Here is a 56995-nt window from a genome sequence, read left to right as displayed (position 1 = left end):
GCCTTGCCGGACGCGAGAAACCTTTTCCAGCCCGTTGCGTTTTAACCTTAATGCCCTTCGGCATTGAGGAATGTCCAAGCGTTGAAATATGAGGAGGAAGATATGCGCCTGTTCGAATGTGGTACGCTGGTGCCCGGCTGCACCTGGCACACTCGCGCCAAGGACGATGCCGAGGTGGTTCGCCGCGCCGTCGAGCACATGCGTGACGCGCATGGCGAAACAATCGTCCGGGAAAACATGGTCGATAACATCAAGACACGCATTCGCGACGAGGCGAACGCGGCCTGATCCGCCGGCTTGGGCTGTCAGGCGCTCGCCAAATCCTTGAGCCGGGCGAGAAGTTTGGCCCGGCTCATCGCGAAGTTCCCATCGAGCCATTCCTGCTCGAGCTTGCCGAGAACCTCCCCGACCCGGGGGCCGGCGGCAATGCCTGCGGCAAGCGCATCCGCCCCGCCGAGCGGGAAAGCCGGCCGCTTCCATTTCGTCGTTCGCTCCAGCAATTTGCTAAGCCGCGCAGCGCGCGCCATATCCTCGAAATCGCCCTCCGCCTTGCCCCGCGCGATAGCAAGCGCAAGCTTCAGTCGCGCGACAACGCCCGATGCATCATGGCGATAGAGCAAGCGATCGAAGGCCGCTTCCGACATGTCGTCCTTGATCGCGGGCATGTTTGCCCAGGCCTGCAGACAGGCCGCCTCGGCCTTCGACATGCGCAGCCGCTCGGCGAGCTTGGCAAGTCTCTCCGCATCCGGCGGCACGATGGCGGCGAGCCGCAACAAGGGATCGGACGGCCAGCCGAGCGCCTGTTCGGTGGTTACGAGCGCCGGAATGGCATCGATCCCCCATTTCTCCGTTTCCGGCAGAACCTCGGTCAATACCCCCACCTGGCGCATCCAGAGCAGCGCACGGCCCGGATCCTTGGCTGCAAGAAGCTTCTTCATCTCCGACCAGACACGCTCGGCCGACAGCGCGGCGATCTTGGACCGGGCCGCCGCGCAGGCGCGCAGCCCGTCCGCATCCGGCCGGCCGCTGCCGTAGTGCGCGAAGAAACGGAAGAAGCGCAATATGCGCAGATGATCTTCGGCAATCCGCGCCGCGGCATCGCCGATGAAGCGGATATTGCGACGCAAAAGATCGGCAAGCCCGCCCACCAGATCGAGCACCTCGCCATCGACCGAGGCATAGAGAGCGTTGATCGTCAGGTCCCGCCGCTCGGCATCGGCCTGCCAGTCCTCGCTGAAGGCGACGCGGGCGCGGCGTCCGTCCGTCTCGACATCCCGCCGCAAGGTCGTGATCTCAAACGGTTTTCCGTCGATGATCAGGGTGACCGTGCCATGCGCGATGCCGGTTGGCACCGCCTTGATGCCAGCCGCAGCCGCTCTTTCGACAACGGCCTCCGGCAGCAATGTCGTGGCGATATCGATATCGGCGACCGGAAGCCCCATGAGGCTGTTGCGCACGGCGCCGCCGACGACGCGGCCCTCGCCGCCATCGGCATTCAGCAGCGATAGCGCCCGCTGCAGCGCCTCATCCCGGAACCAGGCCTCACCGGCAACGGACGTCATGAATAGAGCCTTTCGTAAAGCGTGCGGACGATGCCCGCGGTAATGCCCCAGATCATGCGCTGCCCATAGGGCATGCGATAGAAATGACGCTCGATCCCCTGCCACAGCATGGTATCCGTCGCGTGGTGGCTGGGGTCCATCAGGAAAGACAGCGGCACCTCGAAGGCATCCTCGACCTCGGTCGGATTGAGAGCCAGATCGAAGCCGGGCTTCACTACGGCAAGGATGGGCGTGATGCGGAAGCCGGTCGCTGCAAGATAATGCGGAAGCCGCGCGACGGGCTCTATGAAGATATCGGCAAGCCCGATCTCCTCTCCCGCCTCGCGCACGGCGGCCATTTCCGGTGAAGCGTCTTCGGGATCGACCGCACCGCCCGGAAAGGCGATCTGGCCGGAATGCTTGCGCAAGGTCGACGTCCGCAGCGTGAAGATCACCTTGGCGTCGTCGCCGGTGTCGACAACAGGCACGAGCACCGCCGCATCCCGCAGCTTCAGACCCTCGACCTGCAATATCGTTTCGGGATTGAGGAGATGATCGCCGTGATCGCGCCAGGCAAGCTCAATGGGGCCACCGCTCTGATTGAGGGCACGCCGCCGAAATTCATCCGCGGAATAAAGGGGGAATTCGCTCATCGCGTCAGCGCATCCAATTCGGCAACCGGCATCACGGGAAAGATAGAGCTGCCGGAGCGCACGCAGAAGATCTCCCGGCCGGCGATTTCGACGGGCTCGCCGAGTTCCACGAGATCATACATGACCGCGCGCGTCACCAGGGCTTCCAACCGACCGCGAACATGCAGATAGGGTTTCAGCTCGTCGTTCTCGCCGCGGATGACGAAACGGATCGGATGCTCCCTGCCCGCCTCGACGACATCACCGACATTGGTGCGGAAAGTCAGCACGCGTCTGCCATCGCGCTCGTTCACGCTCATCTCGACGGCGACGAACGGCGCGTCGACGACGCGGATCCCGACCTTTTCCACAGGCGTGACGAGGTAGGTCTTCTCGTCCTCGTCCTTGCGCAGCACTGTGGAAAACAGGCGCACCAACGGCGCGCGGCCGATGGGCGTGCCGAGATAATACCAGGTGCCGTCGGCCCTGATTTCCATGTCGATATCGCCGCAAAACGGCGGATCCCAGCGATCGACGGGCGGTAGGCCCTTCTTGCGGCCGCCGCTGTCGCCGGCGGCGCGCGAAATCAGCGCCGCGAGACTCGCCGCATCACCGGTTGCCTTGATTTCCTCGGTTGCCATTCTTCCGTCCCGGTTCGCCGTTAGTCACGAATACGACAGTTTCTCACGAGATAGTCATTCGAAACGTGCTTGTCAGCCGTCTTCGTGGCGATAAGTTGTATTGGTTATGAAGCAAATGTGTAAGGTCTGCGAATCGCGCGCGCCGTTTTTCTGCCATTGGAGATGCAAATGGGCATGATCAAATCGACCGAAACGAGCCTCGACGAGCAGGCGATCATTGCATCAGCCGAGAAGGCGCTGAGCGATATCGCCAACATACGCGAAGAGGTATCGAAGGTCATTTTCGGCCAGGAAAGCGTCGTGGAGAATACGCTGCTTGGCGTGCTCGGGGGCGGTCACGCCCTGCTTGTCGGCGTGCCGGGCCTTGCAAAGACCAAGCTCGTGACCACGCTTGGCGCCGTCCTCGGCCTTGCCTCCAGCCGCGTGCAGTTCACGCCCGACCTGATGCCCTCGGATATTCTCGGCTCCGAAGTCATGGATCAGGACGAAAGCGGCCGCCGCTCCTTCCGTTTCGTGAAAGGCCCGGTCTTCGCGCAGCTGCTGATGGCAGACGAAATCAACCGCGCCTCGCCGCGCACGCAATCGGCGCTGCTGCAATCGATGCAGGAGTATCACATCACCATCGCCGGCCAGCGGTATGACCTGCCCGCGCCCTTCCATGTGCTGGCAACGCAGAATCCGCTGGAACAGGAAGGCACCTATCCGCTTCCGGAAGCCCAGCTCGACCGCTTCCTGCTGCAGGTCGATGTCGACTATCCGGAACTCGCAGATGAGCGCCGTATCCTGCTCGAAACCACCGGCGTCAGCGAAGCGACGCCGCAGGCCGTCATCGATGCCGCGCGCCTGCTGGAGATTCAGCAATTGATCCGTCAGATGCCCGTGAGCGACGGCGTCGTCGACGCGATCCTGTCCCTGGTGCGCTCCGCCCGACCCGGTCAGGGCAACGCCTCGACCGACAAGCACGTCGCCTGGGGCCCTGGCCCTCGCGCCGGCCAGGCGATGATGCTCTGCGCCCGCGCCCGTGCACTTTATGAAGGCCGGCTTGCGCCGTCGATCGACGATGTGCATGCGCTGGCCGAGCCCGTGCTCGAACATCGCATGGCGCTGACCTTTGCCGCTCGCGCCGAGGGCATGTCCGTGCGCGATGTCATCGCAGGGCTGGTAAAGCAGTCGAGAACCTAAGCTGGATGTCGAGGAGAGTATAGCGCGTGGCATCCATCGGACAGATCGTCAGACCGACTTCAGGCAACGATGCCCTCTCCCGTGCCCGCAGTCGCGCCGCCCTCGTGCCGGATTGCCTCGTCGAAGCCAAGCGCATCGCCAACACGGTCATTGCCGGATGGCACGGCCGTCGCAAGCGCGGCATCGGCGAGAATTTCTGGCAGTTCCGCCCCTATAGCGAAGGCGAAAGCCTTTCGCGCATCGACTGGCGCCGCTCGGCCCGCGACGATCATACCTATATACGCGATCACGAATGGGAAGCCGCTCATACGATCTGGCTCTGGGCCGATCTGTCGCCTTCGATGATGTACAAATCGACCTATGGCCATGCTTCCAAGGAAAGCCGCGCGTTGGTGCTGATGCTGGCGCTCGCCGAAATCCTCTCCCGTTCCGGCGAACGCATCGGCTGCCCCGGCATCATGGAACCGGTCTCGACCCGCAATGCCGCCGAGCGGCTGGCAGCGGCCCTGATGCACACGCCGCTCGAAGGCGGCCTGCCGCAGACGGCGATGATCCGTGGCTGGAGTGATATCGTATTGATCGGCGATTTCCTGGATGATGCCGATAGTGTCATGAGCCGGATCGGGCCTCTGGCGCGCCGGGGGTTGCGTGGCCATGTCGTCGAAGTCGCGGATCCCGCCGAGGAAATCTTCCCCTATAGCGGCCGCACCGAATTCAGCGACCCCGAAACGGGCTCGAAGCTGATCGCCGGGCGCGCGGAAAACCTGCGTGACGATTATCAGCGCGCCTACCTCGCGCGCCGCGAAAGTCTCGGCCAGTCGCTGCGCCATCTCGGCTGGACCTTCCTGAGCCATCGCACCGACCGGTTGGCATCGGAAGCGCTTGTCGCCGTGCATATGTATCTTTCCGGCATGCCGGCCAAGGTGGCGTCGGGAGGGCAGCCATGAGCGGTCTTTCCTTCGCCTTCGCCTCGCCTGCCATCCTCGCGGCATTGATCCTGCTTCCCGCGATCTGGTGGCTCCTGCGCCTCACGCCGCCGCAACCGCGCGCGGAAGTCTTCCCGCCGCTGCGCATTCTCGCGACGATTCTCAAGCGCGAGGAAACGCCGGCGCGCAGCCCCTGGTGGCTGACGCTGCTGCGCATGCTGCTGGCCGCCCTCGTCATTCTCGCCATCGCCAACCCGATGTTCAATCCGCGCACCAACACGCTGTCGGGCAGCGGGCCGCTGGTGTTGATGATCGACAATAGCTGGGCAAGCGTCTCGGACTGGGAGCGTCGTGTTCGAACCGCGGACGCGCTGATCGACGATGCCGACGCCAAGGGCATTCCCGTCTCGATCGTCTTCACCGCCGAACAAGGCAATGACGCTACGCCCGGCGCTGCGACAGCGGCCCGCGACAAGCTGCATGCGATGAATCCAAGGCCGCTGGTCCCCGACCGCCAACGTGCCGCTGACGCCGTGAAGGCAGCACTCAACGGCAAACCCGGCACGATCGCCTTCATCTCCGACGGCATCGAGAGCAAGGACAAGGACGATATCGTCAGCCGGCTCGCCGCCTTGCAGCCGAGCGAACTACGGCTGATCGAAGGTGACGGCAGCGATATTCTGGCGATCACCGGTGCGGCCAATGCCTCCAAAGACATGACCGTGACAGCGACGCGGCTGAACGGCGCCAACCCGCTGCGCCTGGGGCTCACGGCGCAGGACAGCCAGGGTCGGCCGATCGCCGCCGGTTCGCTGACCTTTGCCGGCGGCCAGACGGTCGCCACCGGCTCCATCGCCGCTCCCTTCGAAATGCGCAACGATTTTGCCCGTATCGGCATCGACCGGAATGCCAGCGCCGGCAGCGTCTATCTGCTCGACGATGGCTTCCGCCGCCGCCGCGTAGCGCTCCTCTCCGGGCAGGCCGCCGACGAATTCCAGCCGATCCTGTCGCCGCTCTACTACATCCAACGCGCCCTGCAGCCTTATGCCGACCTGATCCAGCCCAATAGCGCCGATCTGGCGAAATCGATCCCCGAATTGCTGGCCGGCAATCCATCGGTGATCATCATGGCCGATGTCGGCCGCCTGCCGCAAGAAAGCTATGCGCCCCTGCAGCGCTGGATTCAGAATGGCGGAACGCTCGTGCGTTTTGCCGGTCCGCGCCTTGCTGCAGCGCCTGCCGATGATCCACTCGTGCCCGTGACGCTCCGGCAAGGCGAGCGTACTTTCGGCGGCGCACTCTCCTGGGCCGAGCCGCAGCCGCTCGCGGACTTCCCCTCATTCGGCCCCTTCGCCGGCATGCCGAAGACGATCAATGTGTTGGTCAAACGGCAGGTTCTGGCCGAGCCGACGCCGGATCTTGCCGAACGCACCTGGGCGAGCCTTGCAGACGGAACGCCACTGGTCACCGAGAAGCAGATGCAGGCCGGCCGCATCGTACTGTTCCACGTCAGCGCCGAACCGCAATGGTCCGACCTGCCCATCTCGGGCGACTTCGTCGAGATGCTGCGGCGCATCGTCCAGCTGTCGCGCTCCGGCGGCGTCACGTCGACGCAAGGCACCGCCAAGGCAACCGAGGCCATGCCGCCATATCGGCTCCTGACCGCCAAGGGCGTGCTGACCAGCGAGATCGGCAGCGCCCGGCCGCTCGAACCGAACAGCAAGGAAACGGCCATCGCCAATTTCGACAATCCGCCGGGCCTCTACGGCTCCGAGGAGGGCTTTACCGCGCTTAACGTCCTGCCTCGTGGCGCCGAGCTCAAGCCGCTGGACGCGTCGGCTGCCGGTACGGTGGCACGGGAAGGCTTGATCGGCGGCGAGGCATGGTCGGCTAAGCCGATCCTCTTCACCCTCGCCTTCCTCATCCTTTTGGCCGACAGCCTGATCGTGCTCTTCATGAATGGCGCCTTTCCTCGCCTGGGCAGTTCGACGAAGACCATCGCCGGCGGTGCAGCGATGCTGATGCTGGCCGTCTCGGTCGCGACCTTCCTGCATCCGGCGAGTGCCTTGGCCGACGATTCCAAACCCGGCGACGACACCATCTATTCGCGGCTCGACAAGACGCATCTTGCCTATGTCGTCACGGGCGAATCCGACGTAGATCATGTTTCCGAGCGCGGCCTCGCCGGCCTTTCGGACTACCTCACATATCGCACGACATTGGAGCCAGGCCCGCCGGTGGGGCTGGACCCCGCCAAGGATGAGCTCGCCTTCTATCCGCTCATCTACTGGCCGATATCGGCGACGGCGCCGATGCCGTCCAACGACGCTATCAACCGCATCGATGCCTATATGCGCAATGGCGGCACCGTGCTCTTCGACACGCGCGACGCCCTCGACACCATGGGCGACACGTCGACGCCGAGCCCGAACGGCCAGCGGCTGCAGCAGATCCTCGCCAATCTCGACATTCCGCCCCTCGAGCCGGTGCCTGCGGGTCATGTGCTGACCAAGTCCTTCTACCTGCTGTCAAGCTTCCCCGGCCGCTATGCCGACAGCCCGCTCTGGATCGAGGCGCGTCAGGATACGCGCCGAGACGGCAATGCCGTGGCTTCCTCGGATGGCGTGACGCCGATCATGATCACGGGCAACGACTTCGCCGGCGCGTGGGCAGTGGACGACAACGGCGCGCCGCTGTTGCCGACCGTGCCCCCCGACGAGACCCAGCGCGAATATGCCTACCGTACCGGCGTCAACATCATGATGTACATGCTGACCGGAAACTATAAGTCCGATCAGGTGCACATCCCGGATATCCTGCAACGGTTGGGGCAGTAAGATGAATATCGGTTTTGCCCCGTTCCTGCCCTGGCCCGTGCTATCAGCGCTCGCGGTATTGACGCTCGCCATCGCGGCGCTTGCGATCTACCGGCGCCTGCGTGGGAGCTGGATCCGCGCGCTCGCCGCCTTCGCCCTGCTGGCAGCACTCGCCAACCCCGTGCTGATGCAGGAAGACCGCGATCAGCTCACGACCATCGTTCCCGTCGTCGTCGACCGCAGCCTGAGCCAGGACACGCCGGAGCGCGCCAAGATGACCGACGATGCCCTGGCGATGCTCAAGGATCGTCTGGCGCAGTTTCCGCGCATAGAGCCCCGCATCGTCGAGGCGCGCGATCCAGCGGAATCGGATTCGCCATCGACGCGGCTTTTCGCGGCCCTCTCCTCGGCGATCGCGGACGTGCCACCTGCCCGGATCGGTGGCGCGATCTTCCTGACCGACGGTCAGATCCACGATATCCCCGGCGTGAACCAGCAGCTCGGTTTCGACGCGCCCATCCACGGGCTGATCACCGGCAAGCCGAATGAATTCGATCGCCGCATCGAAATCGTGCGCGCCCCCCGCTTCGGCATCGTCAACGACGAACAGCAGCTTGTCCTGCGTGTCGTCGACGACGGCAAAAGCCCGGGCGGCACCGCTGCCGTGACCGCAAAGATGAATGGCGACGAGATCGCGACGCTGCAGGCAACGCCGGGCCAGGATACGCCCTTCAGCTTCAAGGTGCCGCGCGCCGGCAACAACGTCCTCGAATTCTCCGTGGCCGAAGTGCCGGGCGAGGTCACACCCATCAACAACCGCACGGTCCAGCTGATCGAGGGCATTCGCCAGAACATGCGCGTCCTCCTCGTCTCAGGCGAGCCGCATGCCGGTGAACGTGCATGGCGCAACCTGTTGAAATCGGACGCCTCCGTCGACCTCGTGCACTTCACCATTCTTCGCCCGCCGGATAAGCAGGACGGCACGCCGATCAACGAACTGTCGCTGATCGCCTTCCCGACGCGCGAACTCTTCGTCGACAAGATCAGCTCTTTCGACCTGATCATCTTCGACCGTTACCAGGATCGTCAGAACGTCCTGCCGACGATCTATTATGACTACATGGCGCAGTACGTCGAAAACGGCGGTGCGTTGCTCGTCGCAGCCGGCCCCGAACACGCAGCCGGCAATTCGATCGCGCTCACCCCGCTCGCCTCGGTGCTGCCGGCAGAGCCGACCGGCCAGATGATCGAGAAGCCGTTCTATCCGCGCCTTTCGGAGCAGGGTCGCAAGCATCCGGTAACGCGCGGCCTCGACGGATCCGACACCGAGCCGCCGCATTGGGGCCGCTGGTTCCGCAGCGTCGATGTCGAAAAGCCGCAGGGGCAGACCGTGATGGTCGGCGCCGACAACAGCCCGTTGCTGGTGCTCAACCGTGTCGGTCAGGGCCGTGTCGCCATGCTGCTCTCCGATGAGGGCTGGCTCTGGGCACGCGGCTTCGAAGGCGGCGGCCCGCATGTGTCGCTCTACCGACGCATTGCCCACTGGCTGCTGAAGGAGCCGGCGCTGGAAGAAGAAGCACTGACGGCAAACGCCGCCGGCCGTACGCTGGAGGTGACTCGCCAGACCGTCGGCGACGACCCCGGCCCGGCCACGATCAAATCGCCCTCCGGCAAGACGCAGACATTGCAACTGAAGCGGACGCAGCCGGGCCTCTATCAGGCCGAGAAGCACATGGACGAGATTGGGCTTTACCAGATCGCCAATGGCAGTCTCTCGACGCTCGTCCATATCGGCGCGATCGACGCTCCTGAGTTCAAGGCAATGATCTCGACCACCGAGACTCTGAAGCCTTTGGCGCAAAAGACCAAGGGTCTCGTCACCCGTATCGCCGGCGCCAATGGCGGCGTCACGGTCCCGCAGGTGCTGCCGGTGCGCGGCGCCGTCCGCGTTGCCGACGGCCAGCGCCTGACCATCCGCATGACCGACGAAACCGTGCTGAAGGGGATCAATTCCCTGCCCCTGTTCGCAGGCTTTGCCGGTCTTGCCGCCCTGCTCTTTGCCTTCTCCGCCACCTGGTGGCGCGAAGGACGGTGAATGCGATGACACACCTCGATGTGACCGATACCCCCTCCGAAAGCGAACTTGCTGCAATCAGTGAGGGTCTGACCGCTTTTAACGCCGCCGATGTCGGCCCCTCAAAACGCCGCCCGCTCGCCGTGCTGATCCGCGACGAAAGCGGCAAGACTATCGGCGGCATTTCGGGCTACACGGCCTGGGGCTGGTTGTTCACCGCATGGCTGTTCGTGCCGGAAACGCTGCGCGGTCAGGGCATGGCCGGAAAGCTCCTCGAAGCGGCGGAAGCGGAAGCAATGGCCCGCGGCTGCCAAGGCGCTTGGATCGACACCTTCAATCCGCAGGCGCTGCGCGCCTATCAACGGCAGGGCTATGTCATCTTCGGCGAATTGCCGGAATTTCCCACCGGCCGCAGCCGTTTCTTCCTGCAGAAAAAGCTATCGCCCCGCTGATGACAGCGGGGCGACGGTTTTCGCTTCTATTGCAAAACCTTAGACGGCGATCTTGCCGCCGCCGGCCTTGGTGATGGCCACGACAGCCGGACGGACAGGCATGTCCGGCTTGAAGTCCGGCCAGCGCGTCGACAGGTCCTCGTAGTAGGACGGACGGCCGTGACCGGACCAGTCATCGCCACCATCGCCCGGGTGCTGCACGGCAACGAAGGCCGTCTGGTCATCCGGCAGGAAAAGCGGGCCGCAAAGTTCGGCACCGACAGGCACGCGATAGAACAACTTCGAGGTCGCACGCGCAGCGCCTTCCGTATCGACGGCCCAGAGACCATCGGTACGGCCGGTCGCCTTGTTGCTGTTGCCGTCGGTCGCCACCCAGAGACGCCCGGCAGCGTCGATCGAACAGTTGTCCGGCATGCCGAACCAGCCGTTCTTCGTCGTGTCGGTGGAGAAGGAGGCACCCACAGAGGCGACGGAAGGATCGCCGCACTTCAGCAGCACTTCCCATTTGCCTGACGTCGCCGAGAATTCGCCGCCGTCCTCGCTGATTTCGATGATGTGACCAAAGGCGTTGTCGGCGCGTGGGTTGGCGGTATTCACCTGTTCCGCCTTGCGCTTGGTATTGTTGGTCAGCATCACATAGACCTTGCCGTTGACGGCATTGGGTTCGATGTCCTCCGGGCGGTCCATCTTCGTCGCCCCGAGCAGATCGCCGGCGCGGCGGGTTTCGATCAGCACGTCGGCCTGGCTCGTAAAGCCGTTTTCCGTCGTCAGCGGACCCTGTCCGAACGTCAGCGGCAGCCATTGCAGCGCGCCGTCGTCGGCGAACTTGGCGACATAGAGCGTGCCGTTGTCGAGCAAGTCGAGGTTGGCGGCGCGGTCAGCCTCGTTATAGGCAGCAGCGGTCACGAACTTGTAGACATAGTCGAAGCGTTCGTCATCGCCGAGATAGAAGACCACGCGGCCATCCTTCGAGATGATGTTGGCAGCGCCCTCGTGCTTGAAGCGTCCGAGCGCCGTGCGCTTCTTCGGTACCGACTGCGGATCAAAGGCGTCGACTTCGACGATCCAGCCAAAGCGGTTGGGCTCGTTCGGTTCCTTGCCGAGGTCGAAGCGGTCGTGGAAGTTCGCCCACTCATATCCGCCTTCCGGCACGCCGTAGCGCTTGTAGTTGGCGGCCTCCTTGTGGCCTTCGGGCAGCTTGCCGGAGAAATAGCCGTGGAAGTTTTCCTCGGCCATGATGTAGGTGCCCCAGGGCGTTACGCCGCCGGCACAGTTGTTGAGCGTACCGATCACCTTCTTGCCGCTGGCGTCTGCCACCGTCTTCAGCCGCTCGTCGCCCGCTGCCGGGCCGGTGAGCTGCATCTCGGTCATGGTCGTGATGCGACGGTTGTACTTGCCATCAGGCACGACCTGCCATTTGCCGTCGACCTTGCGGATCTCGACAATGGTGCCGCCATGGGCTGCCATTTCGATATCCACCTGCTCCTTGCTCAGCGGTGCCTGCTTGATCTTGCCGTCCGCAACGGTCACCAGGCCCGGAAACATCAGGTGCGGATTGGTGTATTCGTGATTGACGACCAGCAGGCCGTGCTCGGACGAGCCGCCGAGCGGGATATAGCCGACATAGTCGTTGTTGTAGCCGAACTGGCGGCGCTGTGCTTCTGCCGTCTGGTTCTTCGGATCGAAGGCAGGTGAGTCAGCGAAAACCGCATCGCCCCAGCGCAGCAGGACATTCGCATCATAACCTTCCGCGACATGATGATCGGCATCGACACCGGCTTCGACCTCCTTGAAAATGAAGGCGGAACCGCCGGCTGCGCGTGCCTTTTCAGCGCTCATCAAAGCAACGGGCCCCACCGTTGCAGCGATGGCGGAAACGGCGAGCGACCCTTGCAGGAAGCCACGGCGCGAAAAACGACGACTGATGATTTCCCCCATCGTCGGATTGTCGGTGCAGTTTTGTCCCTCCCCGTCGGCTTCTTCGAGCTGACTGGTCGGGAATATGTCTTTCTGTGTGAGATTTCCTGTCATTGCTTTACCCCAAAGTTTAGCAATCGCCCGGAATAGGGCGAGGAAAACTCTTAGGTTGGCTATATGACAGGTCGATGAAAAATGACCGGGCGTCGGAATGCGAGAGCCACGGGCTTAGGTACAACTGTGGATGACACGGCCGCTAGACCGCAATTGCGGTCAGCGGCACCATCTCATTCGCATCTTCGTCTTCGGCAATAACGGCCGGAACAGAACCATCACGCCAGACGATCGAACCATGCAGCCGCTCATGCGTGTCGGCGGCAATCGGCACGACCAGAACGCGATTGGGATCGACCGGACCCGGAAACGTCAGGGCGTTATAAGCAACCTTTTCGAAGCCGAGCGGGCCGTAGTAGGGCGGGTCGCCGACAAGGATGACCGCTTCCGACCCCTTGCGTTTGGCGGCTTCGACAGCAATCCGCACGAGTTCGCGGCCGATACCCTGGTTCTTGTGCGAGGGCCGGACTGCGAGCGGCCCAAGCAGATGCCCCTTGACCGAGCCGGCAAGCACCGGCGTCATGCGCACGGAGGCGATCGTTTCTCCGTCGTCGGCGCAGATGAAGGACAGCGTGCGATCATGCGGCCCCTGCTCGCGAATCCGTGCAGCGGCACGGGTGAACCGGCCGGGACCGAATGCTTCTTCGTTGATGAGTTCGATGACAGCGTCGTGCGACGCATCCTCAGTGAGGTAGACCAGATCGTGCTTGTACATTAGACCAAGGAAACCATATAGACAGACGGAATTGTTCTCGAAGGCGCTCATCGAGCGTTCGGGATCATCGGCGTCGTCGCAGGCTTCTGGTGACTTTCATGACAAGCGGTCCTCAAAGTGTGACAAGCCCGATAGCAGGAAATATCCGGCGCGTCCAATGTAAAATGCGGGCCGCTGCTTGTTGACGCTGATCGTGTCTGCACGATGATGTGACCCAAGTGGAACGCCTCCGATGCCTGCCGATCATGCCAGCAACGCAGTGTTCATCGTTTATCGTCTCGAAATTCGGTCGGCATGCCGTATCTTCGAGGTTAAGTTGGCAGCAGCATTTCCGAAAGGACAGAACAATGGGCATGTTGGTTGACGGCGTCTGGCACGACGTCTGGTACGACACCAAGGAGACAAAGGGCCATTTCAAGCGGGCCGCATCGCAGTTCCGTAACTGGATCACCCCGGACGGCACACCCGGCCCGACTGGAACCGGAGGCTTCAAGGCCGAGGCCGGACGCTACCATCTCTACGTTTCGCTTGCCTGCCCCTGGGCGCACCGCACCCTGATCTTCCGCAGGCTGAAGAAGCTCGAGGATCTGATCCCGGTCTCGATCGTCGATCCGTTGATGCTGGAAAACGGCTGGGAATTCAAAGGGAAAGACGGAGGGACGCTCGATCCCCTTTTCGGCGCCAAGGCGCTTTGGGAAATCTACGTCAAGGCCGATCCGCACTATTCCGGTCGTGTCACGGTCCCCGTTCTCTGGGACAAGCGGACCGGCACGATCGTCAACAATGAGTCAGCCGAAATCATCCGCATGTTCAACAGCGCCTTCGATGCGTTGACCGGATCAAGGGAGGATTTCTATCCCGCAGACCTGCGATCGGACATCGATGCGCTGAACGAGATCGTCTACGACACTGTCAACAACGGCGTCTACAAGGCCGGCTTCGCGACAGCGCAGGAGGCCTACGAGGAAAACACCCGTCGCCTCTTCGAGACGCTCGATATGCTCGACAAGCGGCTATCGACGAAGCGCTAACTGTTCGGAGATCGGCTGACGGAGGCCGACTGGCGGCTGTTCACCACACTCGTTCGCTTCGACGCCGTCTATGTCGGCCATTTCAAATGCAACATCCGCCGCATTGCCGACTATGCGAACCTCTCGGCATATCTGCGCGATCTTTATCAGGTTGCCGGCGTGGCCGAAACGGTGAACCTCGCCCATATCAAGAACCACTACTATCGCAGCCACAAGACAATTAACCCGACGGGCATCGTGCCCATCGGCCCCGACCTTGATTTCGATCGCCCGCATGGCCGGGAGGGATTGGCAAAGGCTGCCTGAGTTGGAACTGGACAAGCCTCGCCGTGGCCGTCGATGGCGAGGCTGATGTCACCAATAGTTCGAGGGAGGCTCCGCCCCCTCCAGTTCCTTCAGCCGCCTATAGGTCGCCTTGGTCGCGCCCTTGGGAAGTGCGTCGAGAGGAAAGAAGCCGCTTTCGACGATTTCGCGATCCGGCTTGCGCAGCGCGGTCTGCGTTACCTCAACACGGTAGAAGACGACATGGTCGCGTCTGCTGGTGCGGTTGTTGAAATAGACGTGGAAGAGCTGCGGCCTGCCCGATATCACCAGATTGCCTTCCTCCCGCAGCTCCTTCGCAAGCGCCTGCTCCACCGTCTCATGGCGTTCGACACCACCGCCGGGCATGTGCCATCCGGCGATGTAGGAATGCCGCACCAGGAAAATTCGCCCTTCGCCGTCGAAGCAGGCCGCGCGCACGCCGAGCGTCATGCTGCGGGTCAGCGCGAAATAGGTATGCAGCGCAAAGCCGAGCAGCCGCACGCCCAGCCCGCGCTCTTCGTCGCGAGAGATCTCGTCGCTCATGCCTGAACTCCGACGCTTCGTCGATCCGTAATCAGACAGGGGATGTATTTGTTTTGACAATAGAGTGGGCTATGTCTCATCCCATGTTCAAGCTCGCGCATATTTCCGATATTCACCTAGGTCCCCTGCCACGCCTTTCGATCAGAGAACTCGCCTCCAAACGCATTACCGGATTTGTGAACTGGCATCGGAACCGGCGCAAGCACCTTTTTGGCGGTACGCTCGATCTCCTTCTTGACGACATCAAGGCGAAGCAAGTCGATCATCTTGCCGTGACAGGCGATCTCGTCAACCTTGCAAGCGGCATCGAGATCCAAACGGCGGCGGCATGGCTGAAGACGGTCGGCGACCCGCTCGACACCTCGGTCGTTCCCGGCAATCACGATGCCTATGTGCCAGGGTCATATGAGAAAGCCATGCGCGCCTGGTATCCCTATGTCAGGGGTGATCGCGCGCCGGCAGAATGGCCGGAAGACCAGCATATCTTCCCGTATCTGCGCGTTCGCGATCAGGTTGCGCTGATCGGCTGCTCCACAGCCTTCGCCACGCCTCCGTTCGCCGCCAGCGGCTTTTACTCCGCCCGCCAGGCGCGCGAAACGGTGAACTTGCTTCGCGCCGCCGGCGATGCCGGGCTCTTTCGCGTCGTCATGATCCATCACCCGCCGATCCGCGGCGCGACCAGCTTCTACAAGCGCATGATCGGTATTCGCCGCTTTGCGGCCGCCATCTCGACGGGCGGCGCCGAACTGGTCCTTCACGGCCATACGCACCTCAACACCGTGCATTGGCTGCGCGGACACACCGGCCCGGTGCCGGTCGTCGGCATCGCTTCGGCCTCGCAGGGCGCCGGCGGATTGAAGCCGCGCGCCGCCTACAATCTCTTCGCCATTGCCGGTCGCCCCGGCGCCTGGGAACTGAAGGCTGAACGCTACAGCCTCGATGCCAGAGGCGAGGGTGTCGAGGCCCAAGGCGTCGATATTCTGGCGCTATGATCTCGTGTTTTGTGTCCACCGACCGCGTCGTTTCGGTAGCGTTTTTGAAGATACGGAGCTACAATCGAACCATCGGATTCCCGGAGGATAGCATGGGTTTTAAGGTCGCCAAGAAGAGCTCCGCAATGATGGCGCTTACGGCCGGATTTTTGCTCACCGCCAGCCTGCATGCCTTCGCCGCCGGTTCGGAAAACGACGAAACGGCGCCACCACCGAAGAGCAAGACCACGACCGAGTGCACAGACGGCAAGGTGTGGGACAAGGACAAGAAGGAATGCGTGAAGCCGAAGGAAAGCGGCTTCAACGATGATCAGTTGTTCCAGGCTGCGCGCGAATTCGCCTATGCCGGCCAGTACGACAACGCCATCACTGTCCTGAAGCTCGCCAAGAATCAGGACGATCCCCGCATCCTCAATTATCTCGGCTATTCCAACCGCAAGGCCGGTCGTATGGAGCTCGGCATGAGCTACTACCGCAAGGCCCTGCAACGCGACGAAAACTATATTCTTGCGCGCTCTTATATGGGACAAGCCCTCCTCGCGCAGGGCGATGTCCAGGGCGCGCGCGTGCAGCTTGTCGAAATCCGTGACCGTGGCGGTGAAAATACCTGGGCATATCGCTCGCTGCTGCAATCGCTGAAGGGCCAGGTCACCTATTAGGGCATGCGGGGGCGCGGGGCCTTGACGGCACGGCGCTCGAACGACGGCAGGCAAGTGCGCGAGCAATTTTTGAAGACTTGCGAAACGGCATAGAAATGGTTCATACCAACACAGGACGATCATTCCGCTCGCATGACCTTTCACAAGGGAAAGGCCGTCATTTGCGGAAAGGCATCGCCAGTGTGACAACCTCCAACACCTCTCTGGAACGACCATGCCCACGCCGGTAGCAGCCATCGACATCAGACGCGATCTGGTCGGCCTTCTCCCGAAGCTTCGCCGCTTCGCGGTGACACTCACCGGCGATTTGACCGATGCGGACGAACTCGTCCAGAGCGTCTGTCAGCGCGGCATCGCTAAATTCCATCTTTGGAACGGCGGTGGCAAATTGGAAAGCTGGCTCTATACGATGGCCCGACACCAATGGGTCGACGAAGCCCGGCGCCACAAGCTGCGCCCCGCCGCCAAAGGCAGTGCCCTGGAACAGGGCGAGCCGGCGGCATCGGCTACGCATACCAATCCGGTGGAAGACGGAGAAGCGCACCGTTTGGTCACATCTTTGCCCGAAGGACTTGCCAGTGTCTTCCTGCTGGTCGAAGTCGAAGGGCATAACTACAAGCAGGCGGCCGATATTCTCGGCATTCCCTTGTCGGCAGTGACATCGCGGCTCTCCAGCGCCCGTCTCTATCTTGCCTCCCAAGGCCACAGCCGCTCGTCTCGAAGGTTTTAAGCATTGCAGGACATGAAGAAAATGCCGCTCGAAGTTCGTTTGTCCGCCTTCATGGATGGCGAGACGAGCCGCGAAGAGAAGGACGAGCTGGAAAAGCTCATTGCTTCCGATCCTGACGCACGGCGGATTTTCGATGAACTGAAGCACGGCTCCGATGTCGGCCGCAAGGCTTTCGACGAAGTGTTGAAGGAACCGGTGCCGCTGGCACTTGTGCGGTCCATCAAGAGTGCGCAGCCTCCTAAGACGCGCGACCCCTCCCCCCGTCTTGCCCGGCCATCCCTGAAACTTGCCCCGACCGGCAGACAGTCGCTTGCGGCCGCCCTCATCCTGTTCGCGCTCGGCGGCGGCATCGGCTATTTCTTCGGCATGCAGCCACCGGGCATGCCAGCAGCCGCGCCGCCCACTCCGGCGCAGACATCGACGCGCAACTGGCTGGATGACATTGCCGCCTACCATCGCATCTATTCGCGCCAGCCGCACCATATGGTCGAACTGCAAGCGAGCGAGCTGGATGAGATCAGCAAGTGGCTGTCGAGCACGGTGGGCGTCAAGTTCAATTTTCCGGATCTTGCCGCCGACGGCCTCGTGTTCCAGGGCGCACGCATGTTCGTTGCCGGCGGCAAGCCTGTCGGCCAGCTGATCTACAAGAACCTGGATGGTGACGTCGTCGCCATCTGCTTCACCAAGATCGACGGTGCGTCGAATGACGACAATTTCGACGAGACCATCAAGGACGATGTCAGCATCGTATCCTGGCATCGCAATGGCGTGACCTATGCAGTCGTCGGCCCCTCGTCGGATGCGATGCTCGACCAGATTGCCAACAGGGTATCCTCGGAAATCTAAAAAGCATTCTCTCGCTTTGCAGCTTGCGGCTGCCAGCCAGCCGATGGATAATGGGTGGCGGTCAATCGCATTGGATTATATTCTCGCTGGAGTTTCACCATGTCCGACATTCTGCTGACCATCCCGGAAATCGACAGTCGAATTGCGGCAATAAGGGAAAATCTGCGCGAGCTGATCGAGCAAGCCACCGCCTTTTCCGGCGCGGCGGACGAAGAACGGACGTCGGATCGCATCGCCGAACAGGAAGAAGAGCTCGAGCGGTTGACGAAACAGCGCGACGTCCTCGCCCAGCAAAAATCCTGAGCGCGCCATAAGCACGTGTCGTTACTCGGCATCGGCTTTGACACCTCTGAAATCATGGTCCGTTCTGTGCTGCCGGCGCATTGCTTGGCTGCGGCGCAATTTCTGCTGACATTGGCGCCGATACACGCTATAGAGGCAGCAGCGACCATGAGGAGAGCACTTTGATGAAAACCCACGGCACAGGAAACCACCGCTGAAAAGCAGTGCCGTGAAGGACTGCTTGTTCGGTCCGCCCATCAGATTGCTATTTCCCGCCCTCGGAGGGCACTCATGTTTCGTCGCTTTGAAGAGTTCGTCGATCCGTTCCAGGATTATGGCGAGCTGAAGCCATCGTCGCGGACGTGGCGGTATCTCATCACCAACCTTCGCCCTTTCCGAACTGTCATGGCCATGAGCCTGGCCTTGACTGTCATAGGCGCTGCCATCGAAATCTGGCTCATCGGCTATACCAGCCAGCTTGTGGATAATCTGGCAGCAGCCAGACGGGATGAGTTCTGGGCATCGCAAGGCACCGGGCTGCTGGCCGCCGCCGCGCTGGTGTTGATCGGCCGGCCGCTTGCGGGCTATCTTAGAGAGAGCCTTGACGACATCGCATTCAGGCCGAATGCCGAGACGCTGTTCCGCTGGCGCGCGCATCGTCATGTGCTCAGACAATCAGTCGGCTGGTTCCGCCAGGATTTCTCCGGGCGCATCGCCAGCCAGGTGCGCGACATCGGTACGTCGGCGACAGGTGCTGCCTATGCCGTGCTGCACACCCTGTCCTTCGTCACGATCTATGTCGCCGGCTCGCTCTGGCTGATGGCCTCGATCGATCCGCGCCTGATCTGGCCGCTGATCGTATGGCTCTGCTGCTATCTTGGCATGATGGCCTTCGTCATCCCACGGTTGCGCCACGCGTCGGAGAACTTCCAGGGAGCCAATGCCGCTCTTGCGGGCATGACGGTCGACACCTACGCCAATATCGACCTCATAAAGCTCTTTGCCGACGCGCAAACGGAGGATCGTGAAGCCCTGCAGCGCTTTGCCACCGCGCGCGAAACCTTCGTTCGCGTGCAGAAACTCGAGGTCACGGTCAATTCGAGCATGCTGTTCCTCGGCAGTTTCCTGATCGTCGCATTGGTCGGCTATGCCGTGATCCTATGGCAGTCCGGCGGCGCGCCGCTCGGACTTATCGCGGCCTCGCTTGCCCTGAGCTTCCGCATCACGGGCATGGCGGAATGGATGCTGGATGCCGTTTCCTCTCTGTTTGCCCATCTTGGCGCGATGCGGCAATCGCTGCTGACCGTGGCGCAGCCTCTCTCGATCGAGGATGCGCCCGGGGCACACCCGCTTGCTATCGATCGCGGCGAGATCGCCTTCAAGCAGGTCACCCACCATTACGGCAAGGGTGATGGCGGTCTGGACGGCGTTTCCCTGCGGGTTGCGGCGGGCCAGAAGATCGGCCTTGTCGGCCGCTCGGGCACGGGCAAATCCACCCTCGTCAACCTGCTGCTGCGTTTCTTCGACCCGGAGTCCGGCTCCATCGAAATAGACGGCCAGGATATCCGCCGCGTGACGCAGGAAAGCCTGCGCCGGCAGATCGCCATGGTAAGCCAGGAGGCCACTCTTCTCCACCGCTCCATTCGCGACAACATCGCCCACGGCAATGCCGGCGTTTCAGAGGCCGCGATTGTCATGGCCGCCGAAAATGCCGCCGCCGACGGTTTCATCGCCAGCCTGCGGGACCATGAAGGGCGGACCGGCTATGACGCCCATGCCGGCGAGCGCGGCGTCCAGCTTTCAGGCGGCCAAAGGCAGCGCATAGCGATCGCCCGCGCCATTCTGAAGGATGCGCCGATCCTGATCCTGGACGAGGCGACGTCGGCGCTGGATTCGGAAGTGGAAGCCGCCATCCAGGACACGCTCTACGGCATCATGGAGGGCAAGACGGTCATCGCCATCGCCCACCGACTGTCGACCATCGCGCGGATGGACCGCATTGTCGTCCTCGACAGGGGTCGTATCGTCGAGGACGGCACCCACGCACAGTTGCTCGCCCGCAACGGCATCTATGCCGCGCTCTGGGCACACCAATCCGGCGGCTTCATCGAAGCCGACGATCCGGCAGCGAGCTGATACGCAACAAAAAATCCCCTCGGCGTGACCGAGGGGATTTTAACAGAAGGCGGCTGATAGCCTCAGCCTTTCGCCGTCTTGATATCGAGCACGCGGTTTGCCGCCGAGACGATCGCTTCCAGGGAGGCGGCGACGATGTTGGTGTTGATGCCGGCACCGAAGAGCTTGCCGCCCGGATAGGAAATCTCGACATAGGAGATCGCCGAGGCGTTGGAGCCATGCTGCAGCGAATGCTCTGAATAATCTTCGACGGACATCGGAACGCCGAGATAGATCGAGAGCGCGTTGATGAAGCCGTCGATCGGGCCGTTGCCATGCCCTTCGATACGCTTCACCTCGCCATTGTCGGTAATCTCGGCGGCGACGATGCGCTGACCCTTACGCTCGGGATCGGCGAAGGTGTGATGATCGACGAAGCGAAGGCGGGCACCCGGCTGCGTTACGTAGCGCTCGATGAAATGCTCGTAGATGCGCTTGGATGGCAATTCCTTGCCTTCCTCATCGGTGATGCGCTGGATCTCTTCGCGATATTCCACCTGCAGATTGCGCGGCAGGTTCAAACCGTAGTCCTGCTGCATGATATAGGCGATGCCGCCCTTGCCGGATTGCGAGTTGATTCGGATGATCGCCTCATAGGTGCGGCCGACATCCTGCGGGTCGATCGGCAGATAGGGCACTTCCCAGACCGGATGGTTGGCGACCTTGGCAGCTTTCATGCCCTTGTTGATCGCATCCTGGTGCGAGCCGGAAAAGGCGGTGTAGACCAATTCGCCGACGTAAGGGTGACGCTCGCCGATCGCCATCTGGTTGGAATATTCGAAGACTTCCTTCATGCGCTCGATGTTGGAGCAATCCAGCTCCGGATCGACGCCTTGCGTGAACATGTTCAACGCCATGGTAACGACATCGACGTTGCCGGTGCGCTCGCCATTGCCGAACAGAGTGCCTTCGACGCGGTCGGCGCCGGCCATCAAGGCCAGCTCGGCGGCGGCGATGCCCGTGCCGCGGTCATTGTGCGGGTGCAGAGAGATGATCAGGTTTTCGCGATTGTCGAGATTGCGGCACATCCATTCGATCTGGTCGGCATAGATGTTCGGCGTCGCCATTTCCACAGTCGACGGCAGGTTGATGATCAGCTTGTTATCCGGCGTCGGCTTCATCACGCCGATCACCGCGTTGCAGATCTCCAGCGCCACGTCCAGCTCGGTGCCGGTGAAGCTTTCCGGCGAATATTCGAAGCGATAGCCGCCGCCGGCCTTGGCCGCCATGTCGCTGATCATCTTCGCCGCATCGACGGCGATCTGCTTGATGCCCTGCACGTCCTTGGCAAACACCACGCGGCGCTGCAATTCGCTGGTGGAATTGTAGAAATGGACGATCGGCTTGTTGGCGCCTTCGAGAGCCTCGAAAGTGCGGGTGATCAATTCCGGGCGGCACTGCACCAGTACCTGCAGCGATACGTCGTCAGGCACGTTGCCCTGCTCGATGCACCAGCGAGCAAAATCGAAGTCGGTCTGCGAGGCCGAGGGGAAACCGATCTCGATTTCCTTGAAGCCCATGTCCAGCAGCAGCTGGAACATGCGCGCCTTGCGGTCGTGACCCATCGGATCGACCAGCGCCTGATTGCCGTCGCGCAGGTCGACGGAACACCAGATCGGCGCCTTGGTGATGACCTTGGACGGCCATGTCCGGTCGGGAATGTTGATCTGGGGATAGGCGCGGTATTTCACCGTTGCTTCGGGCATGCCTTTGGGGGAATGGCTGTTTGCGTCCATGGTTTCGTCTCTTCCTTTCCCGTCATTTATCCCGCGTCTTAGCCGATCGGATGCGGCTTGGCGATGACAAATGCGGACCCCTCGCGGGTGTACTGTCGATTTTAGGGTAAGTCGCGAGGAGCGATGGCCAGCGGGCTTTTCGGCCGCCGGGCGCTCCTCAAAGGACCCGGCAACCGCGCGTAAGGCCGAGGAGGAGAAGCGATGTCAGGGCGCGCGTATTGTCACGCAGGGCGAAGCGCCCACGTGCAATCTGTTCGGAAATCTTTGCGCCAGTCAACTTCATGGTCGCGCTTATAGCCGCGCGACAACAAAGAAGCAACCCCCTGCTCACTTCTTCAGCAGCTGCACGCCGCGCGACAGCGCCATCATCAATCCGCCGGCAAGCAGGCCCCAGAAGGCGCCGGAAATTCCGCCGAAGGAAACACCCGATGCCGTCACCAGAAATGTAATCGCGGCAGCCTCGCGCGATTCCGCCCGCTGGAAAGCATTGAGGGCTGAGTTCGACAGCGCGCCGACCAGCGCCAAGCCGGCGACCGCCTCGATCAGGATCTGCGGTGCCAGCGCCACGAAAGCGGTGACGGCACTGGCGAGCAATCCCAGGACAATATAGCCGATCCCGGCAACGATCGCAGCCCAGTAACGCCGCTTGGGATCCGCATGCGCATCCTGGCCGGCGCACATGGCGGCCGTGATCGCGGCAAGATTGACCGCATGGCCGCCGAAGGGCACGGCCAACAGCGAAAACACACCGGTGATCGCAAATAGCGGGCCCGGCTTGGGATCGTAGTGATGGACCTTCAGCACCGCGATGCCGGGGATATTCTGCGACGCCATGGTCACGATGAATAGCGGCAGCGCGATGGAGATGAGGCCGGCGATGGTGAAGACCGGTTTCACCAGTTCCACAGTCGGCAACAGCGAATGCTCGAGCGAAGCGAATGCGCCATCCGGTATTTTCACGCCGAAGGCCAGCACCAGGGCGAAGGCGGCAAGTGCCGCCGGCACTGCCCACAACCGCTTGAAGGAGCCGACAATGATCCAGGCAAGGATAATCGGCAGGCCAAATGCGGGATTGAAGGCAATCGCCTTCACCGGCGCAAAACACAGGCCAAGCAGCACGCCCGAAAGCATAGCGTTGGCCAGCGGCGCGGGGATGGAAGCCACCGCACGGCCGAACGGCCGGAACAGCCCGGCAATGACGATCAGGACACCGCAGATGAAGAAAGCCCCGACCGCCGCTGGAAAGCCGCCCTCGATCGCACCGGCGCTCGCAAGCAGCGCTGCGCCGGGCGTCGACCAGGCAATGCTGATGGGCAATCTGGTCACCGCGCTCAGCACGATGGCGCAAAGGCCCATCGCAATCGAAAGAGCCATCAGGCCGGACGCCGCCTGGGCATCCGTCGCGCCGACGACCTGCAGACCGTGGAAGACGACGGCAAAGGAACTGGCAAAGCCGACAAAGGCCGTGAGGCACCCCATGAACAGGCTTTGGATGGAGAAATCTTTGAGCATGGCGGCGAAGACTCAGGGCGGAAAAGACGATTGAGCCCCCATGGAGCATCACAAGCAGCGGGCGTGCAAGTGCAGTTCCCGGGCAAAGTGGCAACGATGACAGCAAGACCGGCCATCGGCGAACGGTGCCGAAGTGGACAATGCAACTTGCCGGCCCTCGACACATGATCATCGCAGATCACTAAACATGCACAAACATGCAGATTGACTCTCTCGTTTCTGCACGTTAATGCAAATTCATGAGCAATTCACTTCCATTGTCCCGCCGCGACGTCATAGAAGCACGGCTTGCGGACGGACGGCAGATCGTCGCCGCATCGCTTGCGGCCGAGTTCAACGTTTCCGAGGATGCCGTGCGCCGGGATCTGAGGGCGCTTGCCGCCGAGGGCAAATGCCGGCGCGTCTATGGCGGTGCGCTTCCTCTCCTGACGCCCTCGCAGCCCATCTCTGCGCGGATCGGGCAGGCATCCGATCGAAAAAGGGCGCTGGCGCGAGCAGCCGCCAGCATGATCGAACCGGGCGAGTTTGTATTTCTCGACAGCGGCAGCACGAACCTTGCGATCATTGACTTGCTGCCGAAGAACAGCGAACTGACGATTGCCACAAACTCCATCGACATAGCGGCTGCCATCATGAACCGTGGCGACTTCGAGCTCATCCTCATCGGCGGCGCGGTCAATGCCATCGTCGGAGGCAGCGTCGACGCGACGGCGGTCGCAGCCATCGAGAACATGAATATCGATCGCTGCTTCGTGGGTGCGTGCGCGGTTTCGGCGAGAAACGGCATCAGCGTGCATGAACACGCAGACGCCATTTTCAAACGGACGCTCATCAAACGCAGCGCGTCGCGCATCGCCATAGCAACGTCAGAAAAGTTTCACGAGCGTGCGGCGCATCGCATCGGCGGTGCCACCGACATCGATTGGCTGATTGTCGAAGACGACCTGCCAGCTGGCGACGTGGAAGCCGCGGTCGAAGCTGGTTTCGCTCTCGTGAAGCCGAACGACATCATTTCATCGTCCTGATCTCGAAAGACGGGGAATCATCATGCAATCCGCTGATCGGCCGGAAACTCGGCTGGCAACACGACTGGCTTTTTTGATCGCGGGATTTGGTCTCGCTTGTTGGGCTCCCCTCGTCCCCTTCGCCAAGGCCCGGCTCGGGGTCGATGACGGTGTGCTGGGCATATTGCTGCTTTGCCTAGGCCTCGGCTCGGTCGCCGCGATGCTTGCCACCGGCATGTTGAGCGCACGCTACGGCAGCAAACCCATCATTATTGCGGGCGGATTGGGGCTCGCGCTCACCTTGCCGATCCTCACCATAGCCAGCACGCCATTCACGCTGGGCATCACCCTCGCCGTGTTTGGCGCATCGCTCGGATCACTCGACGTCGCGATGAACATTCACGCTGTCGAGGTGGAAAAAGGCGCCGGCCGGCCTCTGATGTCGGGCTTTCATGCTCTTTTCAGCATTGGTGGCTTTATCGGCTCGTTGCTGGTGACGTTGTTGCTATCCGTTCACGCCGGCCCTCTGGTCGCAACATTGCTATCTTCTGCCCTGATGGTACTCGCCATGGTCGTCGCATGGCCCCGGCTGCTCAGGACCGTTCCGTCGGAGGATGCGCCGCTCTTCGCCATTCCCCGCAGCTTTGTTTTGCTGCTTGCCGTCCTCGCCGCCATTACCTTCCTCGTCGAAGGCGCCATTCTCGATTGGAGCGCCCTGCTGCTCACCACGCAAGGCAGGGTCGAGGCCAGCCATGGCGGCCTCGGCTACATGCTGTTTGCGATTGCCATGACAGCAGGGCGCCTGGCCGGCGATACCATCACGGCGAAGCTCGGCGACAGGGCGATCATGCTATGGGGCGGCCTCGTCGCGGTGGCCGGTTTCGTCGTTCTGCTGCTGAGCCCGATCGCGATCCTTGCCATGAGCGGCTTTCTGCTGATCGGGCTTGGCGCCTCCAACATCGTGCCGGTGCTCTTCCGCAAGGGAGGGACGCAGACGGTCATGCCGGCGGGGCTGGCTGTCGCCGCAATCACCATGTGCGGATATGCGGGCGTGTTGATCGGGCCTGCCAGTGTGGGCTTCGTCGCGAACCATGTCGGCTTGCCCGGCTCATTCTGGATGCTCGCCATATTGCTGTGCGCCGCACCTCTATGCGCCGGCATCGTTACCCGCCCCCAGGGCCAGGAGGACGCAAATGCGCATCGCTCATACCGCTCTGTGGACACATGATATCGACGCCGCAGCGGCGTTCTGGATGAAGTACTTCGGAGCGACCGTCGGCGAGCCCTATCACAGCCAGCGCCGCCCCGGCTTCATCTCCCGCTTCGTGCATCTGTCTGCGGGGCTCGACCAGGTCGAACTGATGACCGGCCCATGGCTTCCAGCCGATACGCATGACGAACGCGTCGGTTGGGGCCATATCGCAATATCGCTGGGCGACCGGGCGGCGGTCGATGCGCTGGCCGAGCGATGCAAGACGGATGGCTGCCTGAAATCCGGGCCCCGGACAACGGGCGACGGTTTCTACGAGGCGGTTATTACCATGCCGGACGGCACTCCGATCGAGATCACGACGTAGAAAGCATTGCAGGCCGGACGACGCTCGTCATCCGAATTTTTCGAATTCGCCGCCCTCGGAAACGTTGCACCCTCCCAAGCGGCGAACGCTGGCGGCGGCCGATCCCGCCGCCAGCACCCTCTTCTGGTCAAGGACATGCCGGTTGTGAAACCACTTCACCAACAGTGCATGCCGGCAAATCCTCAGTTCATAAGCCTTAATGGTGCGCTCTCCGGCTGACCGGCGACTTCAGAGAGTTATAAACTGTTCGAGAATGTCTTGTAGAGCCGTTGCTTTCGCATGGCGGCCAGTTGGGCGCTCTACGAGATGGCAGTGATCTCAAGCTCTTGATCACCCACGCTGACGACATCTCCGACAGCCTTGCCGATCAGAAGCCTTGCCACCGGGGATACGAAGGAAATCGAACCGGCCTTGGGGTCCGCTTCATCCTCTCCGACGATGCGATAGGTCTGCACGCGCCCATCGTCACGGCTGAAGGTCACCGTGCTCCCGAAGGCGACGGTGTCAATCGAAGTCGGGTCAGGGACAAGCTGAGCCGTGCGAACTCTTGCCGCAAAGTAACGCAGATCTCGCAAGGGGCTTGCTGCCTGCCGGCGACGTTCGTTCACGTCTTCGATTGTGCTCGAAGCATCGTAAGCCTCGCGCGCTTGCTGGAGCTGCAACTCCAGAGCCTTCAACCCCGCTTCCGTCACAAGATTCGGATGCGCCGAAATTGGGCGATCAGGAATCAGGGTTTCCGAAGCGGTTTCGAAACTCTCTTCCTTGGTGAAGGCAACAGCCAATCTCGAACTCCCTTCGGGCGCGGCGCGTTCTTGCAGCACATCGGGACGATTGCCGCTGCGCTGTTAGAACCATAAATACACCGACAATGGACGAACCGCCAATCTTGACCCATCGGTGGTCGATATCGCCCCACGGACTGCGACGTTTCCGGTCGTCACGGACGACAAGAATAGTTCAGCTTGGAACAAGGCTGGCTTCGGCTGCCGATGCCTGCCCGGTGGAAAGCGCTTCCCTTACTGCCAGCGCGGCCATGGCGAGGGCGGCCTCGCGGGTCGCGGCGGCGGCGATGAAACGGCCATTGTGGCAAAAGCTCGCGCCCTCTACGCCGCAAGCCGCCTCCAGATCACCATTTGTCAGGCCAGCCCAAGCCGCAGGCAGATCGGCCCGCAGCTCAAACCCTTCCTGGGCGCGGCGGATACCGGTCAGGCACCAGTCCTTTTCGCGCGGGTGAACGACAAACAGCAAATGATCCGCGCCCGCCTTCACGATGGCCGGACGGAACGGCATTCCCATCGGGAGTTCTAGAACTCGCCCCTCGCCGGTATCCACGATTGCCTGGTGCACAAGTGCCTCGGCCCGCAATTTTGCAGCACTTTGACCTATCCTTGCCTCAACGAAACTACGTGCGATGGCCAGCGCGGTGTGGAAGCCGCGATCGTCGGCTTCGGGATCGGTCTCGTCGAACACCGGTTTTAAGGTTTCCAGCAGCGCCGGCAGCGTGAGCCCGGCCAGCGGCCCGGCAACGGAGGGGCTGAGCGCGCCATTGTCCACCAGATCGACCGGCAGCACAAAGCTGGCATCGAACGAGGCATGTACGGCATCGATATTTGCTTCAGGAAGACCGAAGGCGGCGAGATAATCACGGCCATAGTGCTTCCAGATCAATCCGAACGAACTGTAGGGTTGGCCATCGTCCCGCAGCGGCGCACCGCGCTGATGGTGATCGTAGATCCGCTCCGCGGCATCATATTTTCCGCCCACATCGTAGATGATGCGGTCGGCGCCGGGTGCGATCCATTCCTGCGCCCTGCTGCGGATGAGGCGAGCCTGCGGGAAGAGCCGGCTCAGAATGACGCTGGACAGCAGCTCGTCGGCATGGAAGCCACCGGAATGGGTGACGAGGAAATCTGGGATCATGCCGGGATGTGCCTTGTTGTTTGCGGAGGATCGTCTTGAGGTTGGCACCAGATAGCCGTTGCTGGACGTCAGCTCAACCCGTCATTCGCTCTTCTGGTGCGTTAGTCGTTCCCTACCTCGAGCGGCAATACGGAACGTTTCGAACGGGGTGGATCGGTGTCTGCGTTGGGCAAGGCAGCCGTGGTAAACAGCTTTCACCGCACAAAAAGCCCTCGCCTGCCTGCCGGCAAACGAGGGCTCTCGATAAGCAGAATCTGCTAGATCAGATTTCCGCCTGCGACGTCACGATGCGCGAGACCAGACCATAGGTCTTGGCTTCCTCGGCGGACAGCCAGTAGTCGCGGTCCGTATCCTTGGCGATCTTTTCGACCGGCTGACCGGTGGCTTCCGAGAAGATCCTGTTCAGGCGCTCGTTCATCTTGATGATCTCGCGCGCCTGGATCTCGATGTCGGAGGCCATGCCGCGCGTGCCGCCGGACGGTTGGTGCAGCAGGAAGCGGGTGTTCGGCAGGCAAACACGGCGCTCCTTGGGAACCGAGACATAGATCAGCGCACCGGCGGAAGCGACCCAACCCGTGCCGATCATCCAGACCTTCGGCTTGATGAACTTGATCATGTCGTGAATGGAATCGCCTGATTCGACGTGGCCGCCGGGCGAATTCACATAGATGCGGATGTCTTCGTCGCTGGCGGCGGCGAGCGCTACGAGCTGCGCGCAGGTCTTCTGCGCCAGTTCCTGCGTGATGCCGCCATAAATGAAGATCGAACGCGACTTGAAAAGATTCGCCTCCGCGTCCTTGCCCAAGGGCAGCTCCGTCTTCTTGTCTTCCTGTTCGTCTTCGTCGTTCATTCAACTCTCCAGCAGATGCGTCGTTCACCGCACATAGTGCGACTCAATCCGTAAAACAATGCCGGAAAAAGACAAGGCGGGAATAGCACCAGGGAACATGGTGTTATGGCTGCGGATTACCGAAATGTAACTTGAAAGGCTTTGAAAAGCCGACATTGGATCCTACGTCAGGTCAGCGCGATGAGGATCGCGTCCCAAATTTGCAGCAACAGATAGCCAAGGAGGCCATCATGTCGCCTGAAGAACGTCAACTGCTCACCTCTCTCTTCGACCGCGTGCGCGCCGCATCCAGCGCTCAACGCGACGCCGATGCGGAGACCTTCATCAACCAGTCGGTTCGCGACCAGCCCTACGCGCCGTATTTCCTGGCGCAGGCCGTTATCATGCAGGAACAGGGCATGAAGGCTGCCGCCGATCGCATCCAGCAGCTCGAAGCGCGCGTGCACGAGCTCGAGCAGCAGGGGGCCGACAGCCATCCGCAGGGTCAGAGCGGCGGTTTCCTCGGCGGGCTCGGTTCCCTCTTCGGCGGTGGCCAGCCGCCGCGCGCGCCGGCGCCTCAGGCCGGATATCCGCAACAGCAGGGTCGTCTCTATGATGATTATGCCCGCAACGCCCAACCGCAGCCAGGCCCATGGGGCGGCCAGCAGCCGCAGCCATCCGGCCCGTGGAGCCAGCAGGCAGCAGCCCCCTCGGCCGGCGGCAGTTTCCTGCGCGGCGCTCTCGGCACGGCAGCCGGCGTCGCCGGCGGCGTGATGCTGGCGGAATCGCTCTCCAGCCTGTTCAGCCCGCATCTGGGCGGCACTGGCGGCGGTCTCTTCGGTGGAAATTCCGGCAGCGGCCTCTTCGGAGGCACGGCGGCCAATGCAGCCGAACAGCCAGTGCAGGAAACGATCATCAACAACAACTATTTCGGCAATGACGATAATAGCGATCCGAATGATCAGAGTGCTGCCGATTACGCCCAGGACGCCGCGCAGGACGCCCAGGACGACGCCAATGACGATTCGTTCGACAATGGCGGCGACGACAGCTCGTTTGCCTGACACCAGGCTACCGTGAGCTCAAAGAAAAAGCCGCCATCAGACGGCGGCTTTTTGTTCAGCCTCGACCACGATAGGGCTGCACGCCCTGATCCGGCAGCCATACGCCTTCCGGCGGCTTGCCGGTCTGCCAGAAGACGTCGATCGGGATGCCGCCGCGCGGATACCAGTAGGCGCCGATGCGCAACCACTTGGGGTCCAGCAGTTCCACCAGACGCTTGGCGATGTAGATCGAGCAATCCTCGTGAAATGCGCCGTGGTTACGGAAGGAATGGAGGAAGAGCTTCAACGACTTCGATTCCACCAGCCATTCGTTCGGCACGTAATCGATGACGATATGGGCGAAATCCGGCTGACCCGTCATCGGGCAAAGCGAGGTGAATTCGGGCGCCGTGAAGCGGACGACATAATCGGTGCCGGCATGGCCGGACGGCACTTTTTCGAGAACGGCCGCTTCTGGGTTCGCTGCCGTTTCTGTCTGGCTGCCGAGCATCGACAGGCCGGAAACATCGGTATTGGGCATATCAGGCCTCCTTGATCACTTTGACGCGGATGCCGTGGGCTTTCTCGCCCTCGGGCTCCACATGAATGGTTATTTCGGCGCCCGCATGGATCACCCGTATGGCGTCTTCAAGGCGGTCGCAGATGCGATGCGCGTCACGCACCGGCATGGCGGCGGGTACTACCATATGGAAATCGACAAAGGTCACGGATCCCGCCCGGCGCGTCTTCAGATCGTGCACGCCAAGCGACCCCTCGGCATTCTTGGCGATCGCATCCTTGATCGCGCTCTCCTCCTCCGGCAACACGGCCTTGTCCATCAGCCCGTCGATGGAACTGGAGATGACCATCCAGCCCTGATAGAGAATGTTGATGGCGACAAGAATGGCAAGCACGGGGTCGAAGATCGGCTGACCAGTGCCAAGCGCCAGCAGCAGGCCGATCAGCACGCCGATCGAGGTATAGACGTCGGACATGATGTGCTGCCCGTCCGCCAATAACGCCGGCGAGCGATGCGCTTTGCCCGCGCGGATCAGCGTCAAGGCCCAGACACTGTTGATGACGCCGGCGACGACGTTGATCGCAAGTCCGAGCGCCGGCGCCTGCATCGGCTGCGGATTGCCCAAATGCCCCACCGCTTCCTGCACGATCATCAGCGCCGCAACGATGATCATCGCCCCCTCGGTGACGGCGGAAAGATATTCCGCCTTGTGATGGCCGAAGGGATGATCGTGGTCGGCCGGCTTCTGCGCGTAACGGATGACAAAGAAGGCAATCAAGGCGGCGACGACGTTGACGAGGGACTCCAGGCCGTCGGACAAAAGCGCCACGGAGCCCGTCAGCCACCAGGCCAGCATCTTCAACCCCATGACGCCAAGCGACAGCGGAATGCCCCACAGGGCGAGCCGCCTGATCGTGTCGTTTCCTTGCCCGCTCATACCCTTCTCCGATATCCGCGCGCCATGCATATGCGAATGAATTGCAAAAAACGCGCCGTTGAAATGCAAAACCGCCCGCGCGAGTTTCGCGCAGGCGGTTCATTGACGGGTTATATGATGCACGACGCCTCATTTGTCAAAGGAGGCGGCGCATTTCTCAGCACAATTCCTCCCGAGCGGGCGGTTCAAACGAAGAGCGGAGCATGAGGAGAAATCCACTTGAAACGACGCTTCGCGGCAATTGGAAGCCGATTATATGCTCGCCTGTGAAGAATCGTGCTGGTAGTTTCGCTTGCGATCGCGCACTAAGCTGTGCTTCAGCCCGATATGCGAAGGTGGACGGCATCGACCGACGAACCGCCGCTCCCTCACGAAACCATGGTTGAACATGTCTGCTCTTGACGACCCCACCGACGCTAATCTTGCGCCCTCCATCGCCGATGCTCCGGCAGGCGTATCGGATCATCTGATCGCGGCCGGCGCGTTCTCCGAGGGAGAGCGCAACGCAGTCTATCGCGCCATCGAGACCCGACGCGACGTGCGCGACCAGTTTAGGTCCGACCCGCTGCCGGAGGACCTCGTCAGGCGATTGCTGCAGGCGGCCCATTCCGCCCCCTCGGTCGGCTTCATGCAGCCGTGGAACTTCATTCTGATCCGTCAGCCGGAAACGCGCGAACGCGTCTGGCAGGCGTTCCATCAGGCAAACGAGGAAGCCTGCGCAATGTTCGAGGGCGATCGGCGCGCGCAATATCAGCGGCTGAAGCTGGAGGGCATCCGCAAGGCGCCGCTCAGCATCTGCATCACCTGCGATACCACGCGTGGCGGCCCTGTGGTGCTTGGCCGCACGCATAATCCGGCGACGGATGTCTATTCGACCGTCTGCGCCGTCCAGAATCTCTGGCTCGCCGCGCGCGCCGAAGGTGTCGGCGTCGGCTGGGTCAGCATTTTCCACGAAGAGGCCATCAAGACGATCCTGGGCATACCCGAGCACGTCAAGATCGTCGCCTGGCTGTGCGTCGGTTATGTCGACGAACTCTACGACATGCCGGAACTTTCCGTGAAGGGTTGGCGCGACCGGCTGCCGCTCGACAGGCTGATCTTCGAGGAATGCTGGCAGGATGGCGAGGAGCCCTAAGCTCCGTCATCATCACCGATAGTCCGAATATCACGATTTGAATGCCACAAACGAGATCACGTTCCCGTCCGGATCGCGCACGTGAAAATCGGTGCCGCCCCACGCCTGCTTCGCAAGCGGCTGCGCAAACTCCACGCCCTTGGCCTTGAATTCCTCGAATAGTCCCTGGACATTGGAGACCTCGATCGAAGCCAGGATCAGCGACTTCTCGCGCGCGGCGGCGGCCGCAAAAAATGGCTGATGGACGAGCCGCAAATGCAGGCAGATACCGTCACGCGAAACCGCGCCATAGAAAGGCGGTGCGCCGTGTAGGAAATCCACCAGAAAGCCCAGCCTATCCCCAAAGAAGGCCGCGCTCGCGGTCACGTCCCGCACGAAGAGGATCGGAACCACATTCATAATGGCAGGCGGCTCCGGCGAAGCGGTCGGCACCTTGGGCGCATCCACTGCCACGGCTTTCAGCTCGGCCCAGCTCTTGTGGCCCGCTTCGACGGCGACGATTTCCTGCGCCAGTGTCAGTGGTAACTTCATCGCCAAGACCTCGCGGTCGGTCAGCGATTTGAAGCGCTCCAGCGTTCTAACTCTTTCTCCGATGGAATAATCGCCGTCACGGTGCCAGCGCAGCAATAGCTTGGCTTGTTTGCGATAGGTATCAAGGGTCGGCATGGGCACATTCCTGCTGAGGGTTGTCAGCGGGCGGGCTTAGCCCTTTCGGCCCCAATGCCGATGTGCCCCACGGGAACGTGAAAAGACTAATTTACAACCATTGGCAAGTCAAACTGGCTCCTACAGCTATTCGGTAGATGAAAGGCTTGCAGCAAAACGATCGCGCGCATTATGCAGGCTGAGCGACAGCCGCAGCATCCACGGCAGCGCAGTCCATAGACCCGAGGTCAATCCCGCCTGCCGCAATCCGGCGGCCGTCCAAGTATTGCATCCCATCAGTGGATTGAAATATCCCCTCGCCTCGAAGAACGCATCGTTCTCGCCGTAATTGCTGCCCGGCAGGGACACCGGTCCGCTATCAGCCTGCGCAAGGCTGTCGAGGACGAATTGCTTCAACCGCTCAAGGCCGCCGTCATCGATGCTGAGCACGGTCACCGCAGGCGCATTTTCTGGGATGGCGCCCGCCAACTCGGCATGGATGACGGACTGATCCAAGGTGAAACTCTTCAGCACCGGTTCCACCTTCAGGTCCGCCCAGGTCGGCGTCTCAGTATAGAAGCTCCGGCCGCCCCAGCCGAAAACGAGGTAGCGCAGGTTCGGATTGTCGAGATCAAGCCCCGCCGCTCGCAGAAAACCGAAGCGGGCCATGAGATCGTCGTCGACGGGGATGGCGATGTCCGTATGAATGGGATTGCTGAGCACGAGGATGCGATGGGAATGTTCGGCCAGCGCAGGCTCGTCATGCCAGAGCGGCCGCGGCACGGCGATTCCGAAAGCGGCAATCGCAACAAGCGCCAGCACGGCGAGTAGAACGCGTTTGAATATTTTCGCAATCGACAACCGGAAGCCCCTACCCGACGTGAGATGTCTTCAAGTGCTTGTTGGCTCTTTCAAGGCAAAAAACATCCCCATGCACTTTTCCCGAGTACATGGGGATGTTTAAATCCGCAGCCGCCGGGCTTTGCGTCAGGCCGCCTTCGTCTTTGCACGGCGCGCCAAATGTGCCACCACATTCTCGATCATCCGCATGCCTGCATCGCCGCCGAGCGTCATGATCGATTCCGGATGGAACTGCACGGCCGCGATCGGTTCCTTCACGTGCTCGATACCCATGATCGTGCCATCCTCGCTTTCGGCCGTGATCATGAAATCACGCGGCAGCGTCGAAGGATCGGCAAAGATCGAATGGTAGCGACCGACTGTGACTTCGCGGCCGAGGCCGGAGAAGACAAGGCCCGGTTCGAGCACGCGGATGCGCGAAGGCTTACCGTGCATCGGCAGTGCGAGGTGGCGCAACTCGCCACCATAGGCTTCGGCCAGTGCCTGCAGCCCCAGGCAGACGCCGAAGATCGGCAGGTTGCGCGCCCTCGCCTTCTTGATCGTCGCCTTGCAGTCGAAATCCTTCGGATTGCCGGGTCCCGGCGACAGCACGACCAGATCGGGATCCAGCCGGTCGAACACCTCTTCCGGCACCGGCGTGCGCACGGTCGAAACGGTCGCGCCCGTCTGGCGGAAATAATTCGCAAGCGTATGGACAAAACTGTCCTCGTGGTCGATCAGCAGGATCTTCACGCCCTTGCCGACGGAGGCAACGTCGCGCTGCTGCTTGCCGGAATTCGCAGCCTTGGCATCACGGATGGCAGACAGCATGGCGGAGGCCTTCAATTCGGTTTCGGCTTCTTCTTCCTCGGGGATCGAGTCGTTGAGCAGCGTCGCGCCGGCCCGCACCTCGGCAATGCCGTCCTTGATGCGCACGGTGCGCAGCGTCAGGCCGGTATTCATATCGCCGTTGAAGCCGACCATGCCGATCGCGCCACCATACCATGCGCGCGGGCTCTTTTCATGGCTCTCGATGAAGCGCATGGCCCAGAGCTTCGGTGCACCGGTAACGGTGACGGCCCATGCGTGGCTGAGGAAACCGTCAAAGGCGTCCATGTCGTCGCGCAGGCGCCCCTCGATATGATCGACCGTGTGGATGAGACGCGAATACATCTCGATCTGCCGACGCCCGATGACCTTGACCGAGCCCGGCTCGCAGACGCGGCTCTTGTCATTGCGGTCAACGTCGGAGCACATGGTCAGCTCGGACTCGTCCTTCTTAGAATTCAACAGCTTCAGGATCTGCTCGCTATCGGCGATCGGATCGTCGCCGCGCTTGATCGTGCCTGAAATCGGGCAGGTCTCGATGCGGCGGCCGGAGACGCGCACGAACATCTCAGGCGATGCTCCCACAAGATATTCCTGATTGCCGAGATTGATGAAGAAGGAATAGGGCGACGGATTGATCGCCTTCAGCCGCTTGGAAATATCCGAAGGCTTGCTCTCGCAGCGCTCCATGAACTTCTGGCCGGGCACGACTTCGAAGAGATCCCCCTTGCGGAAGCTCTCCTTCGCCTTGACCACCAGCTCGGCATATTCGCCGGGGCGGTGATCGCTCTTCGGCGGGATGGCATCGGTATTGCGGAAGGGCTCGGCGGAGATCTCGCCGGACTTACCCTCGGTCGAAATGCCACCCTTGGCGAAGTCGTAACGGTCGATCCAGGCCTTGGCGGAGTAATTATCGACCACCAGGATCTCGTCCGGCAGGTAGAGCACCATGTCGCGCTGGTCGTCCGGGCGCTTGAGCTTCAGGTTGATGGCATCGAACTGGAAAGCAAGATCGTAGCCGAAGGCGCCGTAGAAGCCGATGCTGGCATCCGCCTGCGAATAGAACAGCTCCGTCACCGCGCGCAGCACGGTAAACACGGTCGGCATCTTCGAGCGTTCTTCCTCGGTAAACACCCGATCCGGCGTCTTGACAGTCAGGTCGAGCCGGCGCGGTGTCGAGGCACCAAGCGTCAGCTCGGAAACGGTCTTCAGCTTCTCGGTGATGAAGCCGAGAATGGCTTCGCCGCGCTCGTTATAGGCTTCGATCCAGACGTCGCGGCCAAAGCAGGAAAGGCCAAGCGGCGGGTCGACGATGGCGGTATCCCAACGCGTGTAGCGGCCGGGATATTCGTAGTTCGACGAGAAGACCGCGCCGCGGCGCTCGTCGAGCTTGTCGATATAGGACGAAACAGCATCCGCATAAGGGGTCGGCCGACGCTGCCGGGTAACGGTGATCCCGCCCTTCGTCTCGTAGATTTCCGCACCATCATCCCGAAGGATCGTTACCATTGTTCCTTACTCCGTTATCGGGCCCGGATGACAGGCGGCCTTTATAACAAAAAAGCCGCCTCGAAATCTCGGGCGGCTCACTCGTGGTCTTTGAACACGATTGGTCGAGGCCGCCTCAGCGAGCCCACCACCAAACTGCAATGTTGTTCAAGGACATATTCATGGCGTGAATTGTTAGCGTGAGATGCGGTGATGCGCAAGCCGCAATCTCAGCGAATGGGCAGAAACGATTTTCCGTCTCTGCCCACCCTTCCGCTACTCTTGCGCCCGGGCCGCCTCGAAGAACTCTTCCGGTCCCTCCACTTCGATCAACCGCTTCCGCTCGATCAGCCAGAAGCGGTTGCCGATGTTGCGGACGAAGCTGCGGTCGTGGGAAACGAGCAGGCAGCTTGCCTCGTTCGCCCTCAGCTCGCCCTCCAATGCCTCCTGGCCGTCGATGTCGAGATGGTTGGTCGGCTCGTCGAGCAGGTAGAAGTTGGGATTGGTCAGCCGCAGCACCAGCATGGCCAGCCTCGCCTTTTGCCCGCCGGAAAGCCTGCCGATGGCGCGACCCTGCATGTCGATGCCCATGCCAGCGCCGGCAAGCAGTGTGCGTGCCCGTTGCTCGCCGAGTTCGAACAGCCGCGTGATCACGCCAAGCGGCGTATCGTTCTGGCCGAGATTGGAGAGAGACTGATCGCTGTAGCCGAGCACCAGCGACGGTGTCACCTTGACCGCCCCCAACGTAATCTGATCAGCAATGGCCTTGCGGATCATCTCGACAAGCCGGGTCTTGCCGGCACCGTTAGGCCCGAGCAGGACGATGCGGTCCCCCTGGCAGATCCAGCGTTTGCCGGTCTTGAACAGCAGCGTTCCATCCGGCGTCTCGACGGAGGCCTCGTCAAGCGTCACCAATATCTTTGCCTGAGTGCCGCGATTGGCGAGCTTGATCGCACCGGCTGAACGCTCCTGATAGCCTGGCCGGGCTGCATCCTCCAACCGCTCGGCTCGCGCCTTCAACTGCTTCGTCTTCGTGGTCAGCAGATCACTGCCGGAATTGATGCCGATATTGTAGAGCTTGGCCGCCTGCTTGCGCAGCTGCTGTGCCGCCTTCATGTCCTTCTGGTAGCGCCGCTCTTCCGAGGCATCGGCCTCCTCCAGCGCCGCCCGCGCCCGGCTGTATGGCAGCGCGTAGATCTGCGACTGCTCCTGACGCAGGAACAGCGTCCGGTTGCTGACGGCATCGAGGAAGGCGCGGTCGTGGCTTGCGATCAGCACGGCCACGTCGCGCGGCAGCGCATTCAGCCAGTCCTCCAGCAACGCGATCTTGGCGAGATCGAGATGGTTGGTCGGTTCGTCCAACAACAAGACGTCCGGCTCGGTCACCCAGACACGCACTAGCATGGCAAGTCTTTGCCAGCCACCGCTGAGCCGAGAAAGCGCCCTCTCCCGCATCGCAGCCGGGACACCAAGCGAATCAAGGGCGACGTCGACGCGCCAGCTTTCGCTCGCGATCTGCTCCTTCGGCAAGGCACGCAGAACAGCATCGTAGAAGGAAACTTCAGCCAGATCCGCGGGCACATTCTGTTCGACATAGCCGACCCGAAGACCGCGGGAGCGGGTGATGTCGCCGGTCGTGGGCTCCAGCCTGCCCGCAAGAGAGTTGAGCAGCGTGGTTTTTCCACGTCCGTTCGCAGCGACGATCCCGATGCGATCACCGGCATCGACGGTAAGATTGAGGTTGGAAAACAAAGGCGCACCCAGGGTAACGCCAAAATTGCGGAGATTGATCAGAGTCATGGTTTCTTCCGGTCCTGATCAAGCATCACGAATGCATCGTCAGCGGCTCTTGCCGCCGTTCCACGCGCACGTCGTCGGCCGTATATCGGCCAATGCTCGAAAACATGTCATGACGCGGCGACACGAGCACGAAGGCGGTGCGCCACGTCTCCCAAAAGGGCAGACCAGAAGAAATGAGTGAGTTATAGCCTCTGATCAGCCCTGCAAACGCATCTGCAGGGCCTGAGTCGGACCGAACTGGCGAATATGCCAGACTATCTTGGTCATACGGTCCTCCTCTCTTTTCTCTCGATAGGTTAAAGACTGCACGCTTCTAATAACACCGAACATTGCGATTTTCAATTACACAACCTCGCGATGCCGCGGCTCAAAGGCAAAAAAGAGGCGATGCCGAAGCATCGCCTGAGTTTGCTGCCTCGATGTGAAAGCTCAGAACCTTTGCGTCAGCGTCAGCTTGAAGGTTCTGCCGGGCTCGGAATAGTAGGCCGAAGGCTGTGTGAGGCCCGTGGACGCCACATTGAGCGAGTCGTAGTAGGTCTTGTTGAAGATGTTGTAGACACCGGCGCGCAGCGACAAGCCCTTCACCTGCTCCGGCTCCCACCAACCCGTCAGATCGAAGATGCCGTAGCCGCGAGTGCGGAAATTATCGCCATCCTTCTTCGGTTCGCTGGTTGCGGTGACGAAGGTAAAGTCCGTACCCCAGACCTCGGTCGCATATCCCACAGTGAAGGCGGCCTTGGCGGGAGCGACGGAATCGATCCATTCGCCGCTGTCGGAGTCCTTACCGTTGACATAGGCAAGAGAGCCCTTGATATGGATGCCATTGTCGAACTTCTTGTGCGCATTGACCTCGACACCGAACATCCGGACATTGGCGCGGTTGAAGTATTCGGTAATGCCAAGAGGATAGGTGCGCGTCGGATCGGCCGATGTTTCCGAGTCGATGAAGTTCTTGTACTTGTTGTAGAAGCCGCCGATATGGCCGCCGAAGTCGTCGTCGCCGAGATTGGTGCCGATTTCGACGCCGTTGCTGGTCTCCGGCTTCAGGTCCGGATTGCCGTAGCTGACATAGCCGCCGGGCACGCCGTAATTCACGTAGAGCTCGCTGACATTGGGCGCACGGAAGGCCATCGCCCATTGCGCATAGAGCTCGACATTGTCCTGCGGCTGATAGGATGCGCGCAGCTTCGGCGAGAAGCGGCTGTCGGACTGACCGGATGACAGGCCGCTATAATTGGCACTGTCGCGATAGGCATCCGTGTTCTTCGGCGAGTAGTCGTACCAGTCGAAGCGCAGACCCGGCGTCAACGAGACGTTGCTGGAGCCCAGCTCGATCTTGTCGTCGATGAAAGCACCAACACGCTTGCCGTCGACATCAGGCATATCGGACTGGTTGGTGTGCAGGAAGGCGCAAGAAGCACGCCAACGCGGGTTACTGCAGCTATCCTTGCCGGCTGAGTACTGGTGAACCTTGTCGAAGGCGACATCGAGACCGAAGGTGACCTGATGATGCAGGCTGCCGGTATCGAAAGACTTTGATGCGTTGCCGGCGAAGCCGATACTGCGATCTTCCATTTCATTACGGCGCCAATAGTCGCCGATGACGGATGTATAGCGATAGCCTTCCGCACCACCTTCACGCAGAAGATTCTGCCAGTAGAAAACGGCATTGGCGGTATCAAGCAGCGAATCGGCACTCTCGGCTTCATATTTGTAATCAAGAGAAACGCGATTGCGCTCGACATTGTCTGTCCCATTATAATCGCCGGGCCGGAAGTTTCCGGTCGGGCTCTGCAGGGTCATCAGATCGGTGGTTTTATCCTTGTTGTAGTGCTCGGCCGTGATGCCGAAGGTGCCGACGTCGGTATATTGACGGATCTTGAAGAGACCGCTTCTCTGATTGTAGTCAGCGGGGTTAGCCTCGGTACGCTTGGTCGAATAGCCGCGGATATCGCCATTGTTCTCAAGCTCATGACCATGCGTGTAGCCGCCCTGGAAGAGAACGGCGGTATTGTCGATGCGCTTGGCAACAGCGGCTGAACCGCCGATGCTGCGGTCGTCGCCATTATAGCCGAACTTGAAAACACCGCCCCAGGTAGAACCGGGCGCAATCAGATCTTCCGGCTCCAGCGTACGCAGCACGAAGGCACCGCCGAGAGCGCCCGAACCGGCACGACTGGAATCGGCGCCGCGCACGATATCGACGCTCGAGAGCGCGTTGAAATCAAAGCTGTTGACGCCGCCATTGCCGCCATTATTGGCGCCATTGGCGTTGCCGCGCGAAGCATCGAGAAGGAAAGGAATTTGAATGCCGTCGACCGTCGTCAGCACACGGTCATCACCGAGGCCGCGAATGTTGACACCGCCGGTAGCGCGGTTGAAGCCGACGCCGACCTCGGTGCTGCGGCCAAGGTCCTCGATGCGCGTGATCTGGTTGTCGTCGATCTGCTTTGCAGTCGTCTCTGTGGCGGTCGGGGAATCGGCAAGCACATCCTTCGTCGCCTTGCCCTTGCCCTTGACCACAATCGGCTTCAGGCTCGTGACGCCATCGCTCTTGGCCGCTTCGCCCGTCGCCTCGTCGGTCTGAGTTGCTGTTTGCGCGTAAGATGTCGTCGCCAGCCCTAGAGCCAGAAACGCAGTGCATGCCAAGAGAACCGAGCGGGAGCGCCGGACAACCATAACCGTTCCTTTCGAACTGCTTCACCGGGCTGGCTGGTTGCTGCAACAGAGGCAGACAAGGGGCTGGCTGGGTTAGTTTTGCTAACAAAGCGGAAATATTCCGCCCTCTTTCTGCCGCATAAAAAACATGAGTATTATTGTCAATATATCTAGTGCCCATAATCATGAATAAAATTATCATGTTTAAAGACAAACGGAAAAAGTTGCTGAATTGCAACGAAATGGCCGCATCAAGCGTTCTACCGGCATCATCATTAGTATTGGCTGAATTATTTGATGCTGTTCCGATTCGTTTCCGTAGTCCCTGCCATGATCTTACTGGCAGCCGCCTCTCTTCCGCAGACCGGCCCGATACCGCAACAAAAACCGGATAGCGAACAAGCCCAACCATCCGCTGAACCGCCGATCCCGGCGGAGAAACCCATTGCGCCCGCGGAAAAGCTCGTTACTCCCGTGGAGAAGTCAGCACCCCCGGAGGACGAGCCGACGACCGGCGAGATGCAGGGGCCGCCTCGGCCGCCACTGACCATCGCTTCGGAATCGGACGAAGAACACAAGACATGCCTCTCCGAACTGAGTGCCATGGGCGCCACTTTCAAGGAGATTCCACGCATTGACGACGGCAATGGCTGCGGCATCGACAAGCCGATCACGCTTTCCTCGGCCCTGCCAGGCATCGAATTCAAACCGGAGGGCAAGATGCGCTGCGAGGCCGCACTGGCGCTTGCCCATTGGGTCAAGGAAAGCGTGATTCCATCGGCTGCTGCATTGGACAATGGCAAGATCGTCACCATCAACCAGGCTTCGACCTATGTCTGCCGCCTGCGCAACAATGCCTCCACCGGCAAGATTTCCGAACATGCCCGCGGCAACGCCATCGATATCGCCAGCTTCACCTTCGAGAACGGCAAGACCATCGGCATCGAACCGCGCCGCGAAGATCCGACATTGACGGGCGCATTCCAGCGCGCCACGAGCGCGTCGGCCTGCCTCTATTTCACGACCGTCCTCGACCCGGAAAGCGATGCCGCCCACGAAACGCACTTCCATCTCGATGTGCTCGAAAGAAACGGCGGCTTTCGATACTGCCACTAGAAGGCGGTATGGGCGACAATCCTCAGGTCGTAACCCTACCCTTGGGGCACATCGGCGTTCGAGAACCACAGATCCCTGTAGATCGCGACTGCCGTCTCATCCGGGGAGCGATCCTGCGTCAGCCAGACCGATCGGATAGACCGGGCTCCACCGACGGTTGGGACCTTGCTGCATTGCTCTGGATCCGACGCCCCGATACAGGGAATGAACCAGGCCGGCATCAACGCCCGAGCACTGTATCCATGCTCCGTGCGCGTGATCAAAACGGCGAGACCGATCCTGTCACTGGCTTGCCACGGCACGATGATCCGGCCTTCGGGCCGCAGCGCCTGAAGCCATGAGATGGGTGGCGCCACGACGCCCGCATTCACATAAATCAGATCGGCAGCCGGTAGCTCCGCAGAAGTCGCGTCGCCATGGATAACCGAAATGCCCTCGAAGGATGCGAGATTTTCGCGCGTGCGGTTCGCCAACGTCTCATCGATTTCGACTGCGTGAACATGGCCGCCGGGTGTGACAAGCGTCGACAGAAGAGCAGTGTAGTAGCCTGTCCCAGTCCCGATCTGGATGACAGTCTCGCCCGGCTTGGGAGCGACAGCACCGAGAAAAGCGGCGTGGAGAAACGGCTCTCCATTGTTGATACCCTTTGACCTGTCCAGACAGACAAGCACGTTCTGGTACAGAAAGGCGGGATCGTCGCTTGGTGTTTCGAGGTGGCGTCTGTTGACCACGATCTGCCAGGGTCCGGGACCCATGAACGCTTCGCGCCTTACGAGCCTGAAAGCCTGCTCCAGTCTTTCATCTGTCGAGTTGCTGGCCGCCGCCATCATCTTCGCATGGAAAGCGCGTATATCGTCCAAACTGGCACGGCCATCTGCGGTCATGATCTGCCTCCGCTATCACATAAGATGATGTCGATACGCACCAAGCCATACGCGTAGTTGAATCAAATTCAGAACTTAAAACAATCCCTCGATGTAGCCCTGATCATTGAGGAAAATCCTCTCCGCCGCCGGCGATTTCGGCAGGCCGGGCATGGTCATGATCTCGCCGGTAATGACGACGACAAAGCCGGCGCCGGCCGAAAGCCGCACCTCGCGAACCTGTACGATATGCCCCTCGGGGGCGCCGCGAACGGTCGGGTCCGTCGAGAAGGAATATTGGGTTTTGGCCATGCAAACAGGCAGGTGGCCGTAGCCTTGGTCTTCCCAGGAACGCAACTGGTCGCGCACGGCCTTGTCAGCCGTGACCTCGCCCGCGTGATAGATCTTCGACGCGACGATCTCGATCTTCTCCAGCAAGGAAAGATTATCGGGATAAAGCGGCTGGAATTTCGCCTGGCCGGATTCGGCAAGTTCCACGACCTTGTGCGCGAGATCCACAATCCCGGCCGAGCCCTCGGCCCAATGGCGGCAGAGGATCGCCTCGGCGCCGAGCCGCGCGACATAATCCTTGAGCGCCTCGACCTCGGCCTCCGTATCCGAGACGAAATGATTGATGGCCACCACGACGGGCACGCCGAACTTTCTGACATTGGCAACGTGCCGGCCAAGATTGGCGCAGCCTTTGACCAGCGCTACGACATTCTCCTTGCCGAGATCGTCCTTCTTGACGCCGCCATTCATCTTCAGCGCCCGGACAGTCGCGACAATGACGGCCGCGTCCGGCGAAAGTCCCGCCTTGCGGCACTTGATGTCGAAGAATTTCTCCGCGCCGAGATCAGCGCCGAAGCCCGCTTCCGTCACTACATAATCGGCAAGTTTCAACGCCGTGCGCGTGGCGATCACCGAATTGCAGCCATGGGCGATATTGGCAAAGGGACCGCCATGCACCAGCGCCGGGTTGTTCTCCAGCGTCTGCACGAGGTTCGGCTGCATGGCGTCCTTCAACAGCACCGCCATGGCGCCGTCAGCCTTCAGATCGCGGGCATAGACGGGCGTGCGGTCGCGACGATAGCCGATGATGATGTTGCCGAGCCGCTTTTCGAGATCCTTGAGATCCGAAGCAAGACAGAGGATCGCCATGACCTCGGAGGCAACGGTAATGTCGAAACCGCCTTCCCGCGGAAAACCGTTTGCAATGCCCCCGAGCGAAGCGACGATGTCGCGCAAGGCCCGGTCGTTCATGTCCATCGCCCGACGCCAGGTGATGCGGCGGATGTCGATATTCTGCTCGTTGCCCCAATAGATATGGTTGTCGATCAGCGCGGCAAGGAGATTGTGGGCCGAAGTGACGGCATGGAAATCGCCGGTGAAATGCAGGTTGATGTCTTCCATCGGCACGACCTGCGCATAGCCGCCACCCGCCGCCCCGCCCTTGACGCCAAAGCAGGGGCCGAGCGACGCCTCGCGCACACAGACGACTGCCTTCTTGCCGATACGGTTCAAACCGTCGCCAAGGCCGACGGTTGTGGTGGTCTTTCCCTCGCCGGCCGGCGTCGGGTTGATGGCGGTGACGAGGATGAGCTTGCCATCCTTTTTGTCGGCTTGCGCCGCAATGAAACCGGCGCCGATCTTTGCCTTGTCGTAGCCATAGGGCGCGAGATCTTCCGCCGGGATGCCGAGCTTGGCACCAATCTCGATGATCGGCAGTTTCTTCGCAGCGCGCGCGATTTCGATATCGGATGCCACCGTTGCCATAAAACTCGCCCTCGGCCTTAATATGCAGTCATTCCCTTGTCGGGATAGCTCAATAAATATCCACTGTGAATAGCCGCGATTCGCTGTCCCACGCGAAACTGACGAGCCTTGTCGCCGAACCGAGGCGCGCTTATTGTCCGCGCGCAAATGCAGGATAGAAAAGGAAAATATATGAAGTCCCTGGAACTACTGGTCGAGCGCATCATTCTCTCCAGCCGCTGGCTTCTGGTTGTCTTCTATCTTGGGCTCGCAGCCTCACTGGCGGTCTACGCCGTATCGTTCGCCTACAAATTCTACAAGGTCGCCATCAACGTCTTCCAGTATGACGAGGCCGACATGATCCTTGCCATTCTCGGCCTGATCGACGCCGCCCTGGTGGCGAGCCTGATCGTGATGGTGATGATTTCCGGCTACGAGAATTTCGTAAGCCGTTTCGATGAAGCCGAGGACGAAGTTTCCTTCCTCGGCAAGCTCGATTCAGGCAGCCTCAAGATCAAGGTCGCCTCCTCTATCGTCGCGATTTCCTCGATCCACCTGCTGCAGATTTTCCTGAACGCCACGCAGTATGACAACGCCAAACTGATGTGGTTCACGATCATACATCTTGCCTTCGTCGTCTCGGCGCTGCTGCTTGGCTTCCTGGAACAGATCATGTCGAAAGCCAAAAGCAATAAGAACGGCTGAGACCGAACGAAGCGAACGGCTATTTGCCTGCCATCGTCGGCGCGACGGCAACCGGCGGCGACGGCGACGCGGGTGCGGCGCAATCGGCTATCGATTGCTTGTCCTTGCAATCATGCGCCAAGACGAGTTCATCGGCCGCGGCAAGCTCCGTCGTCAGCTTGAGCTTCAGCGCATCCGTCTGCGGGATCAGATGGATCCCGTTTGGCTCGGTTCCGAGCATCAGATCGACAAGCGACCTGTCGACGCCCATCTTGTCGAGAAACTTGACCAGCCTCGCCTTCTGGGCCTTGTCGAGCTTGGTCGTGTCGTACTTTCCGACGAACTTGCGCCCGATCTCCCGCTTGGAAATGACCTTTCGCTTGCCGCCTACCATTTCATATTCGGTGCGGTATTGAACGCGCACCTCGCTGTACGTCGTGGTGATCTGATGCACTCCGAGCAGCGCAAAGGGGCTGTAAACGCGCTGGATGCCACCGGCGAAAAATAGTGGGCAGGCCGAAAAGCAGATCGCCCCGGCGGAAAACGGCTCGCCCTTGATGGAACCATCCTTTGCCAGGGCAGCCGAGCAAATCGGTTCAGCATAGGGACAAGCGCGCGAGCGCGTGCGGCCTACTGCGACCGAAAGCTTCTGCGTGCGGATGGCATAGGCCATCTCCATCGCCGCCCGCACGTCGCCACCCGGCGAATTGACCACGATCGGCAAACTCTGGCCGCCGAGCCGCTTCAGGAGTTTCTGCAGCTTCTTCGGTGAATCCGGCATGATCTGCCCTTCGGCGGAGATCCAGTCCGGGCAATTGTTCTCGGCGCGGCACTTGGCCATGTCGCCATGAACCAGCAAAAATTCCATCGGCTTGCCGCCGTCAGTGGCTCCGGCGAACGCGGGCGGTGGCACCAGGAGCGATAGAGCTGTCAGGAACCACAGTGCCGTTTGACGACACCACACGGCAAACTGCGGGAAGAAGCGAAAATTCATGAGATACGCGCCTGGAAGCGATTGCTTTGGCAAGACCGATAGCAACCGCTTTTGGCCTTCGCAAGGCGCGCCTGTGTCCACTTGCGACATTTGCGCAAAGGCAGCTTATTTATATGTAACCATGAAGGGCGTCCGCCGGAGACAGGGAGCCTTTGTGATCAGATTAACCGGCATGCAATACAATGCACACTCATCATACCATATAAACACAAAATCGTACTACGATAAGCACCAGAACGGCCCGGATCAAGCCCAGATTGCCTTAGCGATCGCTTGTGGATGACCTGGAAAACAGGGGCAGACACGGCCTGAGACCAAACGACGATTCTCATCAGATCCCATCTCAGGCTCATCAATCGACGCAAGCTGTATATCCGCGGCGCAATACGGGCAGCAGGGAAGAAAATTTCGCTTCCAGAGCCGCTTTTCGTAAAAAGTCATACAAATCCGTAGGTTGGTATATTAAAATATATGAAAATAAACTTATTTATGGTCCTGTGATATTTTTGCGTCTAGCATTCACTCATAAATTCGGTATTTGATAACGATAACACGCTGTGGGCTCCTCAACTCATATGTCCTATATCATCACCGCCGAGAGACAACTGTTGCTTTCCGCCGAGTTGGCTGCAGCCCGGACGCAGGCGGCTTTTGCGCATGCATTGGAGCGAACGAGCGCTGCCTTTGGCTTCAGCCATACGGCCTTCATGAATGCTCCGGCTCCCGAAGATTCGATGATGACGCCGCTGCTGATCGAGGGGTCGGTGCCGCTGCAGTTCATGCGTGAGTTTGATCGGCAGCAGTTGGTGCGACGCTGTCCAATGTTGCGTGTGCGCGATACTGTGATGCCGCGCTCGTGGCACTTGTTGGAAAAAGACAACGATCCGGACATGAGTTTGCCGCGCGAACTGCACGCGCTGCTGATCAACTACAACTGCCCTATGAGCATTGTCATACCCATCAACTCCCCGGATGGGCAGCATCTTGTCTTCTGGTTTATGGGCAATCGCAACAGCCTGAGCCAGAGTGAGCTCAACGAGCTCACCATGATTATGCTGCAAGCGCTTGATTCCTATAATAATCTGAGGCGCAACGACGGCTCGGTGCCGCACATGCTTTCGGCCCGTGAGCTCGAAGTGGTTCGCTGGACAGCCCAGGGCAAGACCTCGGTGGAAATCGGCCAGATCCTTTCCCTCTCCGACCATACGGTCAACGCGTATATGATGAATGCGATCAAGAAGCTTGATTGCGTTAACCGCACGCAACTCGTTGCGAAAGCCATCCGGCTCAAGCTCATCAGCTAGCCGCTCCAAACATCCTCTGCAAGCAGATCCAGCCCTTGCCGATCTTCGATCGATGAGGGTCATCTATCCGTTACAAGCTCAGCAAAGTGCCGATGCCATGCTTAGCGGCCGCCAAGAACCGTGCGGATTTCAACCAGGCTCGAACGCACGCGCAGAATATGGAAGCCCATCGTCGCCAGATGGCTCGGCATGAATGAGCTGTCCTCCGGTCCATTGGATATGATGGCGGGCTGGATACGCAACGCTGCTTGCAACTGCGTTATGGTGCCGGTCCAAAGCGTACCGACATTGCGCTCGGCTATGACCTGTTGAAAATCCGCGCCGGCCGCGCTCAGAATGCCGTAAGTAGCGTAAAGCTGACCGTAAGCGAACCAGAAGCGATCGTCCGCACGCGTATCCAACCAGCCGTAGCTGTGATCTGCGGCTCGCTTTGCCAATATGTCCGCCGTGCTGCCAAGGTCGTTCGCGATGTGGTCGACAAACTGCAGGAGATTGTCAGCGCGTCCGTCGAAAAGCGCCTTGCAGGTGCCAAGATCGGCATTGAAGCTGCGCAGGTTGGTAATTGCCGCGCGATAGTAGCTCGGCGTCGGTGTCTTCGGCCCGAACGGATGCAGCCCGAAATACCAACTCGACTCGTCGAACTGCAAATTGCCGCGAGCCTTCTGCAGGTCGCTGTTGATGCCGGAGGTACCACGCACGCGGCCGATCGTGTCAACCAGTTCCGCCGAAGTACGGCGAACCACAGAGTTTACGCCCCGTTGGAAGGAGGCCTTGTTGTCCAGAAAAGGCGTGTCGTCCCATGACATGCCGAAGAGCCCCAACTTGTAGAGCACCATCGAGGAGATCCAGGCATTCTGGTTGACGTTGAAATCGGTAAGATCTGCAGCAACATCGACGATTGCCGAGGTTTGGCAGGTCTTCGGCGCGCCGGCGGCGGCTTGTTGTCCGCTTGGTGCTGGAAGCTCCTGCCCGGCAGAGAGCTTGCGGTCCGAAAACTTGTAGACGTCGGGATAAGCGGGATTGAAACCTGTCCAGATCTGCGTCTGCCAGATGAAATAGATGTAGAGAAGTGCCAGCAGCGTCACGAAAGCGACGACCGGCAGCTTGATCAGCCAGTTGCGCTGCCGATACCAGCCATGTGCCGCGAGAAGCGGCCAGGTGATCCAGACGAAGACCAATCCCAGCCACCGCGCAATGGCGCCAACCATTCGCCTGAAAAGTGCTGTGATCGAGTCAAGCATGGACACGTCTCCTAAACCACACCGCGCATCCCGCCGACACGCGAAGGACGCACTACACTGAATCCGCGCACCGGCCTTTCCGAAAATCCTTTTCGATTTCCGCACTATAAGGCCTTATCGCCATTCGCGTTCCAGCAAATATGTGTTCCTGGGGAAAACAACAACCGTCTGCACCGATATTTCGACTCCGGACAGCCATCAATCCTGTGGTTGCGCTTCATCGGAAACGTCATTCGCATCCGCCGGCGCAGGCAGAAGATGAGGCTCCAATCGCCTGGTGAATACGCTGTCCGCGCGCGCCTTGCGCGCCGCCAGATCATGTCCCGCCAGCACGTTCATCTCGAAGGCCTCGATCAGCTGCGCAACCGGCGCCGAGCGCGCAACTGCGGGCAATGGAGAATCGATCTCCGACGCCAGCGCCTTCAACAGGGCGATACGCTGTTCGATATCGACCGAGAGCTTGCCCGCCATGGCGTTCACGGCAGCGATCTCGGCATTCAGAGCGCCCGCCAGCCCCTCATAAACGTCGATGAGGCGCTGGTGCGCTGTTCGACCCGACTGCAAGACCCTCTCTTTCTCCCGAAGGCTATCCTGCTCGAGGAGCAATTCACGGTAGGTCGCCTCCGGCTCGGATTGCAAATCGCGAACACGCGCTGGAGAAAGATTGCGGCGGTGATCGTTGGTCTTCACCGCCACGGCATCGGCCTGACGCCGTAGTTCCTCTATGTCGAAATCAAGCCTCTGCCGCCGCTCGATCACGCCCTCCAGATGCATCTCGCAATCGTGGAAGGATTGCGACAGAGCGGGGCGAGCCCGCTTGAACAAAAGATCAAGCGTGGCCGAGGCATCCAAGACCGCGTCGAGACCGGTGATGATGGTCTCCGGCTTTACCTGACCGTGCCCCAGCCTTCTGCTCAGCAAGCCGGGCTTTTCGAGACCGGCCTTCTCGTCGTACAGCCGCCGATGCTGCAAATCTGCCTGAGCTGTTGTGAGATCCAGTTCCTTCACCAGCGACAGGCCAAGGAATTTCCAGCGGCCCAGCAACTCGACGGTCTCGCGCACCAGCGCTTCTTCTACCGGGAAATTGACGGCTTCCGCACGCCCCCCGCCCTTCGAATGGCCGGCCAGCAGGGTCACGGCTGCGTTCACGCCATTGATGGCATCGCCTAGCGTGATGCGCAGCTTGTCGATTGCGCCCTCGAAGGAATGAGGCCTGACCATGAAAGCGTCTCTCAATTGCCTTTAAGGCGAGACTAACCGCTTCCGTCGGCAAAGAAAATGCCGAACAAACCTATTGGGCCGCAGCGGGATTCTTCAGATAGGCGATCAGATTGTCGAGATCCCTTTCGTTCTTCAGGCCGGGAAACGTCATCCTGGTGCCTTTGACCAGGAACTGCGGGCTTGGCAGGTATTTCCGCAGCAAAGCTTCGTCCCAGACCTTGCCGCCGGCTCCGAACGCTGTCATCGCGGACGAATATTGATAGTCCGGCACGCTGGCGACCGGACGACCGACAACGCCCATCAGCGACGGTCCGACACGGTTCTCGGGTGCGGTTGCTGTATGGCAGGCTCCGCATTTCCTGAAAACGACAGCGCCCGCAACCGCATCGCCATCCGCGCTGGCCGCGGAGGCCGAGGCGAAAACGACGAATGCCAATGTCAGACAGAGCAGTTTCATCCTTCCTCCCGATCCGTCATTCCCGTCAACCGGACGATGGGCTGCTTCAGGAACGCCTGCCAGATGATGGAGAGGCATGACCACGTCACTCGCCCGATATCGCCTCTTCCCAATGATGGCGGCATAGCGAGACATATTTGTTGCCACCGCCGATCTCGATCTGGGCGCCTTCGCGCACCACTTCCCCAGCCGAATCCAGTCGCACGACCATTGTCGCCTTGCGCCCGCAATGACAAATCGTCCGCACTTCACGCAGCTCATCAGCAATGGTCAGCAACTCCTGCGAACCTGGAAATAATCTCCCGTGAAAATCCGTGCGCAACCCATAGGCCATGACAGGCAGACCCAGGCGATCGACGATATGGGCGAGCTGCCACACTTGCTCACGCGACAGGAATTGCGCTTCGTCAAGGAAGACACAAGCCAACGGTTCGTCGGCATGCATTCCTTCGACCATTGCATAGAGATCGTCCGTAGCCTCGAACGGTATGGCGTCCATCGTCAAGCCGATGCGGGACGCTATCTTGCCACGGCCCGCGCGATCATCCAGCGCCGCGATGAAGGCTGCCGTGCGCATGCCGCGTTCCTGATAGTTGTAGGCAGCCTGCAGCAGCATGGTCGATTTACCGGCATTCATCGTCGAATAATGGAAATAGAGCTTGGCCATGACGTTCTCCTTGAACGCTTCATGAAAGCGCTGACGCAAGAAGGAAAGACGCCTCCGCCGAAAACCACAGGAATTAAGTAGGGATTCACGCAACAGGGCATCGACCTGTTAAACTCGACGGGAAAAATGCATGCGTCGCAATCAGCCCCTCCAAACCGGCGCAAATACACTGTGGTTGCTTGAAAATGTCAGTTATTGGTGATTGCTTGGGAACGTAGACTGGGAGTCACGCAATGATAAAAATGACCTTTACCGCATTTGCCTTCGCTTCAGCTCTCTCGGCACTGACATTCGGCGCTTCAGCCGTCTCCGCCGCCGAGGCGGCCAGCTGTAGCACCGTACATTTCGCCGACGTGGGCTGGACTGATATCACCTCCACCACGGCAACCGCGTCCATACTTCTGAAGGCGCTCGGCTACGAAACCGACGTCAAGGTGCTGGCCGTGCCGGTGACCTACCAATCGTTGAAAAACAAGGATATCGACGTCTTCCTCGGCAACTGGATGCCCTCCATGGCCGAGAACATCAAGCCGTTCGCCGCGGACAAATCGGTCGAAACCGTCCGCGCCAACCTGGAAGGCGCCAAATATACGCTGGCGACGAACGAAAAGGGTGCGGCCCTCGGCATCAAGGACTTCAAGGATATCGCTGCTCACAAGGACGAACTTGACGGCAAGATCTATGGCATCGAGCCGGGTAACGACGGCAATCGCCTGGTTATCGACATGGTCGACAAGAACTCCTTCGGCCTCAAGGGCTTCGAGGTGGTCGAATCCTCCGAGCAGGGCATGCTCGCCCAGGTCTCGCGCGCCGACAAGGATGGTAAGCCGATCATCTTCCTCGGCTGGGCGCCGCATCCCATGAACACCACCTATAAGATGACCTATCTCACCGGCGGTGACGACGTCTTCGGGCCGAACTTCGGCGGTGCGACCGTCTACACCAACGTTCGGGCCGGCTATCTGCAGCAATGCCCGAACGTCGGCGCCTTCGTCAAAAATCTCGTCTTCTCGCTGCCGATGGAAAACGAAATCATGGGCAAGATCCTGAACGACGGCAAGGATCCGGAAGTGGCTGCAACGGAATGGCTGAAGGCCAATCCGGCCGCAGTCACCCCCTGGCTCGCCGGCGTCACCACCAAGGACGGCGGTGACGGGCTTGCAGCGGTAAAGGCCAAGTTCGGCCTGTAACATCGGGGGGATAAGGGGCGGCTCAACCGCCCCTTTCTCTTCCATGGGACTGCTCCCCTCCTATTGCGCCGCGCATCGGGCAACGCCCCATGTGGCGCCATAGGCCGTTATTCTCCGGCGGCCCTATCCGGAACGACCCAAGACGTCCGGGTTCGCCGCCCCAATAGTGGGCAAAGACGTGAACTGGTTAACCGATTTTCGCATCCCCATTGGTCCATGGGCCAAAGCCGCCGTCGATTGGCTGACGACCAATTTCACATGGTTCTTCGACGGCCTTTCCTTCGTCGTCGCGCATGGGATCAATGCGCTGCTGTTCCTCCTGCAGGCGCCGCATCCGCTGATCGTCGTCGTCTTTTTCGCCGCTGTCGCCTACTGGATGCGCCGAAGCGTTGCAGTCACCGCTCTCACCTTCATCGGCCTGCTCATCACCATCAACCAGGGTTACTGGAAAGAGACGACCGAGACGCTTGCGCTGGTTCTGGCTTCCACTTTCGCCTGCATGCTGGTCGGCGTCCCGCTCGGCATCGCCGCGGCGCGACGTCCCTGGCTCTATGCCATTATGCGGCCGATCCTCGACCTGATGCAGACCATCCCGACCTTCGTCTATCTGGTGCCGGCGATGATCCTGCTCGGCCTCGGCATGGTGCCCGGTCTCGTCGCGACCGTCGTCTTCGCCATTCCCGCCTCGATCCGCATGACACGCCTCGGCATCATCTCGACGCCGCCCTCTCTCGTAGAGGCGGCCGAAGCCTTCGGTGCGACGCCGCAGCAGGTGCTCCGTAAGATCGAACTGCCTTTCGCCGCGCCGCAGATCATGGCCGGCCTGACGCAGACCATCATGCTGTCGCTCTCGATGGTCTCCATCGCAGCTCTCGTCGGCGCCCCTGGCCTCGGCGTGCCGGTTCTTCGCGCGCTGAACAGCGTCAATGTCGGCAAGAGCTTCGATTCCGGCGCCTGCATCGTCATCCTGGCGATCATTCTCGACCGCATGTTCCGTGCCCCCGGCGAAGGAGATCGCTCATGACCGTCGCTGTCGGATTCAACAATGTCAGCATCATCTTCGGCGACCGTCCGGACACGGCGCTGAAACTCGCCGACGAAGGCAAGTCGCGCGATGAGATCGGCAAGGCGACGGGCATGGTACTCGGTGTCGCCAACGCGACGCTCGAGATCGAGGAAGGCGAGATCCTCGTGCTCATGGGCCTCTCTGGCTCGGGAAAATCGACGCTGCTGCGCGCCGTCAACGGCCTTGCGCCGGTCGTGCGCGGCGATGTCGTCGTCAACTCGAAGAGCGGTCCCGTCAACCCCTATTCCTGCAGCCCCAAGGCGCTGCGGGACCTGCGCATGCACACCGTCTCCATGGTGTTCCAGCAGTTCGCTCTATTGCCATGGCGCACGGTTGCCGACAACGTCGGCTTCGGCCTCGAGCTTGCCGGCGTGCCGGAAGCGGAACGCAAGAAGCGTGTCGATGAACAGCTTCAGCTCGTCAATCTCACGCAATGGGCAAGCCGCAAGGTCAACGAACTCTCGGGCGGCATGCAGCAGCGCGTGGGACTGGCGCGCGCCTTCGCCACCGGCGCGCCGATCCTGCTCATGGACGAGCCGTTCTCGGCGCTCGACCCGCTGATCCGCACCCGCCTGCAGGACGAACTCCTGGAATTCCAGCGCCGCCTCAAGCGCACGATCCTGTTCGTCAGCCACGATCTGGACGAGGCGTTTCGCATCGGCAACCGCATCGCCATCATGGAGAGCGGGCACATAATCCAGTGCGGAACACCGCAGGAAATCGTCAAGAATCCGGCCGATCAGTATGTTGCGGACTTCGTGCAGCACATGAACCCGATCAGCATGCTGACAGCGCAGGACGTCATGCAGCGGGGCATCGCGCACTCGGCGGCCGGCGGCTCGGTCACCGCGACGGCGAACGCCACCACGCCGCTTGTCGATATCCTCGACGCGCTGACACGCCAGCCGGGCAATATCGGCGTTGTTGACAACGGCACGATTATCGGAACGATCTCTGCGCAAGACGTCGTGGCTGGCCTCACCAGCCACCGGCGCAAGGAGTAGCCGTTCACGGCTGCTCCTTGATCCACGGAGCAGTTCATGAACGACAAGCCATCGGTCACCATGGAAACAGACGAGGATGCGCGCAACCAGGCGCGCACCCTCATGCACAAGGCCGCCCACGCGGCGCTGGCCGTCATCGATCCGGAAACCGGTTTTCCCTCGGTCAGCCGCGTTCTGATCGCCGATGATGCTGATGGCGTGCCGGTCATCCTCGTTTCGGGTCTGGCGACACATACCAGGGCGCTACTGAAAGATGCGCGTGCATCCGCTCTCTTCGGTGAGCCCTGCAAAGGCGATCCCCTTGCCCATCCTCGCCTCACCGTTCGATGCAGTGCCGAGCGCGTCGATCCTCAAAGTGACGCGCACGAGCGCATCCGTGGGCGTTTTCTCGAGCGCCATCCAAAATCGAAACTCTATATCGACTTCCCGGATTTCTGCTTTTTTCGCCTTATTCCACTCGACGCCAGCCTGAACGGCGGCTTTGGAAGGGCCTACATTTTGTCCTCTGAGGACCTTGTGATTCTTTAAGCCGAAAACAAATCGCCGACGCAGTAAGAGCATACAATAGTGCGAGAATTAGTAGCCTGACACCCTGACGTAGCAGAGACCATTGCTGGTAGGTTGCAAAGAAATTCTCACGAAAATCGGCATATTTATGGCCTGGAGTTGTCAAGAATCGACCTATTTTGGGGTAATTGGCGCTTCAGGCAGGGAACAGACAACCCCTCTCCCATGTTGTCGCCATCATATATACATGCCTAAAATAGCATACTCGATACCTTAAATTTAGGTATATACAATCTTCGGCCCATATTGGTATTGTTAGATATCGGGTTGGACCGGTTTAGAAATAGCACAATTTCTGATGTACGCTCCACATTAGGAAGTTTAAAACATGAAGACAAGAAATTTGGCCGAACACTCCAATGTTGCGGCAGCGTTACTATCAGCAATGGCGAACCCAAAGCGCCTTTTGATCCTTTGCAGTCTTGTTAAGGGTGAAGTTCCTGTTGGCGTTTTGGCCACTCAGGTCGGACTGAGCCAATCTGCACTTTCCCAGCACCTTTCGAAGCTGCGTGCTCAGAAGCTGGTGAAAACACGCCGTGATGCTCAAACCATTTATTACTCCAGCACATCGGAATCGGTTATTCGAGTTCTCGAAACGCTGGAAGATATTTATTGTGAACCTGAAAAAAGTAGATCGGCTGCTTAGGAGTTGTAACCAGCTCCAAGTCTGCCGACGAACGATCCATGGGTGCGATGCTTTCGAACCTTGAAGATCGACTTGCTTTCATCACCACATGTTTAACTTTTTCAGCTGGCAAATCCAAAGATTTGCCAGCTTTTTCGCGCATGTTCGAGCAATGCTCCTTCGGTGGACAGGCGGCCCGACGCTGTCAACTCGACCCACAGACGCGGCCTCGCATAGAATCCCTCCCCTTTCCCGACGCCATCTTTGCCTTGACGCCAAGAGGCCGATTGATAATTTGACCAGGCAGTAAATATCATCACGCAGCGTAACGCCGCGATCGGGAAATGGCCCCCGAATGGCCGTTGGAGAACAGCATGTCGGACCGTTTGAATGCCACCCCTAATGATTTGCGCGCATTCTGGATGCCGTTTACGGCCAACCGTCAGTTCAAGAAGGAACCGCGCCTCTTCGTCAGCGCCAAAGACATGTACTACACCACCCATGATGGCCGGCAGGTTCTGGATGGAACCGCGGGGCTATGGTGCGTAAACGCTGGGCACTGCCGCCCGAAGATCACCGAGGCCATTGCCCAGCAGGCCGGCGAGCTCGATTATGCCCCCGCCTTCCAGCTCGGCCATCCCAAGGCATTCGAACTGGCAAACCGGCTGGTGGACCTCGCCCCCGAAGGCATGGACCATGTCCTCTACACGAACTCCGGTTCGGAATCGGTCGAAACAGCCCTGAAGATTGCGCTTGCCTATCACCGCGTGAAGGGCAACGGCTCGCGCTTCCGTCTCATCGGCCGTGAGCGCGGCTATCACGGCGTCAATTTCGGCGGCATCTCCGTCGGCGGCATCGTCACCAACCGCAAGATGTTCGGCACGCTTCTGACTGGTGTCGACCATATGCCGCACACGCACGTTCCCGGCAAGAATGCCTTCACGCGCGGCGAGCCCGAGCATGGCGGCGATATTGCCAGCGAGTTGGAGCGTATTGTCACGCTACACGACGCCTCCACCATCGCTGCGGTCATCGTCGAGCCGGTTGCCGGCTCCACCGGCGTGCTGATCCCGCCGAAGGGCTATCTGCAGAAGCTGCGTGAAATCTGCACCAAGCACGGCATCCTGCTGATCTTCGACGAAGTCATCACCGGCTTCGGCCGCCTCGGCACTCCCTTTGCTGCCCAATATTACGATGT

The 56995-nt window shown here is 60.6% G+C and carries 51 protein-coding genes and 1 pseudogene (1 of these 52 only partly in view); 27 read left to right on the top strand and 25 right to left on the bottom strand.

What is annotated here, in order from left to right; translation table 11 throughout:
* The first annotated feature begins 102 nt into the window (after positions 1-102).
* Positions 103-288 (top strand): DUF1059 domain-containing protein, encoded by a 186-nt coding sequence (locus FHT29_RS04560; protein WP_037194740.1) that lies wholly within the window; start codon positions 103-105, stop codon positions 286-288.
* Positions 289-305: 17 nt separating this feature from the next.
* Here the strand turns inward: FHT29_RS04560 and FHT29_RS04555 are convergent, their stop codons facing one another.
* The 3 genes from FHT29_RS04555 to FHT29_RS04545 are packed head-to-tail and all read right to left on the bottom strand — an operon-like array spanning position 306 to position 2814.
* Positions 306-1562, bottom strand: a complete 1257-nt coding sequence (locus FHT29_RS04555) for a CCA tRNA nucleotidyltransferase (RefSeq protein ID WP_047562672.1) — start codon at positions 1560-1562, stop codon at positions 306-308.
* A complete protein-coding gene (locus FHT29_RS04550) occupies positions 1559-2194 on the bottom strand; it encodes a CoA pyrophosphatase (RefSeq protein WP_037194745.1) in 636 nt (211 codons plus the stop codon). The genes FHT29_RS04555 and FHT29_RS04550 overlap by 4 nt, the downstream gene beginning before the upstream one ends.
* Positions 2191-2814, bottom strand: a complete 624-nt coding sequence (locus FHT29_RS04545) for a DUF1285 domain-containing protein (protein WP_047638656.1) — start codon at positions 2812-2814, stop codon at positions 2191-2193. The genes FHT29_RS04550 and FHT29_RS04545 overlap by 4 nt, the downstream gene beginning before the upstream one ends.
* A 168-nt stretch (positions 2815-2982) precedes the next feature.
* Here FHT29_RS04545 and FHT29_RS04540 point away from each other — a divergent pair, with 168 nt between their 5' ends.
* The 5 genes from FHT29_RS04540 to FHT29_RS04520 are packed head-to-tail and all read left to right on the top strand — an operon-like array spanning position 2983 to position 10264.
* Complete coding sequence (locus FHT29_RS04540; protein ID WP_037194750.1) at positions 2983-3996, top strand: MoxR family ATPase; 1014 nt, start codon at positions 2983-2985, stop codon at positions 3994-3996.
* Between the two features lie 26 nt (positions 3997-4022).
* On the top strand, positions 4023-4943 hold the full coding sequence (locus FHT29_RS04535; RefSeq protein WP_037194752.1) for a DUF58 domain-containing protein: 921 nt from the start codon (positions 4023-4025) through the stop codon (positions 4941-4943).
* Positions 4940-7759, top strand: coding sequence for a DUF4159 domain-containing protein (locus tag FHT29_RS04530; protein WP_168599242.1), 2820 nt, complete (start codon positions 4940-4942; stop codon positions 7757-7759). Before FHT29_RS04535 ends, FHT29_RS04530 begins: the two co-directional genes overlap by 4 nt.
* Position 7760: 1 nt before the next feature.
* Entirely contained in the window at positions 7761-9833 is a 2073-nt protein-coding gene (locus FHT29_RS04525; RefSeq protein WP_037194756.1) for a membrane protein, read from the top strand.
* A gap of 5 nt (positions 9834-9838) precedes the next feature.
* A complete protein-coding gene (locus FHT29_RS04520) occupies positions 9839-10264 on the top strand; it encodes a GNAT family N-acetyltransferase (protein WP_047562964.1) in 426 nt (141 codons plus the stop codon).
* Positions 10265-10303: 39 nt separating this feature from the next.
* On the opposite strand, the gene FHT29_RS04515 is transcribed toward FHT29_RS04520, so the two are convergent.
* Positions 10304-12295, bottom strand: coding sequence for a PhoX family phosphatase (locus FHT29_RS04515; RefSeq protein ID WP_168599241.1), 1992 nt, complete (start codon positions 12293-12295; stop codon positions 10304-10306).
* A gap of 142 nt (positions 12296-12437) precedes the next feature.
* Positions 12438-13010 carry an N-acetyltransferase gene (locus FHT29_RS04510; RefSeq protein WP_168599302.1) on the bottom strand — a complete coding sequence of 191 codons (573 nt, stop codon included), beginning with the start codon at positions 13008-13010 and terminating at the stop codon, positions 12438-12440.
* A 347-nt stretch (positions 13011-13357) separates the two neighbouring features.
* On the opposite strand from FHT29_RS04510, the pseudogene FHT29_RS04505 reads away from it, so the two are divergent.
* Positions 13358-14347, top strand: a pseudogene (locus FHT29_RS04505) (glutathione S-transferase family protein).
* 48 nt (positions 14348-14395) lie between these two features.
* Here FHT29_RS04505 and FHT29_RS04500 read toward each other — a convergent pair.
* Positions 14396-14794: an NUDIX domain-containing protein gene (locus FHT29_RS04500; protein ID WP_234903806.1), complete on the bottom strand. Its 399-nt coding sequence runs from the start codon at positions 14792-14794 to the stop codon at positions 14396-14398.
* A gap of 164 nt (positions 14795-14958) precedes the next feature.
* On the opposite strand from FHT29_RS04500, the gene FHT29_RS04495 reads away from it, so the two are divergent.
* The 6 genes from FHT29_RS04495 to FHT29_RS04470 all read left to right on the top strand — a co-directional run bounded on the left by FHT29_RS04495 (position 14959) and on the right by FHT29_RS04470 (position 20532).
* A complete protein-coding gene (locus tag FHT29_RS04495) occupies positions 14959-15879 on the top strand; it encodes a metallophosphoesterase (protein ID WP_246702982.1) in 921 nt (306 codons plus the stop codon).
* Positions 15880-15971: 92 nt separating this feature from the next.
* On the top strand, positions 15972-16538 hold the full coding sequence (locus FHT29_RS04490) for a tetratricopeptide repeat protein (RefSeq protein WP_168599240.1): 567 nt from the start codon (positions 15972-15974) through the stop codon (positions 16536-16538).
* Positions 16539-16752: 214 nt separating this feature from the next.
* The gene (locus FHT29_RS04485) at positions 16753-17268 is read left to right on the top strand and encodes an RNA polymerase sigma factor (RefSeq protein ID WP_037194773.1); all 516 of its coding nucleotides are present in this window, start codon (positions 16753-16755) and stop codon (positions 17266-17268) included.
* Between the two features lie 21 nt (positions 17269-17289).
* Positions 17290-18114: an anti-sigma factor gene (locus FHT29_RS04480; RefSeq protein ID WP_168599239.1), complete on the top strand. Its 825-nt coding sequence runs from the start codon at positions 17290-17292 to the stop codon at positions 18112-18114.
* Positions 18115-18213: 99 nt separating this feature from the next.
* On the top strand, positions 18214-18417 hold the full coding sequence (locus FHT29_RS04475) for a hypothetical protein (protein WP_037194776.1): 204 nt from the start codon (positions 18214-18216) through the stop codon (positions 18415-18417).
* 270 nt (positions 18418-18687) lie between these two features.
* Positions 18688-20532: an ABC transporter ATP-binding protein gene (locus FHT29_RS04470; protein ID WP_047562656.1), complete on the top strand. Its 1845-nt coding sequence runs from the start codon at positions 18688-18690 to the stop codon at positions 20530-20532.
* A gap of 62 nt (positions 20533-20594) precedes the next feature.
* Here the strand turns inward: FHT29_RS04470 and leuA are convergent, their stop codons facing one another.
* Together leuA and FHT29_RS04460 are read right to left on the bottom strand one after the other, a co-directional pair.
* On the bottom strand, positions 20595-22307 hold the full coding sequence (leuA, locus tag FHT29_RS04465) for a 2-isopropylmalate synthase (protein ID WP_037194779.1): 1713 nt from the start codon (positions 22305-22307) through the stop codon (positions 20595-20597).
* Between the two features lie 327 nt (positions 22308-22634).
* The gene (locus tag FHT29_RS04460) at positions 22635-23819 is read right to left on the bottom strand and encodes a benzoate/H(+) symporter BenE family transporter (RefSeq protein WP_168599238.1); all 1185 of its coding nucleotides are present in this window, start codon (positions 23817-23819) and stop codon (positions 22635-22637) included.
* 239 nt (positions 23820-24058) lie between these two features.
* Here FHT29_RS04460 and FHT29_RS04455 point away from each other — a divergent pair, with 239 nt between their 5' ends.
* Genes FHT29_RS04455 through FHT29_RS04445 form a run of 3 tightly spaced genes read left to right on the top strand, consistent with a single transcriptional unit; the run spans position 24059 to position 26400 of the window.
* Entirely contained in the window at positions 24059-24844 is a 786-nt protein-coding gene (locus tag FHT29_RS04455; RefSeq protein ID WP_168599237.1) for a DeoR/GlpR family DNA-binding transcription regulator, read from the top strand.
* Positions 24845-24866: 22 nt separating this feature from the next.
* Positions 24867-26051, top strand: coding sequence for an MFS transporter (locus FHT29_RS04450; protein ID WP_037194782.1), 1185 nt, complete (start codon positions 24867-24869; stop codon positions 26049-26051).
* Positions 26017-26400, top strand: a complete 384-nt coding sequence (locus FHT29_RS04445) for a glyoxalase/bleomycin resistance/extradiol dioxygenase family protein (protein WP_037194783.1) — start codon at positions 26017-26019, stop codon at positions 26398-26400. Before FHT29_RS04450 ends, FHT29_RS04445 begins: the two co-directional genes overlap by 35 nt.
* A gap of 299 nt (positions 26401-26699) precedes the next feature.
* Here FHT29_RS04445 and greA read toward each other — a convergent pair whose 3' ends face one another.
* The 3 genes from greA to FHT29_RS04430 form a co-directional block, all read right to left on the bottom strand.
* Entirely contained in the window at positions 26700-27182 is a 483-nt protein-coding gene (gene greA / locus FHT29_RS04440; protein WP_037194784.1) for a transcription elongation factor GreA, read from the bottom strand.
* A 175-nt stretch (positions 27183-27357) separates the two neighbouring features.
* The gene (locus FHT29_RS04435) at positions 27358-28320 is read right to left on the bottom strand and encodes an MYG1 family protein (RefSeq protein WP_037194785.1); all 963 of its coding nucleotides are present in this window, start codon (positions 28318-28320) and stop codon (positions 27358-27360) included.
* A 262-nt stretch (positions 28321-28582) separates the two neighbouring features.
* The gene (locus FHT29_RS04430; RefSeq protein ID WP_037194786.1) at positions 28583-29170 is read right to left on the bottom strand and encodes an ATP-dependent Clp protease proteolytic subunit; all 588 of its coding nucleotides are present in this window, start codon (positions 29168-29170) and stop codon (positions 28583-28585) included.
* A gap of 230 nt (positions 29171-29400) precedes the next feature.
* Between FHT29_RS04430 and FHT29_RS04425 the strand changes: the two genes are divergently transcribed.
* Positions 29401-30213, top strand: coding sequence for a DUF2076 domain-containing protein (locus FHT29_RS04425; protein ID WP_047562962.1), 813 nt, complete (start codon positions 29401-29403; stop codon positions 30211-30213).
* A 55-nt stretch (positions 30214-30268) separates the two neighbouring features.
* On the opposite strand, the gene queF is transcribed toward FHT29_RS04425, so the two are convergent.
* Positions 30269-30733: a preQ(1) synthase gene (gene queF / locus FHT29_RS04420; RefSeq protein ID WP_037194787.1), complete on the bottom strand. Its 465-nt coding sequence runs from the start codon at positions 30731-30733 to the stop codon at positions 30269-30271.
* Between the two features lies 1 nt (position 30734).
* Positions 30735-31649 carry a cation diffusion facilitator family transporter gene (locus FHT29_RS04415; RefSeq protein ID WP_037194788.1) on the bottom strand — a complete coding sequence of 305 codons (915 nt, stop codon included), beginning with the start codon at positions 31647-31649 and terminating at the stop codon, positions 30735-30737.
* A gap of 388 nt (positions 31650-32037) precedes the next feature.
* Here FHT29_RS04415 and bluB point away from each other — a divergent pair, with 388 nt between their 5' ends.
* On the top strand, positions 32038-32784 hold the full coding sequence (bluB, locus tag FHT29_RS04410; RefSeq protein ID WP_234903740.1) for a 5,6-dimethylbenzimidazole synthase: 747 nt from the start codon (positions 32038-32040) through the stop codon (positions 32782-32784).
* A gap of 30 nt (positions 32785-32814) precedes the next feature.
* Here bluB and FHT29_RS04405 read toward each other — a convergent pair whose 3' ends face one another.
* The 5 genes from FHT29_RS04405 to FHT29_RS04385 form a co-directional block, all read right to left on the bottom strand.
* Positions 32815-33450, bottom strand: coding sequence for a glyoxalase/bleomycin resistance/extradiol dioxygenase family protein (locus tag FHT29_RS04405; RefSeq protein WP_047562638.1), 636 nt, complete (start codon positions 33448-33450; stop codon positions 32815-32817).
* Between the two features lie 126 nt (positions 33451-33576).
* The gene (locus tag FHT29_RS04400) at positions 33577-34284 is read right to left on the bottom strand and encodes a TIGR02117 family protein (RefSeq protein WP_348644853.1); all 708 of its coding nucleotides are present in this window, start codon (positions 34282-34284) and stop codon (positions 33577-33579) included.
* Positions 34285-34416: 132 nt separating this feature from the next.
* Complete coding sequence (locus FHT29_RS04395) at positions 34417-36606, bottom strand: anthranilate synthase (RefSeq protein ID WP_047562636.1); 2190 nt, start codon at positions 36604-36606, stop codon at positions 34417-34419.
* 255 nt (positions 36607-36861) lie between these two features.
* Positions 36862-38385, bottom strand: a complete 1524-nt coding sequence (locus FHT29_RS04390) for an ABC-F family ATP-binding cassette domain-containing protein (protein WP_047562634.1) — start codon at positions 38383-38385, stop codon at positions 36862-36864.
* Positions 38386-38814: 429 nt separating this feature from the next.
* A complete protein-coding gene (locus tag FHT29_RS04385) occupies positions 38815-41064 on the bottom strand; it encodes a TonB-dependent hemoglobin/transferrin/lactoferrin family receptor (protein ID WP_047562629.1) in 2250 nt (749 codons plus the stop codon).
* A gap of 276 nt (positions 41065-41340) precedes the next feature.
* Here FHT29_RS04385 and FHT29_RS04380 point away from each other — a divergent pair, with 276 nt between their 5' ends.
* The gene (locus FHT29_RS04380) at positions 41341-42159 is read left to right on the top strand and encodes an extensin family protein (protein WP_047562627.1); all 819 of its coding nucleotides are present in this window, start codon (positions 41341-41343) and stop codon (positions 42157-42159) included.
* A 35-nt stretch (positions 42160-42194) separates the two neighbouring features.
* Here the strand turns inward: FHT29_RS04380 and FHT29_RS04375 are convergent, their stop codons facing one another.
* Positions 42195-43043, bottom strand: coding sequence for an rRNA adenine N-6-methyltransferase family protein (locus FHT29_RS04375; RefSeq protein ID WP_047562624.1), 849 nt, complete (start codon positions 43041-43043; stop codon positions 42195-42197).
* A gap of 75 nt (positions 43044-43118) precedes the next feature.
* Positions 43119-44798 (bottom strand): formate--tetrahydrofolate ligase, encoded by a 1680-nt coding sequence (locus FHT29_RS04370; protein ID WP_047562621.1) that lies wholly within the window; start codon positions 44796-44798, stop codon positions 43119-43121.
* A gap of 171 nt (positions 44799-44969) precedes the next feature.
* On the opposite strand from FHT29_RS04370, the gene FHT29_RS04365 reads away from it, so the two are divergent.
* Entirely contained in the window at positions 44970-45482 is a 513-nt protein-coding gene (locus FHT29_RS04365; protein ID WP_080760686.1) for a TIGR00645 family protein, read from the top strand.
* A 19-nt stretch (positions 45483-45501) separates the two neighbouring features.
* On the opposite strand, the gene FHT29_RS04360 is transcribed toward FHT29_RS04365, so the two are convergent.
* Entirely contained in the window at positions 45502-46455 is a 954-nt protein-coding gene (locus FHT29_RS04360; RefSeq protein ID WP_047562619.1) for a hypothetical protein, read from the bottom strand.
* Between the two features lie 575 nt (positions 46456-47030).
* Between FHT29_RS04360 and FHT29_RS04355 the strand changes: the two genes are divergently transcribed.
* A complete protein-coding gene (locus FHT29_RS04355) occupies positions 47031-47759 on the top strand; it encodes a LuxR C-terminal-related transcriptional regulator (RefSeq protein WP_037194803.1) in 729 nt (242 codons plus the stop codon).
* 101 nt (positions 47760-47860) lie between these two features.
* Here the strand turns inward: FHT29_RS04355 and FHT29_RS04350 are convergent, their stop codons facing one another.
* From FHT29_RS04350 to FHT29_RS04335, 4 genes are all read right to left on the bottom strand, one after another.
* Entirely contained in the window at positions 47861-48967 is a 1107-nt protein-coding gene (locus tag FHT29_RS04350; protein ID WP_234903807.1) for a DUF2333 family protein, read from the bottom strand.
* A 231-nt stretch (positions 48968-49198) separates the two neighbouring features.
* Positions 49199-50221, bottom strand: a complete 1023-nt coding sequence (locus tag FHT29_RS04345; RefSeq protein ID WP_168599236.1) for a hypothetical protein — start codon at positions 50219-50221, stop codon at positions 49199-49201.
* Positions 50222-50291: 70 nt separating this feature from the next.
* Positions 50292-50678 (bottom strand): cytochrome c family protein, encoded by a 387-nt coding sequence (locus FHT29_RS04340; RefSeq protein ID WP_047562617.1) that lies wholly within the window; start codon positions 50676-50678, stop codon positions 50292-50294.
* A gap of 85 nt (positions 50679-50763) precedes the next feature.
* Positions 50764-51345, bottom strand: coding sequence for a thymidine kinase (locus FHT29_RS04335; RefSeq protein ID WP_047562958.1), 582 nt, complete (start codon positions 51343-51345; stop codon positions 50764-50766).
* 233 nt (positions 51346-51578) lie between these two features.
* On the opposite strand from FHT29_RS04335, the gene FHT29_RS04330 reads away from it, so the two are divergent.
* The 6 genes from FHT29_RS04330 to FHT29_RS04305 form a co-directional block, all read left to right on the top strand.
* Positions 51579-52535 carry a choline ABC transporter substrate-binding protein gene (locus tag FHT29_RS04330; protein ID WP_047562614.1) on the top strand — a complete coding sequence of 319 codons (957 nt, stop codon included), beginning with the start codon at positions 51579-51581 and terminating at the stop codon, positions 52533-52535.
* A 178-nt stretch (positions 52536-52713) separates the two neighbouring features.
* Positions 52714-53559, top strand: a complete 846-nt coding sequence (gene choW / locus FHT29_RS04325; RefSeq protein ID WP_037194817.1) for a choline ABC transporter permease subunit — start codon at positions 52714-52716, stop codon at positions 53557-53559.
* Positions 53556-54605, top strand: a complete 1050-nt coding sequence (gene choV / locus FHT29_RS04320) for a choline ABC transporter ATP-binding protein (RefSeq protein ID WP_037194820.1) — start codon at positions 53556-53558, stop codon at positions 54603-54605. The genes choW and choV overlap by 4 nt, the downstream gene beginning before the upstream one ends.
* Positions 54606-54641: 36 nt before the next feature.
* Complete coding sequence (locus FHT29_RS04315) at positions 54642-55133, top strand: pyridoxamine 5'-phosphate oxidase family protein (RefSeq protein ID WP_168599235.1); 492 nt, start codon at positions 54642-54644, stop codon at positions 55131-55133.
* Between the two features lie 367 nt (positions 55134-55500).
* Positions 55501-55818 carry a metalloregulator ArsR/SmtB family transcription factor gene (locus FHT29_RS04310; RefSeq protein WP_080760685.1) on the top strand — a complete coding sequence of 106 codons (318 nt, stop codon included), beginning with the start codon at positions 55501-55503 and terminating at the stop codon, positions 55816-55818.
* A gap of 353 nt (positions 55819-56171) precedes the next feature.
* Positions 56172-56995, top strand: the 5' portion of a protein-coding gene (locus tag FHT29_RS04305; protein ID WP_037194824.1) for an aspartate aminotransferase family protein. The gene runs 505 nt beyond the window's last position; only the first 824 of its 1329 coding nucleotides appear in the window; its start codon is at positions 56172-56174; the stop codon falls past the right edge of the window.

It is taken from the genome of Rhizobium sp. SG741 (assembly GCF_012275435.1).
In the GTDB taxonomy this organism is placed as follows: Bacteria; Pseudomonadota; Alphaproteobacteria; order Rhizobiales; family Rhizobiaceae; genus Rhizobium; species Rhizobium lusitanum.
The sequence above is the reverse complement of the archived record's forward strand: the minus strand, read 5'-3'. Positions and strand labels throughout refer to the sequence as shown.

Bases quoted from the DNA above. Each gene is read 5' to 3' on its own strand.
- FHT29_RS04560 (WP_037194740.1), top strand. From the start codon at position 103: ATGCGCCTGTTCGAATGTGGTACGCTGGTGCCCGGCTGCACCTGGCAC.
- FHT29_RS04555 (WP_047562672.1), bottom strand. From the start codon at position 1,562: ATGACGTCCGTTGCCGGTGAGGCCTGGTTCCGGGATGAGGCGCTGCAG.
- FHT29_RS04550 (WP_037194745.1), bottom strand. From the start codon at position 2,194: ATGAGCGAATTCCCCCTTTATTCCGCGGATGAATTTCGGCGGCGTGCC.
- FHT29_RS04545 (WP_047638656.1), bottom strand. From the start codon at position 2,814: ATGGCAACCGAGGAAATCAAGGCAACCGGTGATGCGGCGAGTCTCGCG.
- FHT29_RS04540 (WP_037194750.1), top strand. From the start codon at position 2,983: ATGGGCATGATCAAATCGACCGAAACGAGCCTCGACGAGCAGGCGATC.
- FHT29_RS04530 (WP_168599242.1), top strand. From the start codon at position 4,940: ATGAGCGGTCTTTCCTTCGCCTTCGCCTCGCCTGCCATCCTCGCGGCA.
- FHT29_RS04525 (WP_037194756.1), top strand. From the start codon at position 7,761: ATGAATATCGGTTTTGCCCCGTTCCTGCCCTGGCCCGTGCTATCAGCG.
- FHT29_RS04520 (WP_047562964.1), top strand. From the start codon at position 9,839: ATGACACACCTCGATGTGACCGATACCCCCTCCGAAAGCGAACTTGCT.
- FHT29_RS04515 (WP_168599241.1), bottom strand. From the start codon at position 12,295: ATGACAGGAAATCTCACACAGAAAGACATATTCCCGACCAGTCAGCTC.
- FHT29_RS04510 (WP_168599302.1), bottom strand. From the start codon at position 13,010: ATGTACAAGCACGATCTGGTCTACCTCACTGAGGATGCGTCGCACGAC.
- FHT29_RS04500 (WP_234903806.1), bottom strand. From the start codon at position 14,794: ATGACGCTCGGCGTGCGCGCGGCCTGCTTCGACGGCGAAGGGCGAATT.
- FHT29_RS04495 (WP_246702982.1), top strand. From the start codon at position 14,959: ATGTCTCATCCCATGTTCAAGCTCGCGCATATTTCCGATATTCACCTA.
- FHT29_RS04490 (WP_168599240.1), top strand. From the start codon at position 15,972: ATGGGTTTTAAGGTCGCCAAGAAGAGCTCCGCAATGATGGCGCTTACG.
- FHT29_RS04485 (WP_037194773.1), top strand. From the start codon at position 16,753: ATGCCCACGCCGGTAGCAGCCATCGACATCAGACGCGATCTGGTCGGC.
- FHT29_RS04480 (WP_168599239.1), top strand. From the start codon at position 17,290: ATGCCGCTCGAAGTTCGTTTGTCCGCCTTCATGGATGGCGAGACGAGC.
- FHT29_RS04475 (WP_037194776.1), top strand. From the start codon at position 18,214: ATGTCCGACATTCTGCTGACCATCCCGGAAATCGACAGTCGAATTGCG.
- FHT29_RS04470 (WP_047562656.1), top strand. From the start codon at position 18,688: ATGTTTCGTCGCTTTGAAGAGTTCGTCGATCCGTTCCAGGATTATGGC.
- leuA (WP_037194779.1), bottom strand. From the start codon at position 22,307: ATGGACGCAAACAGCCATTCCCCCAAAGGCATGCCCGAAGCAACGGTG.
- FHT29_RS04460 (WP_168599238.1), bottom strand. From the start codon at position 23,819: ATGCTCAAAGATTTCTCCATCCAAAGCCTGTTCATGGGGTGCCTCACG.
- FHT29_RS04455 (WP_168599237.1), top strand. From the start codon at position 24,059: ATGAGCAATTCACTTCCATTGTCCCGCCGCGACGTCATAGAAGCACGG.
- FHT29_RS04450 (WP_037194782.1), top strand. From the start codon at position 24,867: ATGCAATCCGCTGATCGGCCGGAAACTCGGCTGGCAACACGACTGGCT.
- FHT29_RS04445 (WP_037194783.1), top strand. From the start codon at position 26,017: ATGCGCATCGCTCATACCGCTCTGTGGACACATGATATCGACGCCGCA.
- FHT29_RS04435 (WP_037194785.1), bottom strand. From the start codon at position 28,320: ATGATCCCAGATTTCCTCGTCACCCATTCCGGTGGCTTCCATGCCGAC.
- FHT29_RS04430 (WP_037194786.1), bottom strand. From the start codon at position 29,170: ATGAACGACGAAGACGAACAGGAAGACAAGAAGACGGAGCTGCCCTTG.
- FHT29_RS04425 (WP_047562962.1), top strand. From the start codon at position 29,401: ATGTCGCCTGAAGAACGTCAACTGCTCACCTCTCTCTTCGACCGCGTG.
- queF (WP_037194787.1), bottom strand. From the start codon at position 30,733: ATGCCCAATACCGATGTTTCCGGCCTGTCGATGCTCGGCAGCCAGACA.
- FHT29_RS04415 (WP_037194788.1), bottom strand. From the start codon at position 31,649: ATGAGCGGGCAAGGAAACGACACGATCAGGCGGCTCGCCCTGTGGGGC.
- bluB (WP_234903740.1), top strand. From the start codon at position 32,038: ATGTCTGCTCTTGACGACCCCACCGACGCTAATCTTGCGCCCTCCATC.
- FHT29_RS04405 (WP_047562638.1), bottom strand. From the start codon at position 33,450: ATGCCGACCCTTGATACCTATCGCAAACAAGCCAAGCTATTGCTGCGC.
- FHT29_RS04395 (WP_047562636.1), bottom strand. From the start codon at position 36,606: ATGGTAACGATCCTTCGGGATGATGGTGCGGAAATCTACGAGACGAAG.
- FHT29_RS04390 (WP_047562634.1), bottom strand. From the start codon at position 38,385: ATGACTCTGATCAATCTCCGCAATTTTGGCGTTACCCTGGGTGCGCCT.
- FHT29_RS04385 (WP_047562629.1), bottom strand. From the start codon at position 41,064: ATGGTTGTCCGGCGCTCCCGCTCGGTTCTCTTGGCATGCACTGCGTTT.
- FHT29_RS04380 (WP_047562627.1), top strand. From the start codon at position 41,341: ATGCTGTTCCGATTCGTTTCCGTAGTCCCTGCCATGATCTTACTGGCA.
- FHT29_RS04375 (WP_047562624.1), bottom strand. From the start codon at position 43,043: ATGACCGCAGATGGCCGTGCCAGTTTGGACGATATACGCGCTTTCCAT.
- FHT29_RS04370 (WP_047562621.1), bottom strand. From the start codon at position 44,798: ATGGCAACGGTGGCATCCGATATCGAAATCGCGCGCGCTGCGAAGAAA.
- FHT29_RS04365 (WP_080760686.1), top strand. From the start codon at position 44,970: ATGAAGTCCCTGGAACTACTGGTCGAGCGCATCATTCTCTCCAGCCGC.
- FHT29_RS04360 (WP_047562619.1), bottom strand. From the start codon at position 46,455: ATGAATTTTCGCTTCTTCCCGCAGTTTGCCGTGTGGTGTCGTCAAACG.
- FHT29_RS04355 (WP_037194803.1), top strand. From the start codon at position 47,031: ATGTCCTATATCATCACCGCCGAGAGACAACTGTTGCTTTCCGCCGAG.
- FHT29_RS04350 (WP_234903807.1), bottom strand. From the start codon at position 48,967: ATGGTTGGCGCCATTGCGCGGTGGCTGGGATTGGTCTTCGTCTGGATC.
- FHT29_RS04345 (WP_168599236.1), bottom strand. From the start codon at position 50,221: ATGGTCAGGCCTCATTCCTTCGAGGGCGCAATCGACAAGCTGCGCATC.
- FHT29_RS04340 (WP_047562617.1), bottom strand. From the start codon at position 50,678: ATGAAACTGCTCTGTCTGACATTGGCATTCGTCGTTTTCGCCTCGGCC.
- FHT29_RS04335 (WP_047562958.1), bottom strand. From the start codon at position 51,345: ATGGCCAAGCTCTATTTCCATTATTCGACGATGAATGCCGGTAAATCG.
- FHT29_RS04330 (WP_047562614.1), top strand. From the start codon at position 51,579: ATGATAAAAATGACCTTTACCGCATTTGCCTTCGCTTCAGCTCTCTCG.
- choV (WP_037194820.1), top strand. From the start codon at position 53,556: ATGACCGTCGCTGTCGGATTCAACAATGTCAGCATCATCTTCGGCGAC.
- FHT29_RS04315 (WP_168599235.1), top strand. From the start codon at position 54,642: ATGAACGACAAGCCATCGGTCACCATGGAAACAGACGAGGATGCGCGC.
- FHT29_RS04310 (WP_080760685.1), top strand. From the start codon at position 55,501: ATGAAGACAAGAAATTTGGCCGAACACTCCAATGTTGCGGCAGCGTTA.